Genomic DNA, 50,967 nt, shown 5'->3' on the forward strand with positions numbered 1-50,967 from the left:
GAAGAACCAGTAGCAGCTCCACAAGCTCCAGAGTTTGTCGCAGCGCCAGCTGCTCCTGCAGAAGAACCAGTTGCAGCTCCAGTTCAAGAACCGGCTCCTCAAGTTGCTCCAGCGAATGGACCTGCTTTCCAACAAGCTCCACAGCAAGCCTACCAACAACCGACTCAAGCAGCTTATCAACAAGCTCCTTACCAAGGTCAACCAGGACAACCTTATCCTGCCCAACCAAGTCAATTTGGTGTAGCCGTTGGTGGTTACTGGAATTGGTTCCTTTCAGCTTTGAAACGTCCAACAGCTGTAGAAAATCCAAAAGCTCTTAACGGAATTTTACAGTATGTCTTGACTGCTTTTGTCTTGACCTTGGGCACTTTCTTCACAGCTAGTGGAGCTACAGGTGGTTATGGTGCAGATTTCCGTGCCTTTCTGATCATCTTGATCATGGCTTTTTTCAATATCTATACCTTCCAGGTAGCAGGTTTCTTTGTCCGTCGTGTCGTTCTTCAAGATAAAGAATATTCATACGGCCGTTCATTTGAAGAGTTTGGACGTTTGTCTGTTTACACCTTGCCTATTTCTCTATTTGCTTTCTTAGTTGGACTTGTAAAAGCTTATGAATTCTATGGATTCCTTAACTTCTTGATCTTCTTCTTGTATACAGTTGGAACCTTGTATGTAGTATACCAAGCCTTGAACAACACAAAATTTAAAGCAGATAAATTCATATTGCTTGTAGCATCCATTGCGATTTTAATTGTCTTTGCAGGACTTGTTGTTTACTTGGATCGTCAAATTTTGGAACAAGCTATTATGGGATCTATTCCAAATACTCCAAATTTTGGAGACTTGGGTAATTTTGGATACTAAACATATCACAAAAAGGAAGGTGGGAATACCCACTTTCCCTATTTTATAATGAGGGAGAAGAGATCCATGCAAAAGAAATGGGTTGAATTATTTGAAAAAGTGATCGGTCGCAAACCGTCACCAGAAGAGTTTATGGCTGGGAAAGCCTGTGGATTTGATTTGAAAAAAATTCAGTCTATCGCAGGAAATGTCCCAGCTGAGGAAGTCGCTCCTGTTGAGGAATCAGTGGTTGAACCAGTTGAAGAAGTGAAGAATGTCGATCCACTTCTAGCAGCTCGTCAGGCTTGGTTGCAACATTTTGAAGAAACCTATGGCCGCAAGCCAAGTGCGGAAGAATTTACCTTGGCTAAAAGTCAAAACTTTGAGTTTTTTGTAGGACCTGTGCCTGAATCAGAATTTGCGAACCCAGATTCAACTGAAGAAACACAGGAGTATGTCCCTCAACAGCCGACTCAAGAGTATGCGGCTCCACTTGCTACTGAGCAAACGCAGGTCTTTGAGGGATCAACCTTCACAGAGGCAAGTCCAGCTCAGAAAAAACCAAAGGCTCCTAAAACGAAGAGTGGGAAGAAACTTTCTAAGAAGAAAATTGGGATTATTTCTGCCCTTGCTGTTCTTGTAATCGCTTTGGTAGCAGCCTTCTTTTACTTCCAGTCTACAACACGTGTCGAAGTGACTGCAGATAAATTCATCAAGGCAGTAGATACAAAGGATTATCGTGAAGCAGCAGATCTGCTTTCAACCGAGAACGATAAATGGACAAAGGATGAAGCCGAAAGCTTGATCACTAGCATGGAAGATCAAGGGGTCGATATCGGCACAGAGTTGAACAAGATCATTGATAATGGTGGAGAAGGCAGCTATACGGATAAATCTGGTAACAAGATCTTTGGTTTGGAAAAGGCGGACAAGAAATTTGGAATCTTCCAAGAATACCGTGTGGCTAGCTATCCAGTGCAAGTCAAGGTCAAGACCAATTTGGACCAAGCCAAACTCAAAGTGGCAGCCAATAAAACAGTGACCTTGAAGAAAGATGCAGTGACAGACCTTGGTTCTTTCCATTACAATACAAAAGAAATGGAATTGACTGCTAAAACAGAGGTCGGAAATGTCACTTCTAAGATCCATCTCAATCCTAAAAAAGCAACGAAGAACAACTTAGAATTGCAGTTGAATTCTGAAAAACGCAATTTAGAAGTTGAGTTCCCAGATGAAGTGGAAAACCCAACGGATGTGAAGGTGGTGGTCAACGGTAAAGAAGTCGGAACGAGCACGACCTTTGAAGTAGACAGCATCCCTTATCAAGAAATTGAAGTGCACGCCGTCTTCAATATGAATGGGGAAACCTATACAACTGAAAAGGCTAAGGTGACGATTGAAGAGGGTGAGAACGATCCGATCGAACTTAAACTAGCCAAAGATACCCTAAAACGCATCAAGAGTGCACAAGATGCTAAGAAAGCGCAAGCAGCCAAAGAAGAACAAAATCGGACCTTGGCGGAAGAATTCTTGAAAGAGTACCGCGACGCAGTCTTTAGCTCCGTTTCAAATCGAAACAACACCTACTCTAAATACTATGACACACAAAGTCAAGCCTACAAGGACATGGTTGAATTCACAACTGGTGATGGTGTTCGAAAGGCTAAAATTGACTACTATACTCCAGGAGCTTTGGACATTCAAAGTGTCACGGAAGAAAATGGTGTGGTGACGATTAAGACTTATGAAGACTTTACCGTGCATTATACAGATAGCCATCCAGATTCACAAAACCGCAAGTACAAGACCTACACCTTGAAAAAAGTAGGTGCAAGTTATGTGATTACGGATATTGTCGTAACAAAAGAATCATAGGAGATTCCCATGAAAGCAAGATTTTCCAAATTCACTTTGGTGACAGTTGCCTTGTTAACCCTGACAGCTTGCTCCCAATCTCAATCCACTAGTTCTAAATCTTCTGCAAAAGAAGAGACCAAGCAAACGCAAACCAAGTCTTCCAAAGAAATGTCTTCAGCAAAGGATACGTCAAAAGAGACAGGAAAAGAAGAGTCGTCAAAAGCTGGTAAGTCAGATGTGAAAGTGGACTCTGGTGTGAGCTATAATGGTTCCTACTATAGTGTCAAAGGGAAATATGGTGAGGTCATGATCGCCAACAAACATTATCCCTTGTCGCCTGACTTTAACCCAGGTGAAGATCCTGAAGCTGTTTCAGCCCTTCATGAATTGATCGCAGCCATGCAGGCAGAAGGTTATCCGATCAGTGACCAATATAGTGGTTTTCGTAGCTACGACACCCAAGTTGGTCTCTACCAAAACTATGTCAATCAAGATGGTCAGGAAGCCGCCGATCGTTATTCCGCAAGACCGGGTTATAGTGAACACCAGACAGGTTTGACCTTTGATTTGATCGATACCAGTGGGAATCTGGTGACAGAACCTGGACCAAGTAAGTGGTTGCTCAAGAACGCCGCTAAATATGGATTTGTGGTTCGTTACCAAGAAGGTAAAGAAAAAGTAACAGGCTACATGCCAGAAAGCTGGCATCTCCGCTATATCGGAAAAGAAGCACAAGATATCGCTGACTCAGGTTTGAGTCTAGAAGAATACTATGGCTTCACCGGTGGCGATTACGTTGATAAATAAAAAAGGTTGGGATTGATATCCCAACCTTTTTATTATATGTTTTTTAGAAACGTATCCAGTTCTTTTTGGTTTTTAAGAGAGATAAATTTGTCTGGATAGGTTTGGCCGATAGTCCGATAGCGTGTGACCTGTCTGGCTTGGCGTCCATCCCAAAGAATCCAACGGATGAATTCCCAGTCAAATCGTTCAGGGCAGCCAGCTGCCATACTCTCACGGACCCGACCTTTATAACGGCGGTATCGTTTCCACCCTCTATAGAGGCAGTTCCAACAAGAGAAGTTGAGAAAGATAATCTGGTCGGCTTGCTCCATTCTCTCCTCATAGCAGCACCAAGAGTAATTGCCATCAATGACCCAGTCTTTATGATCGCTGAGAAACTGTCTCATCTCACCTTCCATCGTATCCCGGTCACTGTCTATCCAGCCCGGTTGAAATTGAAGGGTATCCATGTGGAGCTTGGGAATGGAGTAGTAGCGAGCTAAGTTTTCAGCCAAGGTGGATTTACCTGATCCAGAATAGCCGATAATAACAATTTTCATAAGCACCTCTCAAAAAATTAGGCACAAAAAAAGCTCCGGAGAGCTTGATTTTTATGCTGTTCTTGATTAACCAAGTTTCGCTGCAAGACGTGCTTTATCACGGCTAGCTTTGTTCTTGTGGATCAAACCTTTAGTTTCTGCTTTATCGATAGCTGAGCTAGCAGCGCGGTAAAGTTCTTCAGATGGGTTTGCTTCAAAAGCTTTGATTGCAGTACGCATAGCTGATTTTTGAGCTGAGTTTTTTTCGTTTTGTTTAACGTTCAATTCAGCGCGTTTGATAGCTGATTTAATGTTTGCCAAGTTATTCACCTCCATTGATAATCTAACTATCTCATTATATATGAAAAGTTAAGATTTGACAAGCCTAAAATAGCTTTTCCTTAAAAAAGTACCGTTAAAAGGCCATTTTCTCTAGCGTTTGAGATAAATTTCGTCGATTTCATGGTTGGTTGCTTTATGGAGAATCAGATCAGCTCGGTTTCTGGTTGGTTGGATGTAATGTTGCAAGTTGACTAAATTAATGGATTCCCAGACCTGATGGGCCATGCTTAAAACTTCTTCTAGGGGTTGCTCTGTAAATCGATAGTAGTAGTTATTGGGATCATTCTGAGCTAATGCAAGGAGTTTTTGGAAGCGATCGATATACCAAGATTCGATATCATCAACTGCGGCATCCACATAGATCGAAAAATCAAAGAAATCGGTCATATAGAGACTGTCATTTTGCGGATTTTGAAAGACATTGATCCCTTCGACAATGACAAAATCAGCCGGTAAAATGGTTTGCTTCTCATCTGGGACAATATCGTATATTTCGTGGGAATAGACAGGGATTTCTACGCTCTTGTTGTTTTTGATTTGATTAAGAAAATCAAGGAGCAATTCCATATCATAGCTTTCTGGAAATCCTTTTCGATTGAGGATCTCTTGTTCTTTTAAGATAGCATTTGGATAGAGGAAGCCATCTGTTGTCACCAATTCTACTGTCGAGCCTTCGAAGGTTCGCGACAGCAGGATTTGAAGTAAACGGCTAGTGGTAGATTTTCCAACCGCAACGCTCCCTGAAACCCCAATGATAAAGGGTTGGCGTTCACTCGTTTTTTGAAGAAAAATACCTTTTGAGAAGGCCAAATCTTCTTTGGAACGCTTGTAGATTCCAATCAGGTTTGTCAAAGGCAGGTAGACGTCACGTACATCCTGGAGGTTGATGCGGTCGTTGAAACTTTTAATAGAATTGAGCTCTGTTTGAGAGAGAGGTGGGGTGGTTTTGCGGTGCAAATTTTGCCAGGTTTCCCGATTAATTTTTTCAAAATGTAGAAATTCTTTGTCCATATGTCACTCCTATTTTAGTCTTTAGTATACCAATTTTTAGAGGTCATGTAAACGATTTAAAAAAGGAGTGAATTATGATAAAATAACCTTATGAGTAAAATGTATTTCGATGTAAACCCAGATGCAGCCCATGATATTCATGATCTGGCTGTTGTTTTATTGGGGCAAAAGATGAATTTCTATACGGACGCCGGCGTCTTTAGTAAAAAAATGATTGACTATGGAAGCCAGGTGCTCTTATCAACCTTGGATTTTCAAGAAGGAGAAAGTGTCCTCGATGTAGGCTGTGGCTATGGTCCGATCGGCCTCTCTCTGGCTAAAGCCCAGGGAGTCGCAGTGACCATGGTCGATGTCAATGAGCGGGCGCTGGACTTGGCTAAGAAAAATGCCAGCCGAAATGGCGTGGAAGCACAGATCTTTTCTTCGGATGTCTATGAAGCAGTAGAAGGGGTCTTTGACCATGTGATCAGTAATCCGCCGATCCGAGCTGGTAAGAAAGTGGTTCACCAAGTGATCACTGGTAGTTTTGAACATTTGAAACCAGGTGGAGATTTGACCATTGTCATTCAGAAAAAACAAGGAGCTCCCAGCGCGAAAGCCAAGATGGAAGAGACGTTTGGCAATTGTGAGACAGTAAAAAAAGACAAAGGCTATTATATTTTAAGAAGTGAGAAAGAATCATGAGAGCAGTAGATATCATTCAGAAAAAAAGAGATGGTCTTGCCTTAAACAAGGAAGAAATTGAATGGCTGATTGAGGGCTATGTGGCTGGAACGGTTCCAGATTACCAAATGTCCGCTTTTGCTATGGCTGTTTATTTTAAAGGAATGACGACGGAAGAAATCTCCCATATGACCATGAAGATGGTCCAAACGGGGCAACAGTTTGATCTGTCAGCTATTCCAGGAATCAAGGTAGACAAACATTCGACTGGTGGTGTGGGAGACAAGGTGACCTTGGTCTTAGTGCCTTTGGTTGCGAGTTTTGGAGTGCCGGTTGCTAAAATGAGCGGTCGTGGGTTAGGACACACAGGTGGGACCATCGATAAGTTGGAATCCATTAAAGGTTTCCAGATTGAACGGACCCAAGAGGAATTTATCCAGCAGGTGCAGGAGATCGGCTTATCGGTTATTGGTCAATCTGACCAACTTGTGAAGGCAGACAAACTCTTGTATGCTCTGCGTGATGTGACAGCGACAGTGGATACCATTCCTTTGATTGCTAGCTCGGTCATGAGTAAGAAAATCGCTGCTGGTGCGGATGCCATTCTTTTGGACGTTACAGTGGGCGAGGGTGCCTTCATGAAGAATATTGAGGATGCTCGTCGCTTAGCCCGTACCATGGTGGATCTTGGAAATGCAGTGGGTCGGAAAACCATCGCTGTCATTACAGATATGAGCCAACCTTTGGGAACCAGCATTGGTAATCGTCTAGAGATTTTGGAAGCCCTGGATATTCTGAAAGGGCAGGGCCGAGCTGATGTCACAGAGTTTATTTGTGAATTAGCGCAAATCATGTTGAAATTGGCCAATGTAGAACAATCGATTGAAGCCATCCATGAACACTTGAACAATGGTCAGGCTTTAGCGAAGTTTGAAGAAATGGTTGTGGCTCAAGGTGGAGACTTAGAAGATTTGCATCGTCCCGTCAAAGTGGATCAGGTCCTTGAAGTAACAGCGGACAAAGATGGCGTCATTGCTGCTTTACCTGCCATGGAGTTTGGCTTGTTTGCCATGCGCTTGGGTGCTGGCCGTGCTGTCAAATCAGATCCCCTCGATTACGAAACAGGGATTGTGTTTGACAAAAAAGTGGGAGAGCATGTCAAAAAAGGGGAACGCATTGCCCGTATTTTCATGAATGAAAAAAATTCACAAGAAAGAGTTACAGAATTCAAAAAAAATGTTAAAATACTAGAAAGGGCTGAAAGCGTTAAAGAAATTATTGAAATAATATCTTAAGCAGCTCAGGAGATTGTATGAAGTTAAATAAATATATCGATCACACTCTTTTAAAACCAGATGCGCAACAAGAACAGATCGAAAAGCTGATCGAAGAAGCTAAGGCTTATGATTTTGCAAGTGTCTGTGTGAACCCGACATGGGTGAATTTTGCGGCTGAGGGCTTGCGCGATTCAGACGTTAAAGTTTGTACCGTCATTGGTTTTCCTTTAGGAGCAAATACACCATTTGTCAAAGCGTGTGAAACAAAAAATGCGATTCAAAATGGTGCCGATGAGATTGACATGGTCATTAATATCGGGGCTCTTAAGTCTAAGAATTTAGCACTAGTTGAGGAAGATATCCAAGCTGTAGTCGAAGCGAGCGGTGATAAGCTGGTCAAAGTCATTATTGAGACTTGTCTCTTAACAGATGATGAAAAGATCGTTGCTTGTCAAATTGCTAAGTTAGCTGGCGCAGACTTTGTGAAGACTTCAACTGGCTTCTCAACTGGAGGAGCAACGGTAGAAGATGTGGCCTTAATGCGTCAAACTGTTGGACCCGACATGGGTGTTAAGGCTTCTGGTGGTGCTCGCTCTTATGAAGATGCTCTTGCTTTTATCGAAGCAGGTGCGACCCGTATCGGGACTTCTTCTGGTGTAGCCATCATGGAAGGAAAGGTGGCTCATGGCGACTACTGAGTTGATCAACTTAGCAGTTGAAGTGAGTCAACAAGCCTATGTGCCTTATTCTCATTTCCCAATTGGAGCTGTACTGCTAACGAAGGATGGAGAAATCTATACAGGTGTCAATATCGAAAATGCCAGTTTCGGACTAACCAACTGTGGAGAACGGACAGCCATTTTTAAAGCTGTTTCTGAAGGAGCTCGCGATTTCAAAGAGCTCATTATCTACGGGCAAACAGAAAAGCCCATCTCTCCATGTGGTGCTTGTCGCCAGGTTATGGCTGAATTTTTTGAGCCAGACCTTCCTGTAACCTTAGTATCTAAAGATAAATCGACGGTCGTGATGACGGTCAAGGAATTACTTCCATATTCCTTTACAGACCTGACTTAATAGGTCTGTGAGGCGGTCTTTTGACCCTTTCAATACTTCGCAACAATGTTGCACAATAATTTAGGAGGTTCAGTAATGAACAAGAAACAATGGCTAGGCCTTGGTCTAGTAACTGTCGCTGCTATCGGACTTGCAGCATGTGGAAATCGTGCGTCTAAAAAAGATAGCGCAAACTCAGAATCAAAAACTGATTTGAAAGCTGCTATCGTTACCGATACTGGTGGTGTGGATGACAAATCATTTAACCAATCTGCTTGGGAAGGTTTGCAAGCTTGGGGGAAAGAAAACGGTCTTTCTAAAGGGAACGGATTTGACTACTTCCAATCAACAGATGAATCTCAATATGCGACAAACCTTGATGAAGCTGTTTCTAACGACTACAAATTGATCTTTGGTGTTGGTTTTGCCTTGCGTGATGCAGTAGAAAAAGCGGCTTCTGACAACGAAGAAACAAACTTTGTTATCATTGACGACCGTATTGAAGGTAAAAAGAACGTAGCATCTGCTGTCTTTGCCGACAACGAAGCTGGTTACCTTGCTGGTATCGCTGCTGCGAAAACTACAAAAACTAAACAAGTTGGTTTTGTAGGTGGTATGGAAAGTGAAGTTATCACTCGTTTCCGCGCTGGATTTGAAGCTGGTGTTAAATCTGTTGACCCATCTATCAAAGTTCAAGTAGACTACGCTGGTTCATTCGGTGACGCTGCTAAAGGTAAAACAATTGCTGCTGCACAATACGCTGCAGGTGCAGACGTTATCTACCAAGTAGCTGGTGGTACTGGAGCAGGTGTCTTCTCTGAAGCAAAAGACTTGAACGAGAAGAAAAATGAAGACGAAAAAGTTTGGGTTCTTGGTGTGGACCGTGACCAAAAAGCTGAAGGTGAATACACTTCTAAAGATGGTAAAAAATCTAACTTTGTCTTGGCTTCAAGCTTGAAGAAAGTCGGAGAATCTGTAAAAGACTTGGCTAAGAAAGCTGCTGACGGTAAATTCCCTGGCGGTAAAGTGATTACTTATAGCTTGAAAGATGGTGGAGTTGATTTGACAACTGACAACCTTTCTGCAGATGCTAAAAAAGCTGTCGAAGATGCCAAAGCTAAAATCCTTGATGGATCTCTTAAAGTTCCTGAAAAATAATATTTGATTGGGCGGCCCTCCCTTTAAGGGCCGTTTCTTTTAAAGTGAGACATTTTTGTCTCAATAAAATCTGTTAGTTCTCTAGCAGATTTTATTGAAATAAAAAATTTTGAAAGGAAAACACCCACATGACACATGAATATGTCATCGAAATGCGTGAGATTACCAAAAAATTTGGTGACTTTGTAGCAAATGATAAGATTAATCTTCAGTTGCGCAAAGGTGAAATCCATGCACTTCTTGGAGAAAATGGTGCAGGTAAATCTACCCTGATGAATATGCTGGCTGGTTTGTTGGAACCAACAAGCGGAGACATTGTGGTAAATGGAAATACTGTTAACCTAGACTCACCTTCAAAAGCAGCTTCTTTAGGAATTGGAATGGTGCACCAACACTTTATGTTGGTTGAAGCCTTCACTGTTGTTGAAAATATCATCCTTGGTTCTGAAACCACTAAACATGGTGTTTTGGACCTTAAAAAAGCCAGCCAAGATATCCTTGATTTGTCTAAAAAATATGGCTTGGCAGTAGATCCAAATGCTAAAGTTGAGGATATTTCCGTTGGTGCGCAGCAACGTGTGGAAATCTTAAAGACGCTTTATCGTGGAGCCGACATCCTGATCTTCGATGAACCAACTGCAGTGTTGACACCAGCTGAAATCGAAGAATTGATGACAATCATGAAGAACTTGGCGAATGAAGGAAAATCCATTATCTTGATTACGCACAAGTTGGATGAAATCCGTGCTGTTTCAGACCGCGTAACGGTTATTCGCCGTGGGAAATCTATTGAGACAGTAGAGATTGGTGGAGCTACTAACCAAGACTTGGCCGAAATGATGGTCGGCCGTTCTGTTTCCTTTAAGACTGAAAAAGGTCCTTCTCAACCGAAAGAAGTGGTCTTGTCGATCGAAAACTTGGTTGTCAACGAAAACCGTGGTGTCCCAGCTGTTAAGAATTTGTCACTGGAACTTCGTGCTGGTGAAGTCGTTGGGATCGCAGGGATTGATGGAAATGGTCAGTCTGAGTTGATCCAAGCCATTACAGGTCTACGGAAGGTAAAATCGGGTTCAATTAAGATTAAAGGCAAGGATGTTGTAGGACTACGTCCACGTCAAATCACAGAAATGAAGGTAGGGCACGTCCCTGAAGACCGTCACCGGGATGGTTTGGTCCTTGATATGATGATCTCTGAAAACATGGCTCTTCAAACTTACTACAAAGAACCTCTTAGCAAGAATGGTATTTTAAATTATCCAAATATCACCTCTTATGCCAAGAAGCTCATGGAAGAATTTGACGTTCGTGCAGCCAGTGAAGTGGTACCTGCTAAGGCTCTCTCTGGAGGGAACCAGCAAAAAGCCATTATCGCTCGGGAAATCGATCGCGATCCAGATCTCTTGATCGTTAGCCAGCCGACTCGTGGATTGGACGTTGGAGCGATCGAATATATCCACAAACGCTTGATCCAAGAACGGGATAATGGAAAAGCCGTTCTGGTTGTCAGTTTTGAATTAGATGAAATTTTGAATGTTTCTGACCGTATTGCGGTTATTCATGATGGGAAGATCCAAGGGATCGTAACCCCTGAAACAACGAATAAGCAAGAACTTGGAATCCTCATGGCAGGAGGACAAGTAAAGGAGGGAGCATCAAATGAATAAGAATTTAAAACAAATTGCCGTTCCATTGGTGTCTGTCCTTTTAGGATTGGTCTTAGGTGCCATTATTATGTGGGCCTTCAGCTATGATGCCCTTTGGGGATATGAATTGCTGTTTAAGAAAGCCTTTGGTTCGATTAAGAGTTGGGGTAATATTTCCCGTGCTATGGGGCCACTGATTTTAGTTGCTCTTGGATTTTCGGTAGCTAGCCGGGCCGGCTTCTTTAACGTTGGACTTCCTGGTCAGGCTTTTGCAGGATGGATCATGGCGACTTGGTTTGCCCTTTCCTTCCCCAATATGCCTCGCTTACTGATGATTCCGATGACCGTTTTGATTGCGGCTATCGCAGGTGGATTTATTGGAGCGATTCCTGGTTTCCTTCGTGCCTATCTCGGAACCAGTGAGGTCATTATCACCATTATGATGAACTACATTGTTCTCTACGGTGGGAATGCCTTGATTCATAGCTTCCCAGCTTCCTTGATGAAAAACAAGGACTCAACCATTGATGTGGGAGCCAACGCTGTCTACCAGACGGAGTGGTTGCGTAATTTGACGGACAAATCACAAATGAACATCGGGATCTTCTTTGCCATCATCGCAGTGGTGGTCATCTGGTTCTTGATGAAGAAAACAACACTTGGTTTTGAAATCCGTGCCGTTGGTCTCAATGCCAATGCGGCGGAATATGCAGGGATGTCTGCAAAACGGACCATTATCCTTTCTATGATCATTTCTGGTGCTCTTGCTGGTATCGGTGGGGTAGCAGAAGGTCTGGGGATTTACTCAAATGTCTACGTTCAAACCAGCTCGATGAGTGTTGGATTTAACGGAATGGCCGTTGCCCTTCTTGCGATGAATTCACCAATTGGTATTCCATTTGCTGCCTTCTTGTTTGGAGCACTTCAAATTGGGGGAGTTGGTATGAAGCCAGCTGCCATCCCTGAAGAAGTCGTTCAAATTGTGACAGCATCCATTATCTTCTTCGTATGTGCTCACTACATTATTGAAAAGATGATCTCGATGCGTTCAGCTAAAAAAGGAGGAGCAAACTAATGAGTATTGTAACGATTTTAAGTATTCTTGTTTCCTCTATGATTGTGTATGCGGCGCCGCTGATCTTCACAAGTATCGGAGGAGCCTACTCAGAACACGCTGGGGTTGTTAACGTTGGTCTGGAAGGAATCATGGTTATGGGAGCCTTCTCAGGTATTATCTTTAACTTGACTTTTGAGCCTGAGTTAGGAAGCTTGACACCATGGTTGTCCTTGATCGTTGCTGCAGGGATTGGGGTACTCTTCTCCTTGATTCACGCGGTGGCAACTATTCATTTCCGTGCTGACCATATCGTCTCAGGTACAGTATTGAACTTGATGGCACCTCCACTTGCGGTCTTCCTTGTTAAAGCGATGTACAACAAGGGGCAAACGGATAATATCAAAGTTGCCTTTGGGAAAACTTCCATTCCGGTCTTATCTAAAATTCCGGTAATTGGGGATATTTTCTTCAACAATGCCAGCATCATCGGCTGGGTTGCGATTCTCTTCTCATTCTTTGCTTGGTTCATCATGTTCAAGACAAAATTTGGATTGCGTCTTCGTTCAGTTGGGGAACACCCACAAGCAGCAGATACATTGGGAATCAATGTTTATAAAATGCGCTACTTAGGAGTGATGATCTCAGGTGCCCTAGCTGGTATTGGAGGAGCCATATACGCTCAATCTATTTCCGTTAACTTTGCGGTGACTACTATTGTTGGTCCTGGGTTCATTGCCCTCGCAGCTATGATTTTCGGGAAATGGAACCCAATCGGTGCCATGCTGGCTAGTCTCTTCTTTGGAGCCTCACAAAGTTTGGCAGTTATCGGGAATCAATTGCCTTTGCTTAAAGGTATCCCATCCATTTACTTGCAAATTGCGCCTTATGTCTTGACCATGGTTGTCTTGGCAGCCTTCTTTGGACAAGCAGTTGCGCCTAAAGCAGATGGTGTTAACTACATTAAATCGAAATAATGCACAGAGAGAGGTTGGGATAAAAGTCCTAGCCTCTCAATTGTTTTTGGATTGTCGAGTAAGACGCAGTGGTTGAGTGGGCTCTAATACGCTGATTTCATCAGCTTATACAGGCCTACTCAACTGTGCGGAGGTGGAACGACGAAATCGAATTCTAACGAATGACCGATTTCTGTCCCACTCTCTCTTTTGCTTTGTAAAGGCCCCTCTTAGTCGCAATTTCTTTAGATTTAGGGTACAATAAGAATACAACTTTTCATGTATTGGAGGAGCAGATGTTTAAGTGGATAAGACGCCTGATTGGCATGGTGATCGTTTTATTTATTTTATTAGTGATCTTATTGGTCCCTGGATCTATTCCTGATGGGGAGCAACTGAGAAATGTGCAGGCAGGGAGTTCTTTGATTGAGCTGGCTCAAAATGCAGTTTCAAACGCTTCTGTGAGCACTGAAGGGCTCTCAACTGAGCTAAGTCTCAATTCTGTACAATTAAGTCAGGTCGTAAAAACAAGTGCTGGAACCGCCCTTGACAATTCTGACTATCAAAAGATGGCACTAGGAATGGATGGCAATGACCTTCACGTCAAAGTTCCTGTTTCCTTAGGACCAGTTGATAGCTATCTAGATTTAACTATGACCGGCCAAGTTGAAAATAATGTCATGAATTTGACCGTTACCAGTGCTAAATTAGGGAAAATGCCCATTCCAAAATTCTTGGTTCTCAACTATTTGAAGGATCAATCCAATCAAAATGGAGGTGGCTTCACAGTGAATGGTGATCAGATTACGCTTGAGATCCCTCAAGCAGGTTATACCATCTCAAAAGCGAGAGTGGAAAATGGCAATGCGAAGGTAACGGTTAGTATATCCTTGTTTTAAGTTTTTGAAAATGGAGTTGTCATGCTTGTCTTTGAATTTTGTGCAGAGAATTTAACTTATATTGATAAGGCGATTGCTGCTGGGGCAGGTCGCATTGAACTGTGCGATAACCTGGCAGTAGGAGGGACCACACCTAGTATAGGTGTGATCAATGAAGCAATCAAACTGACAAGAGAGAAGTCCGTGGATCTATGTGTCATTATCCGGCCCCGTGGTGGCGATTTTGTCTACACTGATCTGGAAGTCGAAGCTATGCTGATGGATATTCGTGCTGCGAAAGAAATAGGGGTTACTTCTTTTGTGCTGGGTGCGCTGACGAGCGATCGAAAGTTGGACCAGAGGATCATGCAGCTTTTACTAGCAGCCTGTGGAGAAGCAGAGGTTGTCTTTCATATGGCCTTTGATGAGTTAACTCACACAGATCAGCTAGAAGCGATTGAGTGGCTTTCTGATCAGGGTGTAGCCCGCATTTTAACACGAGCTGGAAGTCCAGGTGACCCACTAGAGCAACGTTTTGCACACTATCATCGTTTATTAGATGCGGCTAGAGGAAAGATACAGATCCTGCCAGGTGGGGGTGTGACCCTTGACAATCGTCAGTTCTTTTTGGAGCAATTGGGTGTTTGTCAACTGCATGGCACGCGCATCGTGTTTTAAAAAAGAAACGATCACTGCTTGAAGTAGTTTTTTGGATCTGTTATCAAGGTTGGGGACGTCGTTCCCAGCCTCTTCTAGTGCAAAAATGAATAAGGGAGAGAAAATGTTTTTAGAGCATTATTTTGACCGATACACCTTTCAGCTAGAAAAGGGATTGGCTTATGGATTTGAAAAGAGTGGGACAGGCTATGAGTACCAGTGCCCAGTCTTATCGGACACTTTTCTCTTAAAGGTAAGCGTCTGCGACCAGAAGATTTCTTTTCAGGTCTATGATCAGGATACAGGGGATGAGTATATCCAGATCCATCTGGAACAGCTACAAGGAAATTTCGTTGGCCAAGTCAGGGAAGCCTGTCAGGAAAGTCTTGCAAGAATCCGCCAAGCCTGTTTTGAGGTAGAAGATTTTCTCTATCCTCAAACCAAGCGTCTTATGGCCTATATTTCCCTACACTATCAGGGAACGATTGAATATTTGTGGGAAAGATCTCCTGAATCTGGTGCCATTCGCCACCGAGACACTCTCAAGTGGTATGGTGTCTTTATGACCATTAATTGGAAAAAACTAGATGCTGGCAAGTCTGGGAAAATAGAAGTTTTGAATGTTAAGTCTGATCAAGTAGCTCAGTTCGTTCAACAAAAGGGGATTTATCCAGCTTTTCATATGAATAAAAAATATTGGGTGAGTATCCCGCTCGATGGAACAATTGCTGATGAGGAGTTGTTTGCTCTAGTGGATAGTAGCTGGCAGCTCACCAAAAAGGGGAAATAAGATGCATCTGTTAGGGAAATTATCTTGGTTTTTTAAATTAGAGAAGAAGCGTTACTTGATCGGGATAGGGTCCTTGATCTTGGTTAGTTTTTTAAATCTTATTCCTCCAAGAATCATGGGACTTGTGATCGATTTGATCGATAAAAGAAGGTTGACACTGAGTCAGTTGGTCGTGAATATTGGATTTCTAGTTCTAGCAGCTCTTGCCATGTATGGACTTCGTTTTGTCTGGAGACGCTATATTTTTGGGACGGCCAATAAGTTAGCTCGGATTTTGCGTTACCGTTTGTTTCAGCAATTTACGCTCATGTCACCGTCTTTTTATCAGCGTTATCGGACTGGGGATCTCATGGCCCATGCTACTAATGATATTAATGCGGTAACCATGTTTGCTGGTGGCGGGGTTATGTCTGCAGTGGATGCTTCTGTGACCGCCTTGGTGACCCTAGTCAGCATGTTTTTCATGATTGATTGGCGCTTAACCCTCTTAGCTATTTTGCCTCTACCGGTTATGGTGGTAGTGACTTCCGCCATTGGACGCAAAAACCACAAAGCCTTCAAAGAGGCCCAAGAAGGCTTCTCGGAGCTCAACAACTTTGTTCAGGAATCAGTATCAGGGGTTAAGGTGACCAAATCCTTTGGCTTTCAGGCAGATGAGATTCGGGCTTTTGAAAAGACCAATCAAATGGTCTTTTCAAAGAATATGACTTCAGCCGGTTACAATGCTTTGTTTGATCCGACTACTCTTCTTTTTGTCGGTCTCTCCTATGTTTTGACGCTCTACTTCGGGGGGCTATTTGTTCAGGAAGGGAGCCTGACGGTTGGACAAATCGTAACCTTTATTACCTATCTCAATATGCTCGTCTGGCCCCTTCAAGCCATGGGCATCTTGTTTAATATTAGTCAGCGTGCTAGCGTCTCCTATGATCGGATTGAGACACTTTTAGCAGAAACACCTGATATCCAAGATCCAAGTCAACCAGTTACAGTCATTCAAAACGGAGATTTGGAATATGACATTGAAGAATTCGCCTATGAGAAAGAGCCTGTCCTTGAAAAGGTTGTCTTTCATTTAGAAAAAGGGCAAAACCTTGGAATTGTGGGTCCAACTGGATCTGGAAAGACCACCTTGTTGCGTCTCTTGCTTAGGGAGCATGACTTGGAGCAGGGAGATATTTTGCTCAATGGAATCTCCATCAAAGATTATCGTTTAGAAGATCTTCGTAGTTTGATAGGTTATGTTCCCCAAGATCAGATCCTCTTTGCCATGACCATTCGCGAGAATGTAGCTTTTTCAGATCCACAGATCAAGGAAGAAGAGGTGATGAAGGCTCTGAGAACTTGTGGAGTCTATGAGGATATTCTGGCCATGCCAGACCAGATGGAGACAGTGCTGGGAGAGAGAGGGGTCTCTCTTTCTGGCGGGCAAAAGCAACGGATTGCCATGAGTCGTGCTTTGGTCATGAATCCTGAGATCCTGATTTTGGATGATTCCCTGTCTGCAGTAGATGCTAAAACGGAGCACCAAATCATTGAAAATATGAAGCAGGAACGCAAGGGGAAAACAACGATCATTACAGCCCACCGCCTATCAGCGATCGTTCATGCGGATTTGATTCTGGTAATGGAGAATGGACAGATCAAGGAGCGAGGAAATCACGAGGAATTAATGGCTCAAAAAGGTTGGTACTATGAAACCTACCAAGCCCAACAATTATCAGAAGAAATGGAGGGAAAGCTGAATGAAAACATCTGAAGCTCATGTTATGAAGCGACTCTTGACTTACATGTGGCGTTATAAATGGTTAACAGCCCTAGCCTTTGCCTTTACCTTTCTGACTAGTCTGTTATTGACGGCGATCCCTCTTGCAGCTCGCTGGTATATTGATTACCTAGTGGATCCAACAGAAGCCGGCTCTCCAGTACTGACAGCTTTTCAGTTTTTCATTCTCTACTATGGGTTATTCATTGGGCGCGTGCTAGCAACTTATCTGAGTCAATTAACCTTTGCGCGTGTATCCAATTCTATCGTAAGAGACATTCGTCTAGATATTTTCAAAAATCTTCAAAGGCTGGGCATGTCCTTTTATGACCAGACAGCAGCAGGTTCGATTGTTTCGCGTGTGACCAATGATACCCAGGCAGTCGCAGATATGTTTTCTACTGTCTTTTCAAGCCTGGTTTCATCCTTTTTACTTTTTCTAGTCACCCTGGTAACCATGTTTAGCTTGGACTGGCATTTGACCATTTGGATCCTGCCTTTTCTTCCCATCATTTGGTTTTCCATCCGTCTCTATCGTAAGTTATCCAATCGCTTGGTCAAGATGACCCGACAAAAATTATCAGATATCAATGTGAAATTATCGGAATCTATTGAAGGGATGCGGATCGTGCAGGCCTTTCGTCAAGAAAAGCGCTTGACGGATGAATTCGAACAGATTAATGGGGAACATTTGGATTACGCCAACCGATCTGTAGATGTCAATTCCCTCTTTTTGAGGCCAGCAATGACCCTGTTACAGGTTCTGGCTTATGCGGTTATTCTAACCTTTTTCGGCCTAAATTGGCAGTCCTCAGGCTTTACAGCAGGTCTTATCTATGCCTTTATCCAGTATGTAAGCCAGCTTTTCCAGCCTTTGATTGATGTTACGCAGAACTTTGCTACCTTGCAGACCTCAACCATTTCTGCAGGTCGTGTCTTTGAGATGATGGATCGAGACGACTACGAGCCCAAGCAAGCTGGTAGCCTGAAAGAAATTGAGCGGGGAGATATTCGTTTTGAGCATGTATCTTTTTCTTATGATGGCAAACGGGATGTTCTAAAAGATATCTCCTTTGAGGTCAAAAATGGACAAACCATCGCTTTTGTTGGTCATACTGGTTCTGGTAAATCCTCTATTATCAATCTCTTCATGCGCTTTTATGAATTTGATCGTGGCCAGATCTTGATTGATGGACAGGATATCAAGGACTACAGCCAGGAAGCCTTGCGTAAGTCCATCGGTTTAGTGTTGCAGGAACCCTTCCTCTATCATGGAACCATTGCTTCTAATATCCGAATGTACCATGAAGAACTGACTGATGAGGAAATCCGACAAGCAGCTGCATTTGTGGATGTAGCAGACTTCATTGAGAGTTTACCTGGTGGCTATGACCATCCGGTAACAGAGCGGGGTTCTACCTTATCGACCGGTCAGCGTCAGCTTCTGGCTTTTGCTCGGACCATTGCTGCCCAGCCTAAGATCCTCATTTTGGATGAGGCCACTGCCAACATCGACCAAGAGACGGAAGAGATGATCCAAAATTCTCTGAAGAAGATGCGCCAAGGGCGGACAACCATTGCCATTGCCCATCGCCTTTCTACCATCCAAGATGCCGATTGCATCTATGTTCTCGATAAAGGAAAAATCATCGAATCGGGCAATCACGATCAACTCATTGCTCTAGGAGGAACGTATAAGAAAATGTATGACCTCCAGGCTGGTATGATGAAATAAGGATAAACAAGGTCTAAATGCAAATTTAACCTTGTTTTTCTTCTTTGAAAGCTGTAAAATATAGAAAAGAACAGAAAAAGGGAGCATACACCATGTCAAACGATCTGATCATGATGGGAGTTGTGATTGTCTTATTTGGACTTTATTTCACTCTTCAAGTTGAGCTCAATAAAGTCAGAAATCAATTTACTCATTATCTTCTAAAACCAGGTAGTATTTCCAAGGAACAAAGAGAGAAGTACCTCAAAGAACCAGAGATGGAAGCGATTCGCCTGATCCGACTCGATTATCGGATCGGCCTTCAAAATGCCAAACTTGTTTATGAGCAATTGAAGAATTAAGAAAGACCCTCGTATAGTTTATACGAGGGTTTCTCTTTCAAAAAAAGGCGTAAGCTTTGGTAAAACATTGGTCACATCTGCCGATTTGATCTTGGCGAGTTGATAAGGACAAGAAGCGATGTAGGCTGCTTCAAAGAAATCAAGCGGAAGTCCACTGTGTTTTAAGGCAGCAAGGGATTGAACTTGGCTGAGTTCTAAAAGGATCCCATCGTGGGTCAGGGTCAGATGAGGAAGAAGAGGAGACTGGGCCATCAAGGTCTTTAGACTGGATTCTTCTTCTTTTTTTCTGGCTAAGAGTCGCTTTTTATTGGTCAGATACATACCGTTATCAATGTAGAGACTCAAAGCCTTTTGCATGATCAGATTGCTATCATAGTCCAGAATCGTCTTATAGGTCAAGACTGGCTTTAGAAGGTCTTGGGGAAGGATCATGGAAGTGATGCGAAGAGCAGAAAAGAGATTGGTCGAAAAAGATTTGATATAGATGACTCGGTCCTTTTGATCCAAATAATGAAAAGAAGGGGCATTGCTGCCATCAAGATCTCCAAGATAGTCATCCTCAACAAGGTAGACATCATATTGGTCAGCTAGTTGCAAGATCGCTTCTTTCTGCTTGGTCGAATAGCTATGACCAAGCGGATAGTGAAAACGAGGGATCGTGTAGAAGAATTTGATATGGCCACTTTTGAAAATCTCTTCAAGTTCCTCGAGATCAATCCCCGTTAAATTACGTTGAATGGTACGGTAGGCAAGTCGCTGCGAATCTAAGAGTTGGTTCATCCGATGATAAGTCGGTTGCTCGATCAAGATCTGCGATTTTTTATTGGGAAAGTCAATCTGGCTGAGGATATTGAGCGCCTGCTGGGTACCAGCAGTCAAAACAATCTGATCCGCAGTCGTATAAATACCTTCTTCCTTCAATAAGCCTTGAATCGATTGACGTACTTCGAGTAAGCCTGCTTGGTCCGAAAAGTTGTTGAAGAGATAATTCTCCCGTCCAATCAAGGTTTCATTGATACAGGTCCGGAAGTCCTCAAAAGCCTGGTTGCGGTCTTTCTCTAATTTTAGTGGAAGATCCTCATGTCGATTAGGTTCTTGCTCCAAAACATAGTAGCCACTTTGAGGCTTAGCATAGAGGAAGTGCTGGTAAGTCAAGTCCAGCAAGGCCCGTTGCACTGTGTCCTTACTACAAGAAAATTGACTAGCTAATTGGCGAACGGAGGGAATTTTCTCTCCAGTTTCCAGTTCTCCATCTTGAATGGCTTTTTTTAGTACATGAATAATTTGTTGGTATTTGCTCGTCTTCATCCTGACTGTCCCCATACAGTTTTTTTCTATTGTACAGAAAAAATCACAAAAAAACCACTCCGAAGAGTGGTGAGCGTATTACATAAAATAAACAATGGCTAAATACTGAAGAGCAGAAGCTGCCAGGATGAAGAGGTGCCAAATCATGTGGAAGTAAGGTTTTTTCTTGGCATAAAAGCCAGCTCCAACCGTGTAGCAAAATCCTCCCATGAGCATGAGACCCCAGAAGATCGGATTGGTTTGGCTAACGATTTGGGGAATAATAAAGATGACCAACCAGCCCATGATCAAGTAAAGAGCGAGACTGAACTTTTCATTGACTTTTTTGGCAAAGATTTTGTAGAGAATACCAAAGATGGTGGTCCCCCATTGGATCAAGATAATGCTGTAGCCCATCCAGTTGTTCATCAAGGTGAGGACAACCGGTGTGTAACTACCTGCGATCGCAATGTAGATCATGGAATGATCGATAATACGAAGCACATACTTTTGAGGTGAATCGTAAGACATAGCATGGTAGACGGTCGAAGACAGAAACATCAAAAAGAGACTGATCACAAAGATAGAAGTCCCAAAAGCACTGAGAAGACCGTGTTGCTCAAAGCTATAGACTGCTGAGATCGGAAGCAAGATCAACATGAGGAGCGCGCCAACAGCGTGGGTTACGCTATTAGCGATCTCTTCTCCAAAGGATAATTTTTTACTTAGTTTCATGGTGTAATTCATCAGTTTCTTCCTCCGTTTTTTCTGGTTGAATATAAGTCAGGGTTTCAAGATAAAGTTGAACTGTCTGACAGGCAGAGCGAATGATAGGAGCGATCGGCTCTTTATGCTCATTGAGATAAGCGACAAAGCTATTATAGAGAAGATCTGAGCTTGCCTGGTCCTGCAAGAAATTTAAGGTAGAAGCGATCTCCTGAATAGAAAAGACCGTTTTTAAGGTTGTAATAGCGATCAAGCGAGCCACCTGTCCACGCTGGTATTTCTTCTTATCTGGTTTTTCGACATAACCATGTTTTACGTAATTGTTGATCATGGCAGCCGTCAAGCCCTTGTCTGAAGAAGAGAGAACAGGTGCACAGGTTTTATTGACATAAAGCAGGACCTGATCAAGATAGAGGTCTAGCTCAGGCAGTTGCTCCCACGTTGGATAGGAAAAAGTGGACACGAAATCTTCACCTTTCTTTCATCTAGTTTTCATAACTAGATAATAACATTAATAAAAACTATTGTCAAGAAAATTTGAAAAATATGGTACAATAGACCTATGAAACTATTAATTCCATCCGCTAAAGAACTGAACGAACAGGCTCGTATCGTCGAGCCCCAACCCTTGTCAGAGAACACAAAAACCATCCTCCGAGCTTTGAAGGCATTCTCCCTAGAGGAATTAGCGACCTTTTACGGGATCTCAGAGGAAAGAGCTCAAGCAGAAAAAGAAAGAATTGAGGCTTTGTTAGCTGGGAGTGCTAAAACCTATCCTGCTTTGGAACTGTTTGATGGCCTTATGTATCGTAGTATCGAGCGTCAAGACTTATCCGAAAAAGAGCAGGCTTATCTGCAGGAGCATTTGTTGATCACGACTGCTTTATACGGTGTACTACCTGCCTATCAAGGGATTGCTCCCCATCGATTGGATTTTATGATGAAGCTAAAACCAGCTGGAAAATCTCTAAAGGTACTCTGGAAAGAGGACTATGATCAGGCAGTAGAAGGTGAGGAGCAGATCTTATCTCTTTTGTCTTCTGAGTTTGAACAAGTCTTTTCAAAAGCCATTCGTGAGCGAATGATTCGGATCAAATTCATGGAGAATCGTGGTGGGACACTGAAGATTCACTCGACGATTTCAAAGAAAGCACGTGGGGCCATGGTGACAGCTATGATGAAGGAAGAAATCATCCATCTAGAAGATCTGAAATCATTAGAAGTAGCAGGTTTCTTTTATCGTGGGGATTTATCGCAAGAGAAGGAATGGGTCTTTGTGAAAGAATAAATAAAAATATTCCTGAGAAGCGTCAGGAATATTTTTTTGATCTGTTAGATAAAGAGAATGCACGATGAAAACTCCAAAATGGAGGATTTTGGAGTCAGAATCGTCTTGAGCAGTAGGCTTAGGCGATATGTTTGAATTTCTTCAAGAGTTCTGTCAACTCAGCTTGCTCGCCACTATTAAAGACTTGCATCAAGCGTTGAATATTCTTGATATGATCTGGAAGAGCTTCTTCGATCTTTTTACGACCGGCATCTGTAATAGATACAAGATAAGCACGGCGGTCTTCTGGATCGGTTTCGCGTGTAATCCAACCATCGCGGACCATATTGCGAATAACCACAGTCATATTTCCAGAGGTCGCAAGAATGCTGTCAATCAGATCTTGAATGCGAAGATCGCCTTTACTGTACAAGGTTTCAAGTACAGAGAATTGAGTTGGTGTCAACTGGTGCTTTTTAAAGATATGAGCCTCAGAGGCACGGATCAATCGTTCTGCCTTGTGGAAGACGATCATGGTTTTTAAATCTACGTTTGCTTCTTTGAATAATCTCTTTAAATTTTCCATATCTATATTTTATCAATAAATAGTATTTCTGTCGTTTAATTTTATTTTCAAATTAGTTACAAAATTGTGACAAATTTATTAAACTATGAACAAATGATAGCGAAGGTGTTAATTTTAGTTTGTTTATCAAACAATTTTATACTAAAACATTGTAACAGGTATGAAATATTAGTAACAATTCTTTCTTGAAAATCTATAGAATTCTAGGTAGCTTTGGTGTATAATGAGGGAGTGAAACAGAAAAATAATCTTTTTATAATATGGCAACATATAATAGGAATCTGTATCTTAGTGTTGACGGTCCTTTTTTCTTGGCTATTTCTTGCTGAAAAAACTTCTGATCGCTTGCAGGATCAAATGGCGCAAGCAAGAAAAATAGCTCTGTCTCACTCTTCGATTACGACCATTGAGACGGAGAGTTTCTTTCATGGCAAAGAAGCGTATCTTTCCTTCATTGGCAAGGACCAAGAAGGACAAGAATTAGCGGTCTTGGTGGCGCAGGCGGATGATGCAGTCTATACCTACCCTTTGAAAGAAGGAGTTAGTTCCAAAGAGGCAGCTTCTGTCGTCAAAGAAAAGAGTCAGGACGCGATTGATCGTGTCACTTTTGGACGCTTTAAAGGAAAACCGATCTGGGAAGTCAAGGCCGGGAGTTCCTATTATGTGGTGGATTTCAAGACTGGGAAAGTCACCGGTGTTTTTTAAGATTTGAGGAGGAAATATGAAATTATCAAATCGTGTATTGGAAATGGAAGAAAGTGTGACCTTGGCTGCAAATGCGCGTGCCAAAGCTTTGGCGGCAGAAGGTCGTGATATCTTAAGTTTGACCCTGGGTCAACCTGACTTTGCGACTCCCAAAAATATTCAAGAAGCAGCAGTCGCATCCATTGAGGATGGTCGTGCCAGCTTTTATACGGTCGCATCTGGACTTCCAGAATTGAAGGATGCCATTAGCGACTATATGAAAGAGTTTTATGGCTATGCAGTGAACCGAAATGAGGTTGTGGTCGGTACTGGTGCCAAGTTTATCCTCTATGCCTTCTTTACTTCTGTCATCAATCCAGGTGATGAAGTCATCATTCCAACCCCTTGCTGGGTTTCTTATGTAGACCAGGTCAAGATGGTAGAAGGCACACCTGTTACTTTCCAAACAACAGAAGAAAATCACTTCAAGGCAACGGTAGAGCAACTGGAAGCAGCACGGACAGACAAGACCAAGGTTGTCTTGCTGAATTCACCATCTAATCCAACAGGAATGATCTACAGTAAAGAAGAACTCCAAGCAATCGGAAATTGGGCTGTCGAGCATGACATCTTGATTTTGGCAGACGATATCTATGGTCGATTGGTCTACAATGGCAACACCTTTACGCCCATTTCTAGCTTATCAGAAGCGATTCGCAAGCAAACCATCGTTATTAACGGAGTTTCTAAAACCTATGCTATGACTGGTTGGCGGGTTGGTTTTGCTGTAGGAGATCCTGAGATTATTGGAGCCATGGCCAAGGTGATCAGCCAAACAACTTCCAACTTAACAACCGTTTCCCAATATGCTGCAATCGAAGCCCTCACAGGAGATCAATCTTCTATTGAGATCATGCGTCAAGCTTTTGAAGAGCGCTTGAATACTATTTATCCTTTGTTGAATGAAGTACCTGGTTTTGAAGCCATCAAACCTCAAGGAGCCTTCTATCTCTTCCCAAATGTCAAGAAGGCCATGGAGATGAAGGGGTATACAGATGTGACGGAATTTACCACAGCAATTTTAGAAGAAGCAGAGGTTGCTTTAGTAACGGGAGCTGGCTTTGGTGCTCCTGAAAATGTTCGCTTGTCTTATGCGACAGATTTGGATACCCTGAAAGAAGCTGTTCGCCGCCTCAAGGCCTTTATGGAAAAATAAAAATGCAAGATCCTTAGTAATGAGCTGAGGATCTTTTTCTTTAAAAAAAATCTGGTTTTCACAGGTAGAACCTAGCACTGAAAGCCTTTTTATGATACAATTAAGAAGATAATGTCTTCGGACAAGTACAATGAGAAAAGGAAGATGTATTATGACAAAACGGATTACCATCATCGAAGTAAAAGACTATGTCGGTCAAGAAGTGACCATCGGTGCTTGGGTGGCGAATAAATCAGGAAAAGGGAAGATCGCATTCTTGCAATTGCGTGACGGAACGGCCTTCTTCCAAGGTGTTGCTTTCAAACCAAACTTTATCGAAAAATTCGGCGAAGAAGTAGGTCTTGAAAAATTTGACACCATCAAACGTCTAAGCCAAGAAACATCTGTTTTCGTGACAGGGATTGTCAAAGAAGACGAGCGTTCTAAATTTGGTTACGAGCTCGATATTACAGACATCGAAGTGATCGGTGAATCTCAAGATTACCCAATCACTCCAAAAGAACATGGAACAGACTTCTTGATGGACAACCGTCACTTGTGGCTTCGTTCACGCAAACAAGTAGCTGTCATGCAAATCCGTAATGCGATCATCTATGCAACTTATGAGTTTTTTGATAAGAATGGCTTCATGAAGTTTGATAGCCCAATTCTTTCAGGTAATGCGGCAGAAGATTCAACTGAACTGTTTGAAACTGACTACTTTGGAACACCAGCCTACTTGAGTCAATCTGGTCAGCTTTATCTTGAAGCGGGTGCTATGGCTCTTGGTCGCGTCTTTGACTTTGGTCCAGTATTCCGTGCTGAAAAATCTAAGACTCGTCGTCACTTGACTGAGTTCTGGATGATGGATGCTGAGTATTCATACTTGACACATGATGAATCACTTGACTTGCAAGAAGCTTATGTTAAAGCTTTGCTTCAAGGTGTTTTGGACCGTGCTCCTCAAGCCTTGGAAACATTGGAACGTGATACTGAGCTCTTGAAACGCTACATTGCAGAGCCATTCAAACGCATCACTTACGATGAAGCGATTGATCTCTTGCAAGAGCATGAAAACGATGAAGACGCTGACTACGAACATTTGGAACATGGAGATGACTTCGGTTCACCACACGAAACGTGGATTTCAAACCACTTTGGTGTACCAACCTTTGTCATTAACTACCCAGCAGATATCAAGGCCTTCTACATGAAGCCAGTTCCTGGAAATCCAGAGCGCGTGCTTTGTGCAGACTTGCTTGCTCCTGAAGGCTATGGAGAAATCATCGGTGGCTCTATGCGTGAGGAAGACTACGATGCCCTTGTTGCAAAAATGGATGAACTTGGCATGGATCGTACAGAGTATGAATTCTACCTTGACCTTCGTAAATACGGTACAGTTCCACACGGTGGATTTGGTATTGGGATTGAACGGATGGTTACCTTCGCGGCTGGTACTAAACACATCCGTGAAGCTATTCCATTCCCACGTATGTTGCATCGTATCAAACCTTAATAGACGTAAAAACGCCATTAGGCGTTTTTCACTTTTATCTGCTTCAAAAAACTATGAAAGGAATTTCAATGCTGAAAATAGACATCATTGATGGGAAAGAATACGAGGATGGTCAGGGGTCTTTGATCGCAGATCTAGACCATTCCATTCAACAGATGCTCAAGACTTCCTATCCTGAAAGTCAAATGGATGATTTTATCACGTATAAAAATTTGAGCCAATATTGTATGGATTATCTTGGACAGATTATTGAGCGTGCCAATGATAAAAACGAAGCCATTAAACAGCAGGTGACAGGTGTCATGCCTGAAAGCGAGCGTCCCTTTAACGTTGAAGACCGCTTGACAGCCAGCTATACCTTCGGTCAGCGGGTGGCTGATTCTGTTGCGCGCTTTGGTGGTTCATGGACTTTTATCATTAGTTTTATCCTGATGATGGCTATTTGGATGCTGATCAATGTCCTGCATCCTTTTGGCTGGAATTTTGATCCTTATCCTTTCATCTTGCTCAATCTAGCACTTTCTACGATTGCGGCGATTCAAGCTCCTTTGATCATGATGAGTCAAAACAGGGCAGCAGATTATGATCGCCTGCAAGCGCGAAATGACTTTAACGTTAATATGGAGTCGGAACGAGAAATTCGCTTGCTTCATACGAAGATTGATCATATGGTGCAACAAGACCAGACGGATTTACTGGAAATTCAAAAGTTGCAAACCGAATTGTTGGTGTCCTTGTCTAATCAAGTGGCCCAGCTGCGTCAAGAAATGAATCAAGAAAAATGAAGGAGGTGGAGAAAATGTAGGCAAATCTAAGTAAGTCTTTTAGAAACACTTATATAATCTATTGAAAGAGGAAAAACAATGTTTAAAAGAACTTACAAACGCAATATTTCACTCCTAGCAGGTTTGGAATTTACATCTTATTTTGGAATCACCAGTTTTTGGATTCTCTTTTTTATTCAAAATGGTCTTTCTTTGCTTCAGATTGGTTTATTAGAGAGTATCTTTCATGGGACGAGTCTCTTGTGTGAGATCCCATCTGGTATGTTAGCCGATCGCTTTAGCTACAAGACCAATCTCTATTTGGCTCGCTTGTCCAGTATTGGATCTTCTATCTTGATTTTATTTGGTCAGGGGAACTTTTGGATCTATGCGATTGCTATGATGGTCAATGCTTGGTCTTATAATTTTGACTCGGGGACTAGTACAGCTTTCTTATTTGATTCAGCGGTAGAAGCAGGTCAAAAAGACCGTTATCTTCAGATTTCTAGCTTCTTGTCTGGTGTGGCCGAAGTCACCCGAACGTTAGGTACAGTCGTGGCAGGCTTCTTTATTCACGGAGCATTGGCTTGGACCTACTATATTTCCATTGGCCTTTCCTTGCTTTCCATACTCTTGATTTTTCTCATGAAGGAGCCAGAGAGCAAGAGTGATGAACGAAGTCACTTGACCTTAAAGCGGATATTGGAGGTAGTGAAACAAGAATGGCAGGACAAACCAGTCTTGTTTTACTGGATGCTCACCTATCAGTTGGTAGGGACCATCATGTGTATGTTTTATTTTTACTACCAACAGAAAATTAGTGACTTAGCCAGTTGGCAAGTTTCGCTTATCATGTTAATTGGTAGTGGATTCAATCTCCTGGCGGTTTATCTGGCCAGTCAAATCGGGAAAAAATGGAATAGTAATCAAGTCTTTCCGATTCTGGTTGCACTGACTGGGTTGGCCTTGTTTTTGGTAGGTGTAAAGACTCCATTCGCCTATCTGTGTGTCTATCTCTTGACCAATGCTCTTTATGCCGTTTACCAACCCATCTACTACAATGATTTACAAGCATATCTGCCATCCAGTGTGCGAGCAACCATGCTGAGTATCAATTCGATGATGTTTAGTCTATCTATGATTGTCATTTTCCCACTGACTGGTTGGTTCATTGATAGCTGTGGCTTTGTAGCAGTCTTTCTTGTATTAGGCCTTATAACACTATTTTCTTTCCCACTACTAATGATTGGATTGGGGAAAATGGGTAAGACCTTAAGCAAGGTAACAAAGAAGGAATAAGATTTCTGACCTTCATCTGGTCAGTATTCAACTCTCTCTGCTCTGTAGGGGGAGTTTTTTCATCTTAAGAATTTGTGGTAAAATATGTATATCCATTAAAAAAAGAATCGAGTCGTATGAAATCATTATTGAAGTATTTTAAGGGCTATCTATGGGAAACGTTTCTAGGGCCCGTGTTTAAACTTTTAGAAGCTATTTTTGAATTGTGTGTCCCCTTAATCATCGCCCACTTAGTCGATCAGGTCATTCCGAAAAAGGAAACGAGCGCAGTGGTGATGACGGTTGGTGTTTTGTTTTTATTTGCGAGCTTTGGTGTTGTCGTAGCTATTACGGCCCAGTATTTTTCTTCTAAGGCAGCTGTCGGTTTTACCCGCGAGATGACCAAGGATTTGTATGAGAAGATCTTATCACTTCCAAAGGACAAGCGCGATAGGATCGGTACTTCTAGTTTGGTAACTCGTCTCACTTCTGATACCTATCAAATCCAGGTTGGGATCAACCAATTCTTGCGCCTCTTTTTGAGGGCACCGATTATTGTCTTTGGTTCTATCATCATGGCTTTCACCATCAGTCCTAAACTAACCCTTTGGTTCTTGGGGATGGTGGTGATTTTAACCCTGATTATTGTGATCATGTCACGGATTGTCAATCCGCTCTTTGCTAAGATTCGGAAAATCACAGACCGGATGGTTACGGTGACGCGTCAGCAATTTCAAGGGATGCGGGTGATTCGAGCCTTTGGACAGCAAGTGAGTGAATTGGACGAATTTAAAGAAGTCAATCAAGACTATAAGATCTGGCAAATTCGTGCTGGTATCTGGTCTAGTTTGGTGAGTCCCTTGACCTTCCTTGTGGTCAATACGACCTTGATTTGTGTCATTTGGCAAGGACAATTGAATATCTCTGCTGGTCTTTTAACCCAAGGGATGTTGGTCGCTTTGGTCAATTATTTATTACAAATTTTAACAGAATTGATCAAACTGGCGATGCTGGTCACGTCTTTAAATGTCAGCTATATTTCAGCCAAGCGTGTCCAAGAGATTTTCGATTTGAAGGAAGAAGACCTCCTAGAAGCTTTGCCAGTAAAAACTGCAAGAGAGCAAGAAGCGATTAGCGCCCAGAAAGTTTCTTTCACTTATCCAACGGCTTCAAGCCCAGCTCTAGAAAATATTTCCTTTGATCTGGATCATGGACAGATGTTGGGAATTATCGGTGGTACAGGATCTGGGAAATCCACCCTGGTTCAGTTATTGAGTCATTTGTATGCCGTTAGTCATGGGAAATTAGCCCTCTATCATCAAGGTCACTCTCCTCAAACTCTTAAGGAGTGGCGGGAGTGGGTAGCTGTTGTCCCACAGAAGGCAGAGCTCTTTAGAGGAACCATCCGCTCGAATCTCTTACTTGGAATGGAAGAAAATCTATCGGATGAAGATTTGTGGTGGGCACTAGAAACAGCTCAGGCTGCTGATTTTGTCCGTGAAAAAGAAGGACAACTCGATGAGCCAGTGGAAGCCTTTGGTCGAAATTTCTCAGGTGGGCAACGCCAGCGGTTGACCATTGCGCGTGCCCTTTTGAAGAAGGCTCCTTTCTTGATTCTGGATGATTCAACTTCTGCCTTGGATTATTTGACGGAAGCACGTCTCTTAAAATCGATAAAAGAAGAATTGAGTGATACGAGTTTGATCTTAGTATCTCAACGAACCAATAGTCTCAAGTCTGCTGATCAGATTTTAGTCTTGAACAAGGGACATCAAGTAGGACTGGGAAATCACGATTTCCTTTTGTCTACCAATGAGATTTATCAAGAAATTCATTATTCACAACACGGGAGGGAGGAAGCATGAGTCAAAAACGTTCTAGTTATGTAAAACGTCTGTTTAGAGATTTTGCTCACCATCCCGGGCTCCTGATTCTAGCTAGTCTCGGAACCATCGCTCAAGTGGCCTTAACAGTCTGGTTACCGATCCTGATTGGACATGCGGTTGACTTGGTCATTAATCCTCAAGGGATGACAGTCTTAAGGCCTGTTTTGATCCAAATGGTTCTGGTCATTGTGGCCAATACCTTGATCCAATGGATCAATCCCTTGTTATACAATCAATTGGTCTATCGTTTTAGCCAAAGCCTAAGAGCAGAAGTGATGGAAAAAGTACACCGCTTGCCCTTGTCTTATCTAGATAAACAAGGGAGCGGGGACTTCGTCAGTCGCCTCACGACCGATGTAGAGCAACTCAATAGTGGTCTTCTGATGGTCTTTAACCAGTTCTTTGTTGGCCTCTTAACCATTCTTGTCACTATCGTGACGATGGCGGAATTGGATTTCTTTATGATGGTGGCGGTTCTGGTCTTGACCCCTTTATCTCTCTTGATTGCTCGTTTTATTGCCAAGCGTTCTTATACGCTTTTCCAAAAGCAGACCAAGGCGCGTGGTCTTCAAACCCAGTTGATCGAAGAGTCTTTGACCCAGGAAAGTTTGATCCAGTCCTTTAATGCTCAGGTTCAATTCCGTAAGGCTTTTAAAGGGACGAATGAAAGCTATGCCAATTATTCCCAATCCGCTGTCTTTTATTCCTCAACTGTCAACCCTGCCACTCGCTTTGTGAATGCCTTGATTTATGCAGTAGTGGCTGGATTTGGTGCTGTACGCATTATTTCGGGATCTCACTTTACTGTTGGTCAATTGGTGACCTTCCTCAATTATGTCAACCAATACACCAAGCCATTTAATGATATCTCCTCTGTCTTGTCAGAACTCCAAAGTGCCCTTGCCTGCGCAGAGCGTTTATATAGCGTTTTGGATCAAGCTGAGGTCGAAGAGACAGGGCAATGGGTTCTGGAAAGTCAGAATGTCAAAGGTGCGATTGGTTTTGAACACGTCACATTTGGCTATGATTTGGGGCGGACTTTGATCAAAGATCTAACCATTCAGGTTCCAGCTGGCAGTAAGGTTGCCATTGTAGGACCTACAGGAGCTGGAAAGTCGACCTTGATTAATCTGCTCATGCGTTTCTACCCTGTTAACTCTGGAGAGATCACGATTGATGGGGTGCCAATTACGGACTACACCTGTGCTTCTTACCGCCAACAGTTTGGTATGGTTTTGCAAGAAACCTGGCTCAAGGTCGGGACCATTCATGAAAATATCGCCTTTTCTCGTCCAGATGCAACTAGAGAAGAAGTCATCGAAGCAGCCAAAGCAGCCAATGCAGATTTCTTCATTCGGCAGTTGCCACAAGGGTACGATACTTATCTTTCAGATGCTGGAGAGTCTTTGTCCCAAGGCCAACGCCAACTCTTAACGATTGCGCGGGTTTTCCTTTCAGTTCCTAAGATTTTAATCTTGGATGAGGCTACATCTTCCATTGATACTCGTACTGAGGTCTTGATTCAAGATGCCTTTAATCAGCTTATGAAGGGACGGACCAGCTTTATCATTGCTCACCGCTTGTCGACCATTCAAAATGCCGATATGATTCTTGTCATGGTGGATGGCGATATTGTTGAGCATGGCACTCATGAAGAGCTGATGCAAGCGCAAGGTGTATACTACAAGATGCAGACAGCTCAGCAACAGGTTAGTTAGAATGAAAAGCATTTTCAGATTTGAAAATGCTTAGATTGAAGATAAAGACATATTCAAAACTTTCCTTAAGTGAGTACGGACGTCAGCGAACTTCTACGAAGTTCCATGACTTAGTTTTGAACCTAAAGTTTCAAAACTCCCGAGTGCTAGAAACTGATTTGTTTCTAGCACTTTTCTCACAGCGGAAAGTTTCAATATTTTCTTGATTCATTTTAAAAATTGAAAATCATTGTTGTTCCTTTTTAGAAACGCTTTACTTATTTTATTTTAAAATAGTTAGTCCACATTCTAAGCATTTTCAGGTTTGAAAATGCTTTTTTAGGTCTAAAAAACATCTAGCAAAATTGCTAGATGTTTCAAAAACCACTATTTTTTTAAACGTTTAGAACCTTATCCAAGAATTCTTTTAAACGTGGGTGTTGTGGGTTATCGAAGATTTGGTCTGGTTTACCGTCTTCGAGGAATTCACCGTCTGCGGTGAAGATGACGCGGTTGGCTACTTGGCGGGCAAATCCCATCTCGTGGGTAACGATGATCATGGTCATTCCTTGCTCTGCCAACTCTTTCATAACGTTCAATACATCTCCAACCATCTCAGGGTCAAGGGCAGAAGTCGGTTCGTCAAAGAGCATAATATCTGGATTCATGGCAAGTCCACGTGCGATAGCCACACGTTGTTTTTGACCACCGGAAAGACTATTTGGATTGGCATCGGCTTTATCTGCGAGTCCAACTTTTTCCAATAATTCCATCCCGACTTTTTGAGCTTCTTCACGGGTCATCAGTTTGTGCTCTACTGGCGCAAACATAATGTTTTCAAGGACGCTCATGTGAGGGAAGAGGTTGAAGTGTTGGAAAACCATCCCAATATTTTCACGGACCAAATCAACATTGGTTTTTGGATCGGTTAGATCATATCCATTAACTGTAATTTGACCTTTTGTAACTTCTTCGAGGAGATTGAGACTACGAAGGAAGGTCGATTTACCAGAACCGGATGGTCCGATAATGCAGACCACGTCCCCTTCGTAGAATTTTGCTGAGATTCCTTTTAAGACCTCATTTTCACCATAGTATTTGTGGAGGTCATGGACATCAATTTTTAATTTAGCCATTAGTTAACCTTCTTTTCTAATTTTTTTGCAAATCGTGTTAGCAAGGTGATAATCACGAGGTAGAAGACGGCAAGGATCGCATACATCTTGAAACTTTGGTAGTTTCGAGCGATGATGATCTTACCAGTTTGGAAGAGTTCTACCAATCCGATCGCAGAAACGATAGTCGTATCTTTCAGGGCAATGACGAATTGGTTAACAAAGTTTGGAAGCATGAGTTTGGTTGCTTGTGGCAAGATGATCTTACGCATGGTCTTGCCATAGGAGATTCCCAGGCTTCGGCTGGCTTCCATCTGTCCAATCGGTACAGCTTGGATCCCCCCACGGACAATTTCTGCGATATAAGCAGCAGCATTGAGGGAGAGGGCGATGGTACCTGCGACAAAGTCGTTGATTGGGGATTGGTGACCTGTGACCGATTCAATCAAGTTTGGAATTCCCCAGAAGATGAAGGCGGCAAGGATCATGAGTGGGATCCCACGAATAACATCGACAAAGATTTCTGCTGTCCAGCGGAGCCACTTATAAGGACTAACACTAAACATCCCAAAGATAACACCGATCACCATAGCAATGGCGAAAGAGAGAAGTGCAAGGGCAAGAGTCACACCCAAACCACTTAACAATTGTTTGTAGTTGTTTTGAAGTAAGCCCCAGATCGTTGTTTCATCTGCCGTTGTACTTGAAGTACTTGATTTGCTATCTGCTTTAAGGTATTTATCGAGAATCTTTTGGTATTGACCGCTTTTCTTCAAGTTCGCAAGACCGTTATTGAACATTTCGATCAATTCAGGATTTTCACCCTTCTTAACGGCAAATGCTAGTTGACCACTTGGAGTCCCTTCGATAGGTGTTTTGAATTTACGTCCTTGTTTAATAGCGTATTTGATAACAGGTTCGTCATCCATAATCGCTGCAACAGAACCAGAATTCAAACTATCATACATAGAAGCTCCATCAGAGAACGTTTTGATCTTGTAACCATATTTCTTTTGGTTTTTTTCAAGGAAGTTTTGTGAGGAAGTACCGTTTTTAACACCGACTGTCTTTCCTTTTAGGTCATCATATGAATCAATCTTGCTGCTTTCTTGAACGGCTAGAATAGAATTGGCCGTGTAGTATGGTTCAGAAAAATCAAATGTTTCTTTCCGAGCATCTGTTACGGTCATCCCTGCGATCATTCCTTGCGCATGTCCGGATTGGACATCACTTACCGCTGCGTCAAATCCAGGATTATTAATCTCGATGGTAAATCCTTGGTCTTTGGCAATAGCCTTGATCAAGTCCATATCGATCCCTGTGTATTTGTTTTTTCCATTTTGGAAGACAAATGGTGCAAAAGATGAGTCACTTGAAATTACATATTTTGATTTTTTAGGAGTTGCTTTTTGACCAGCAGGAGTAGTTGTTTCTGGAACGGTACTGTTACTTGATGATTGGCTTTCACCTGTCCATTTCTTGATGATCTCATCAAGTGTTCCATCAGCTTTCATTTGAGCGAGGGCCTTGTTAAATTCAGTGATCAACTTTTCATGCTTACCGCCTTTTTTTACACCAAAGGCAAAGCCACCGACTGCTTCCCCGTCCATATTGATAGCTAGGTCCTGCCCCTTTTGAATGGCGTATTGAATAACAGGTTGGTCATCCATCACCGCATCGACCGCACCAGCTGATAAACTGTTGTACATGAGATCACCAGTATCAAAAGTCTTGATCTTGTAGCCGTACTTGTCCTTGTTTTTATCGAGGAAGCGTTGGGCTGCAGTTCCGTTTTTGACACCGACTGTCTTCCCTTTTAATTGGCTGTACTTCGTGATTTTATCGGCTTTCGTAGTCGCGATGACAACTTTTGTATCGTAGTAAGTATCAGACATGGTGAAGACTTTTTCACGTTCTGTTGTTTTGGTCATCCCTGCCATGATGGCATCCGCTTGACCAGCTTGAACTGCATTGACCGCTGCATCAAATCCCGGGAAGGATTTGTCCAAATTCCAGCCATTGATTTCAGCGACCTTGTCCAAGATCTCTACGTCAATTCCTTTATAGGTTTGATCTGAATCCTTAAATTCAAACGGTGCATATGCTGTGTCGAAAACGACCTTGATCGTTTCAGCATGAGCATGACCAGCGAATGCAACGAATGGAAATAAGAACAGCAAACATGCTAGTAATTTTTTCTTCATTTCTGTCTCCTTTTAATTCTTTTCTCTTTGGGTATTTGACCCATGAGCACATTGACCAAAGGATGGCCTAAAAAAAACAAATCATTCATACCAAAACGAGTATGAATGGTCTTATGTTTTTCTACAAAAGCTATTATATCAGAAAAGACTTTGCTTTGCAAGAAAAATCGAGTTTTCATGTTAGGTTTTCTGACATGAAACAATATTGCAGCTCTGGATTTTCTTTGTTACAATGGACCTATTAGATAAATGGAGGTTGATCATGAAGAAAGGAAAGATCATTCAGGATATAAAAACAAACACATCTATGCCAGTTCTTATTTCTACACTATTCTATGTATTTTTAGCCTCCCTCTTTATAGAAGGGGGACTATGGCTTGGTAGTGAATTGGTGGGACCATTTTCCTTAGTGATAGGTTTTCTGGCGGAGTTCTTTTCACCAGGAAATGGGACAGCAAGTATTCAAGAATTTTTCTACCATTATCTTCTCTATTATGAGCTTTTCAGTTTTGTAATCATACTATTTCTCTTTATTTTTTGGGTGAAGGTCATAGAGAAGAATGCTTTATCAAGCTTAGGCTTTGTAAAAAGAAATTGGCTCAAGTATCTAGTCTGGGGGATCTTGCTTTCACTACTTCAAATGGGTGTCATTGCCCTTGTCTACCAGGTAGGGGGAATCGGGTCTTTTGAGCTTAATGAATTAAGTTTAGAACCCATCCTCTTTATTCTAGGTTTATTCCCATTTTGGCTTCTTCAAGGAGGGACTGAAGAAGTGGCGACGCGAGGTTGGCTTCTGACTCGGATTGCTGCAAGAACTAATCTACCTTTAGCGATCGTGATTTCTAGTAGTCTCTTTGGCATTCTGCATATGGGTAATGCAGGAGTGACCTTCTTATCCGTTCTGAATATCATCCTTGATGGGGTGCTAGCTGCTCTGCTTTTTATCTATACCGATAGTATCTGGCTAGTGGTCGCCCAACACGGCACTTGGAACTATGTACAAGGAAATCTCCTTGGTTTTCAAGTCAGTGGCACAGGCGCAGATGCGTCTATCTTTAGCTTTACCATGGGAGATGGACCTGACTGGTTGACCGGAGGGGCATTTGGAGCAGAAGGATCAATCATCACCACTCTGGTTCTTCTTGTATCCCTAGTGATTGTCTATCTCTTAGGGGAAAGGAAAGAAAGAGTTGATAATGAACAAGTGTGTCATGACTGACAGGAAATGATGATGAATATGAAGACCGGAACTTGAGCCTGGTCTTTTTCTATGTGAGGATTCTCTCCTCAAAAGTCAGAGAAATATCGTCTATTGTGGTAAAATAAGGGAAGTATAATCAAAGGAAGAAAGTATGATTAATCGAGTAACAGATAACAAATTTAAACTAGTATCGAAATACCAACCGTCTGGGGATCAACCGCAGGCCATTGAACAGTTGGTGGATAACATCGAGGGTGGTGAGAAGGCGCAAATCCTGATGGGAGCGACTGGTACGGGGAAGACCTATACCATGAGCCAGGTCATTGCCCAAGTCAATAAACCGACCTTGGTCATCGCCCACAATAAAACCCTAGCAGGCCAGCTCTATGGAGAGTTCAAGGAATTTTTCCCTGAAAATGCCGTCGAGTACTTCGTATCTTACTATGATTACTACCAGCCAGAAGCCTATGTACCATCGAGCGATACCTATATCGAAAAAGATAGCTCAGTTAATGATGAGATTGACAAGCTTCGTCACTCCGCAACCTCAGCTTTGTTGGAGCGTAACGATGTCATCGTTGTAGCTTCCGTCTCTTGTATTTATGGTTTGGGTTCGCCGAAGGAATATGCCGATAGCGTGGTGAGTCTGCGTCCAGGTCTGGAGATTTCTCGTGATAAACTGCTCAATGACCTGGTGGATATCCAGTTTGAGCGCAATGACATCGACTTTCAACGGGGCAAATTCCGTGTTCGTGGGGACGTGGTGGAGATTTTTCCAGCTTCGCGTGATGAGCATGCCTTTCGGGTTGAGTTTTTTGGAGACGAGATTGAGCGGATTCGTGAGATTGAAGCTCTGACGGGCCAAGTTCTAGGAGATGTGGACCACTTAGCCATTTTCCCAGCCACTCACTTCGTGACCAACGACGACCATATGGAAGTGGCCATTGCCAAGATTCAAGCGGAACTAGAAGAGCAGTTAAAAGTCTTTGAAAAAGAAGGCAAGCTTTTGGAAGCTCAACGCCTGAAACAACGTACTGAGTACGATATTGAAATGCTACGGGAGATGGGCTACACCAATGGGGTCGAAAACTACTCCCGTCACATGGATGGACGGAGTGAGGGAGAGCCACCTTACACTCTTCTTGACTTTTTCCCAGAAGATTTTCTCATTATGATCGATGAAAGTCACATGACCATGGGACAGATCAAGGGCATGTACAATGGAGACCGCTCGCGCAAGGAAATGCTGGTCAACTATGGTTTCCGTTTGCCGTCTGCCTTGGATAACCGGCCACTGCGTCGGGAGGAGTTTGAAAGTCATGTCCACCAGATTGTCTATGTGTCAGCGACACCGGGTGATTATGAGATGGAACAAACGGATACTGTCATCGAGCAGATCATTCGTCCGACAGGTCTTCTCGATCCTGAGGTCGAAGTGCGTCCGACCATGGGTCAAATGGACGATCTCTTGGGTGAAATCAATGCGCGTGTAGAACGTGGAGAGCGGACCTTTGTTACCACCCTGACCAAGAAGATGGCAGAAGACTTGACCGACTACTTCAAAGAAATGGGTGTTAAGGTCAAATACATGCACTCGGACATTAAGACTTTGGAGCGGACAGAGATTATCCGTGACTTGCGATTGGGTGTCTTTGACGTCTTGGTCGGGATCAACCTTCTCCGTGAAGGGATAGACGTACCGGAAGTCAGTCTAGTTGCTATCCTTGATGCTGACAAGGAAGGTTTCCTCCGTAATGAGCGAGGACTGATTCAGACCATCGGTCGTGCTGCCCGTAATAGTGAGGGACATGTGATTATGTATGCGGACACTATGACCCAGTCTATGCAAAAAGCCATCGATGAAACAGCCCGTCGTCGGAAAATCCAGATGGCTTATAATGAAGAGCATGGTATTGTACCACAAACCATCAAGAAGGAAATCCGTGACCTGATCTCTGTTACCAAGGCGGTGGCCAAGGAAGAGGACAAGGAAGTGGATATTACCAGTCTCAACCGCCAAGAGCGCAAGGAACTAGTCAAGAAACTGCAAGGTCAAATGCAAGAAGCAGTCGAAGTGCTTGATTTCGAGCTGGCAGCGCAAATCCGCGATATGATGTTGGAAGTCAAGGCTTTGGATTAGATAGGATAAAGCGAATGAAGATTATCATTAAAACAATGGAAACTCCTGAAGAGATAGAAGGAAAATCTCTCGTTCATTGGCAAACGTGGAGAGAGGCTTATGACGATCTTTTACCCGCGGAATTTCAGGAGACGATGACATTAGATAGATGTCGTTTCTTGAGTCAAAAGTATCCAGAAAATACCTTGATTGCGATGGATGGAAAGAAGGTCGTTGGATTTATCAGCTATGGAAATTTTCGTGATGAGGCCATTCAAGCTGGTGAAATCATCGCCTTATATGTTTTAAAAGATTACTATGGAAAAGGTGTGAGTGAACAGTTAATGCATGCTGCATTTGTTGCTCTTGATCATGTTTCTGAGATTTATTTATGGGTATTGAAAGATAATAAGCGAGCCATTGCTTTCTATCAAAAAATGGGTTTTACTTTTGATGGCCAAGAAAAAATACTTGAACTTGGAACACCTGTTAAGGAATTGCGGATGATGTGTTCTTCAAATAAAAATTCCTAAAGGACCTATCTATCAATCTTTGAACCATTATCAATTAATCAAGTAAAAAAATAAAAGAGATAGAATGAACCAAAGAAATGAAGGAGAAGACGAATGAAGATTTTAGTCATCAATGGGCATCCAGATAAGGAAAGTTACTGTCAGGCTATTTTTCAAACCATTGTTGAAACTATTAACTCAAATCGCCATGAGCTTGAAGTCATCAATCTTAATGAAGAAGACTTTGATCCTGTCCTTCGCTATGGTTATCGAAAGCGGATGGAAGAAGATCCCTTTATCCTTCGTTCTCAAGAATGGATCCAGTGGGCGGACCACCTGATCTTTGTCTATCCCATCTGGTGGAGCAGTATGCCGAGCCTCATGAAAGGTTGGATTGATCGGGTCTTCACACCTGGGATTGCTTACTCGGCTAATGATCAGGGCAGCTTTATCTGGAATTACCTCAGAGGCAAGCAATTCAAGAAGTTGCTCAAAGGCAAAACAGCCAGTATTTATGCGACCTCCATGGCGCCTACTTGGTGGTATAAGATCTTTTCAGGTCCTCTCAACATTCCGGATAGTTATGGCATCTCTGTTTTGAAAAATGCCGTCTTGAACCACTGTGGGATTAAAACCAAACGCGTGTGTATCTTGGGAGAGGTTGGACGGGATGTGAACACTGCTAGCATGCGGGAACAGCATCTCCAAAAGGTCGCAGCAGAAGTGAAGAAACTCTGATCCTGTCCTTGTCTTTGTTGGACATTTCTAGGCAAGCGGTTGTATTCTTAACGGATGTTGGATAAAATAGAATTAAAATCCATGGGAAATAGGGGAAATAAATATGTTGCTGTTTATGTATATGATCTATGTCATCTATTTCATTTCAAAACTGAAAAAAGAAGATAAAAGAGTCTCTCTATTTACGAAGATTGTTGTTTATGGTTTATTGGTTTTATCATTGATTAAGATCTATTTCGGCATAGTGGCATTTATATTTTCCCCTTTACCACTAATTGGTTCAATAGTTTCTTTAGCTCTTGGTGGTATGAGATTGGTTCTTAAAATAGTTATAGCACTTAGCTTACTTTTATTATCGCTAAGTCTATTCTTAGACAGCAAAAAAAATGATCCGGATACGCCCCTTATAGAACATTGGCTCCGGTTAGGTTATCATATTCTGTTGATGTTACTTTAGGAGATCCAGTTTAAACCAATTACTAAGAAAGAGAGATCAACATGAGAAAGTATCGGAACCTGTTTCGAATCTTGTATCTGATTTTGTTGCTTTTTGTTTTTGCTAACTTCCTTTTGGACTTCAATGGTTGTGCCTTTACGCCGCTCCTCTGGAATCCCTGGTTGTATCTAGGGGCTGTGACTATTCTATGTCACAGCTGGTATCGCTTCTATCGAAAACATGCACCAAATTGGAAGAATCTTGTGAGTGTTCTCTTGAGTCTCTTTGCTAGCCTGATCCTAGCATTTTTCATTGAGTTGCTTTTTACCTTTGATGGCCATGGTCCGGTAACGATTCACTCGGAATATTATTTAAAAGAGAAGTCAATTGTCTTTCAGAGAGGCTCTTTTTTGGATGCCTATGATGAATACCATGAGCTGGTAAATCCCTTTGTGATGAAAAAAGAGATAAAGAAAAAAATTTATATTGATTAATTGTCAATATCATAGAAAGGAAATTTATGTCACGCGCAACATCTACTGTACTTACCAATCTTTGTTTGGTAGAAGATCCTACGAATGGAAAAGTAGTCCTCCAATACCGCTCACCTGAAAAGACTCACTGGGCTGGCCATGCTTTTCCAGGTGGCCATATCGAAGAAGGAGAAAGCCTTGTAGAATCCGTCATTCGTGAAGTCTACGAAGAGACAGGACTGACAATTGCAGATCCAAAACTGGTCGCAGTCAAAGACTGGGAGCCAGATGAGGGAGGCCGCTATATTGTCTTTTGCTACAAAGCGACAGAATTTACAGGCCAGCTCAGATCATCTGAAGAAGGAGAAGTTTCTTGGGTTGAGAAGGACCAATTAGAAAAGTTGGACTTGTCCTACGACATGCTTCCTCTGCTGGAAGTGATGGAAGACCCGGACTTGTCTGAGTTCTATTATCGCAAACGGACAGACGACGACTGGGAAAAATTAAGATTTTAAGCAAAGAGCTAGAGGGATCTAGCTTTTTTTGCTTGTAAGGTAAAAGAAGTAAGAATATTTCATTCGTGCTTGAATCTGCTCAGAAAAAGTACTATAGTATAAGCATAAAATACAATTGTAATCTTTCATACTGTGAATAGAAAGAAGGCAAGATATGAAATTACAATTTAGAATCCTTATAGGAATTTGCTTCTTGATCGGTGCCTTAGTCTTTGCCTTTCAAAAGGAATGGTTATACGCTTTGCTGTTGCTTTTAGTTGGGGCTTCTTACCTTTATAAAGGAGTGCGTCGATGAAGAGTGAGTGTTTAAACATCAAGGGGTTAAACGTTTGGTATAAAAAAGACAAGCCCATTATAAAAGACACGAATATGCTTGTACCCAATCATTCTGTAGTAGGGTTGATTGGTCGAAATGGAGCTGGGAAGACAACCTTGCTAAAAGCTTTAAGTAGTGTTTTTGATCATCGGCAGTATGCAGTTGAGACTGTTACCATTGAAGACAAGGTGACATCTTTTCATACGAATTTCTATAAGAGCCGTACCTATACAGTTTTTACTGAAAACAATAGTTTTTTAAACTGGGATTTTGTTCATTATTTTAATTTTGTCTGTCGTTTGTATCATCGAAAGAGAGATGAAACGTTATTGCAGGACCTGATCTCAGGTTTTCATTTTGAAGAATTTCTCAACACCGATATCGGTAGTTTGTCAACGGGAAATAAGAAGAAAGTCTTCCTGATCACAGCTTTCTATCTCAAACCTCCCCTCCTTATTTTGGACGAACCATTTGATGGCCTAGATTTTGATGCGACAGAATTTCTATATGGTTTGCTATTGCAGTATAAAGAAGAAGGCTCTATTCTGATGAGTTCGCATATCGCAGAGAGTATCGTTCGGGTGTGTGATACAGCTTATTCTATTGAAGATGGTCACCTAGATGCGATCGAATCGAATTTAGAAGATTGGTTTCATGACGTCAATCGTCAGAGGGGGTAGAGCATGTTACTAGCTATTTTTAGAGATGTGGTATCCAAAAATCGGCTCTTCTTGTTCTTAACTTCCTTAGCCTTTGCTCTTTATTACCATCTTGTTGGGGCCAAATTTTCTACGAGCTTTCAAGTTTTATTGATCAGTACGGCTATTGTTACTGCTCTATCAACCTTTCAATTGCTCTATTCCTACTTTTCGATGGACAGGGTTCAGGCCTACTACCAGCTTCCTTTGTCTCTCAATCGTTTTAAAGGGTCTTTTCTGACGGTAACCTTTCTTCTCAATTTACTAGAGCGCGTGCTGTTATTGATCCTCTTTTTGGGAGTCAGGTTAGACCTGCTACAATCCTTTAAGCTCGTCCTCCTTTCTTTACTGGTGGTATTGAGTGTGTTTTATATCTTTATCCAGTTCAATACCAGGCCTAGTTTTCTAGGAGGAGTGCTCATTTTTGTAACGACTGTTCTTACAGCATCTTCTTTATGGGTCCAACAAGTGTCCTATATGATCTTACTTTCAGCCCTCGTTGCTATCTTTATTTTTAAAAATGAGGACTTGATCGCGGTTTCAAAAAATGATCAGTTGCTCGTTTCAAAGAGAAGAAGTGGCAATTATTTTTGGATTTCCTTATTTCAAGAGCGCTATTTTTCCATCAATTTTGTCTTTACTCTCATCTTCCTCCTTCTCATTCTGATACAGGATTATGATGCTCCATTAAAAATCATCATCCTTTTAACGATTGCTTCTGTCAATACGCCATTAACCACTCTCATTTCCGCTGATAAAGATTTGATCGATCATGTCAAGTCCCTACCTAAGAGTCTGTTCTTTTACTTGATGTATTACCGTGTATTGCTGACTTATTTCCTATCTGTCAATCTATTTGTTGCTCTGTTATTAAAAATGGTGGTCATGCCTGACTTGGGGATCCTATTTTTACTAGGAGTGATGATTCTAGCAGTGGTTGAAGCTGTTTTGCACTTACTGATTGAAATCTATTTCCCTTTAAGAAAATGGAATTTAAAGAGAGAATGTTGGAAGCACCCAAGAAAATATATTGTGCCTAGTATCGTCTTCTTACTTAGTTGGAGTCTCCTTTTCTGCTTCTAAGGAATTGCCCCTTCGCTTGTATCTACTCCTTAATTGTAGTATGATAGAGGAGTTGAAAAGATGCTAGAAAAGGTGGCAAGTATATGAAAGATTTTCACTTTGATGCAATTGCTGCATTTGAAAATTACGAAATCGAAAAGATGAGAGATGGCCATGTGGTGGTGACAACTAAGGTCGTAGAATCCTCGCTCAATTATTATGGAAATGCGCACGGAGGCTATCTCTTTACCCTGTGTGACCAAGTCAGTGGTTTGGTCGTGGTTTCTCAAGGGGTCGATGGGGTAACCTTGCAATCCTCGATCAATTACTTAAAAGCAGGGCGTCTGGGTGATGTCCTCACGATCCATGGCGAATGTGTCCATAGTGGACGGACGACTCGAGTTGTGGATGTCGATATTACCAATCAAGACGGTGCCAATGTCTGTAAGGCAACCTTTACGATGTTTGTTACGGGAGTGAGAGATGAATCCGCACAAGTACGCATTTAAAAACTATATTTTTGATTTTTATGGAACCTTAGTCGACATCGAAACCGATGAGTCGAGTCCCATTTTATGGGATACCATGGCTCAGATCTACCAATCCTACGGGGCAAGCTACTCAGGAGAAGGTCTGCGCCTGCGTTATAGAGAGTTGGTGCAACAAGCCGAAGAAGACTTGGCTAAGGTAAAACAAGTTGCCTACCCAGAGATTGATCTGACGGTTATCTTTGTACAATTGTATTTAGAAGGTCATCCAAGTGGGAATAGTGTTGCCCATCTCAAAGAGTGGGGACGTTTGATTGCGCGGACTTTCCGTGTCCTTTCTCGCAAGCGGTTGGAGCTTTATCCTCATACGAAAGAAGTATTAGAGGATATGAAAGCTGCAGGTTGCCGAATCTTTCTCTTATCCAATGCCCAAGCAGATTTTACCAATCCGGAGATTGATTTGGTTGGTTTGAGAGAACTTTTCCATGCCATTTACTTGTCGTCTGACGCAGGTATTCGCAAACCTCAGCCAGAATTCCTCTTGGAAGTGATGAAAGAACACCAGTTGAACCCTGAGAAAACGGTCATGGTGGGGAATGACTTTACGACAGATGTCGCCGTGGCCCAAAGTATCGGAATGGAGAGTATCTTGATCAATACCTTCCCTTACTCTGATGCTGAACTTCGCGAGAAGAATCAAGCAGGTGTGCGCGTGATTCGAGATATTCAAGAATTGCAGGAAGATTGAGAAATATCATCCATGTAGGGAGGCCAAGTCGCCTCTTTTTTTCATGAAAATGCTACAGTCGAGCAGGATTTGTCAAATTTTCGCTTTCATGGTATACTATGAAAGTTAATTTGAATAAGGAGATAAAAATGAATAACTTACCAAACTGTCCAAAATGTAACTCTGAATACGTCTATGAAGATGGAGCGCTCTTGGTGTGCCCAGAGTGTGCGTATGAATGGAACCCAGCTGAGGTTGAAGAAGAAGAGGGTGTCGTAGCGATTGATGCCAACGGAAACAAATTGGCTGATGGCGATACAGTGACCTTGATCAAAGATTTGAAAGTGAAGGGGGCACCGAAAGATTTGAAACAAGGTACGCGCGTGAAAAACATCCGTATCGTTGAAGGAGACCACAACATCGATTGTAAGATTGATGGCTTTGGCGCAATGAAACTCAAATCAGAATTTGTGAAGAAAATCTAAAGAAAAGTACACAAATTAATAGAGTTATTTAAGTTTATAATGGAACTTTCCGCTGTGAGAAAAGTACTTGAAACAGTATTGATTCAAGTACTCGGGAGTTTTGAAACTTTAGGTTCAAAACTAAGTCATGGAACTTCGTAGAAGTTCGCTGACGTCCGTCCTCACTTAAGGAAAGCTCCTGATTAAACTGAAGGGCCTAGCCCCTTTTCTTTCAGGAGAATACTATGAAATTCAAATTATTATTTAGCTATCGTTTTCTATTGTTTATCTTAAGTGTGCTCGGTGTTTATCTGCAACTGACCAAACATGGTGGCTTTGGCATGATGCTCTATTACACCATTTTATCCAACATGTTGGTCATGTTCTTTATGGGAGACATGGTTTGGCGCATGATTCGAGGTCGTTCGACCCAGACTCAGGGCTACCTTCGTATGAAAGGCGCAGTTACCATGTCCATTATGATCACCTGTGTCATCTACCACTTTATGTTGGCGCCTATTGCGACACCAGAGAAGTTTTATCGTTTGGAAAACTTTCTCTGTCATTACATCGTTCCTTTGATGTTCTTCTTTGATACTCTAGTGATTGATAAAGCCAAGCAATACCGAAAGCTCGATCCCTTCCTTTGGACCTTGATTCCCCTAGCTTACATGCTCTTTGCCCTTCTCAATGGATTGGTCTTGAAGTGGCCAATTCCAGGTGCAAAAGATAGTCCTTTTGCCTATTTCTTTATCAATGTTAATAAATACGGCTGGGCTTTTGTGTGCAAATGGGTGGTGATCATCTTTATCGCTTACCTCTTAGCTGGCTATGTACTCTATGGGATTAAAAATATCAAGCGGAAATCGACTGTTTCTTAGTAAAAGCCGAACATTATTCAGACGAAAAGTCATGTTTTTAAATTTTTTTGAAAAAAGTTGAGTTTTTTCTTGCATGTCATTTGAAACTGTGATATAGTTATCTCAATTAAATAAATCCTTTAATCCTGTCCCGTGAGGCAGGCAAGGAGACTGTGAAAAACAATGGCTAGGACCATAGAGCGAGACTCTATCCTCTTAGACCATTCATTTGCTGAACCTCCTTGAAAAAGGAGGTTTTTCTTTTACAACTAAGGAGGACTGAATGAAAACCAAAGAAGTCGTTGATGATTTGACGATGAAACGGGCCATTACCCGGATCACCTACGAAATCATTGAACGAAACAAAGATTTGAGCCAGATTGTGCTGGTGGGGATCAAGACGCGTGGTGTTTACATCGCTCGCCGGATCCAAGAACGCCTCTCTCAGCTGGAACAAATCGATGTCCCTGTAGCAGAACTAGATACCAAGCCTTTCCGAGATGACATGAAGGCGACTGAGGATACGACGGTCTTACCAGTTGATATCGCTCATAGAGAAGTCATTTTGATTGATGATGTCCTCTATACAGGTCGCACGATTCGCGCTGCCATTGACAATCTGGTCAGTCACGGTCGTCCTGCTCGAGTGAGTCTTGCGGTTCTCGTCGACCGTGGGCATCGGGAGTTGCCGATTCGTCCGGACTTTGTTGGGAAAAATATCCCGACAAGTAAGTCAGAGGAAATCATTGTCGAGATGGTGGAGCTAGACGGTCAAGACCGCGTCCTCATCAAAGAAGCTTAAACAAATTGTAAATTATTTGCATTCACATTATAAAAGGAGAATCAACATGTCTGAAAATCAAATCGCTCTTAAAAACCTTGTCTCAATGGAAACTCTTACCAATGAAGAAGTAATGGCATTGATCAAACGTGGGATTGAGTTCAAAAACGGAGCTAAAGCATCCTACGAAGACCAACACATCATCTCAAACCTTTTCTTTGAACCTTCAACTCGTACCCACAAAGCCTTTGAAGTGGCAGAGTTGAAATTGGGATGTGATCTCCTTGACTTTGATGTGAAGACAAGTTCTGTGAACAAAGGGGAAACACTTTACGATACCATCTTGACCATGTCAGCTCTTGGTGTAGATGTCTGCGTCATCCGTCACCCTGAAGTGGACTACTACAAAGAATTGGTTGAAAGCCCAACGATCACAGCCTCTATCGTCAACGGTGGGGACGGTTCAGGTCAACACCCAAGCCAAAGCTTGCTTGATTTGATGACCATCTACCAAGAATTCGGTCACTTTGATGGCTTGAAAGTTTGTATCGCTGGGGACTTGGATCACTCACGTGTGGCAAAATCAAATATGCAAATCTTGAAACGTTTGGGAGCAACCCTCTACTTTGCAGGTCCAGACGAATGGAGAAGTGCGGAATTTGAAGACTATGGAACCTTCGTCACTATCGATGAAGTCATTGAAGAAGTAGATGTGATGATGTTCTTGCGTGTACAACACGAACGTCATGATTACGAATCACTCTTCTCTAAAGAAAACTACCATCGTCTTCATGGCTTGACTCAAGAACGTTATGACCGTATGAAAGATACAGCGATCTTGATGCACCCAGCACCAGTCAACCGTGACGTTGAAATTGCGGACCACTTGGTAGAAGCTCCTAAATCACGTATCGTAGAACAAATGACCAATGGTGTCTTTGTCCGTATGGCCATCATTGAAGCCGTCCTTAAAGGTCGCGGTGCAAAATAAGATAACTGACAATTCATTGAAAGGAAAGAAAGAGGACAGAGTAGACAGCTACATGGAATCTGACTTTCCTTTTTTTGAGGAACTATGATAAAATTGGATTAGTGTAAAAGAAGGGAGGGGTTCGATGAAACGATTATTGGTCCTAGAGGATGGGACTGTATTTGAAGGAGAAGCCTTTGGTGCAGACTTATATGTGACTGGTGAATTGGTCTTTACGACTGCCATGACAGGCCATCAAGAATTGATTACGGATCAGGCTTTTAGTGGCCAGATCCTCTCCTTTACCTTTCCAGTTATTGGCGCAACAGGGATCAATAGAGATGATTCTGAATCGATTACGCCGACATGTTTGGCAGTAGTCGTTCAGCATTTGGTGGAAATGCCAAGTAATTGGCGGCAGCAGATGACCTTGGATGAATTCTTGAAGCGAAAAAAAATCCCTGGTATTGTAGGGATTGATACAAGACAGGTAGCAAAAATTGTCCGCAAGTATGGACGGATGAAGGCGACTGTCATTAACAAGGGGGATTCGATAGAGCATATCCTGGATCAGTTGCGAGCAACGGTCCTTCCCAAAGACCAAGTGCGTCAAGTCTCGACAAAAACGGCCTATGCTGTACCAGGTTTTGGAAAGAGTATTGCCTTGATTGATTTAGGTGTCAAACACTCTGTCTTACGCCAGCTGAGTCAAAGGGACTGTAATGTTACGGTCTATCCCTATGACATCTCTTATAATGAACTGATGGAACAGCAGCCCGATGGCGTTATTTTATCCAGTGGGCCTGGCGATCCCCATCAGGTGAAAAAACTCTGTCGCTTGATCCAAAAAATCAATGGTCAAATTCCGATCTGGGGCATGGGCTTGGGAGCACAGGTACTGGCTCAAGCTTACGGGGCTGAGCTAGCTCCCATGGAAGTCGGGCATTTCGGCTTAAATATTCCTGTGCGTGAAATTGCGACAGGAAAAATCGAGATAACGAGTCAAAATCATTTGTATAGTATTGCCAGAGATAGTCTGCCTCATGATTTATTGGTCACGCATGAAAACGTAAATGACCATAGTATTGAAGGTTTTCGTCATCGTTACCAACCGATTTTAGGGGTTCAATTCCAAGTGGATGCTAGTCCAGGGCCAAGGGACAATCTCTATTTTTACGATGAATTTTTAGAGTTGATTGATGCCAAAATTCACGAAAGTAGAAGGGAGAAGGAATGATGAAAGAAAACCAGAAATTGCTTCTCCTATGTGGAGATTCTTATCAGGATATTAGCCTCTTGGCTGCGGTAAATGAAGCACAAAAACTTAATGTCAAGGACGGGAATGCTCTTGTCCTTTATCTGGGTGAAGAAAATGCTATCACACAGGAAGCTGGAGAACAGGTTGTAGTCAGTAAGCTCAAGTTGGATGCTCTTAGGACGACTCTTCTTTCTTATACTGGATCTCGCTTGCTCTTAGCCTTTGCGGATAAACAGATTTTGAATCTCTTGTTTCGTTTGGAAGAAACTGGATTTTTCAAAGACGAATCGATCATGATTATCGGACCGAGCCTCCAACGCTACCGTAGTTTTTATCAGCAGGCGGATCAACGACGCCTCTTTCAAGAGTTGGGCTATCAGGTACCCGCTTCCGCACTGGTTGGTTCGGTTCGCGAAGCCATCGAGTTTTCTGAAGGCATTCAATTTCCTATTATGATCTGGCCGGTAGCGAGTAAGCAAGGGCAGGGGCGAAAGATTGCTCATAACTTGGATGACTTGTGCGAAGCAGTAGAAACAGGACTTTCAGTCTCTCCAAGTCAGCAGTGTTTGCTAGAATTTTCGACCTATGGCTTTAAGGAATTGGATTTTGTCGTCATGCGGGATCGCGAAGAAAATCACTACCTGGCGGCCTCTATTGAAAGCATTGATCCTGTCGGAATCCACTCTAGTGACTCTTATCAATTTATGCCAGCGGTCACCCTGACTGACCGGGAGTTTCAAAATCTTCGTGAAGCAGCAATCCACATTAGTCGCTATTTGAAGCTGACAGGAGCTGTTTCCATCAAGTTTGCTCTTGATCCGACGAGCTATGCTTTTTATATCCTAGAAGTTAACCCATTTGCTTCAGACAGTATCTCGATGGCCTCTATGGGCTTGGGCTATTCCTTGTTTGAGCAAGGAGTTCAGTTACAATTAGGGCGCTCTCTCGAGCATTTGCCTCACCCCTTATTAAAGGATCTAAAGGCTGTTTACGAACCAAGTTTGGACTATATCTTCTTTAAGATCCCGATTTTTTCTGATGCTGCTAAAAATGCCCGCCTCAATACCCAAATTCACTCTTATGGGGCAGTTTATGGATTTGGGAAGAGAATCGATGAAGCTTATCAACAAGCCCTAGAAACCATTAAAGACAAGAACTTGCTGACCATCCTTCCTGAGGAAATGAGCGATGATGAATTAATCCAGAAAATTGCTCGTCATATGCCCCATCGGCTCTTCTATATCTTAGAGGCTTTGAAACGTGGTTTTGAGTTTGAGGAACTCTTGGATTTAAGTAAATTAGCACCGATTTATTTGCAGGTTCTAGCCAACCTTGTAGAAATGGAAAAAGTAGTAGAAGCTGAAATCAAACCAGCCTTTCTTCCAGTTGAACCATCAGCTGGTTTATATGAGGTCAAAGAGGGAGCAGCCTATTATCTGACCCAAAATGGAACCAATGAATCGTTAGGTTTGGACGCTGCTTGTGTCTTGGTGGATGATCTAGAAATCGGTGATGAGCGTTTTTACCAAAAGGTGAGAAAGCAAGTGAAAGAGCTGAAAGAAAAAGGACAACAGGTGATCTTACTCACGAATCGTCCTTTTACAGAATCTTTGGCAGATAAAGTCTATTATCTTCCTATTAATGAGACAAGCCTTCACCTGATTCAGACCATTGATCAGGTCAAAGATATTGTCAAGCTTTCTAATCTACAATAAAGGATCCGGACAATCAATCCGAATCCTTAGATTGAAAATAAAATTATATTTTAAAACTTTCCTTAGGTGAGTACGGACGTCAGC

Annotated in this window: 50 protein-coding genes; 41 read left to right on the top strand and 9 right to left on the bottom strand. The window is 42.4% G+C overall.

What is annotated here, in order from left to right:
* From HMPREF2917_RS02795 to ldcB, 3 genes are all read left to right on the top strand, one after another.
* The coding region (locus HMPREF2917_RS02795; protein WP_256324245.1) for a DUF6574 domain-containing protein at window positions 1-864 on the top strand (864 nt) is incomplete at its 5' end.
* A gap of 66 nt (window positions 865-930) precedes the next feature.
* Window positions 931-2,718: a TcaA second domain-containing protein gene (locus tag HMPREF2917_RS02800; RefSeq protein ID WP_176745944.1), complete on the top strand. Its 1,788-nt coding sequence runs from the start codon at window positions 931-933 to the stop codon at window positions 2,716-2,718.
* A gap of 9 nt (window positions 2,719-2,727) precedes the next feature.
* Window positions 2,728-3,507, top strand: a complete 780-nt coding sequence (gene ldcB, locus HMPREF2917_RS02805) for an LD-carboxypeptidase LdcB/DacB (protein WP_070588911.1) — start codon at window positions 2,728-2,730, stop codon at window positions 3,505-3,507.
* Window positions 3,508-3,539: 32 nt separating this feature from the next.
* Here the strand turns inward: ldcB and HMPREF2917_RS02810 are convergent, their stop codons facing one another.
* The 3 genes from HMPREF2917_RS02810 to coaA all read right to left on the bottom strand — a co-directional run bounded on the left by HMPREF2917_RS02810 (window position 3,540) and on the right by coaA (window position 5,378).
* On the bottom strand, window positions 3,540-4,046 hold the full coding sequence (locus HMPREF2917_RS02810; RefSeq protein WP_045759539.1) for a DNA topology modulation protein: 507 nt from the start codon (window positions 4,044-4,046) through the stop codon (window positions 3,540-3,542).
* Between the two features lie 66 nt (window positions 4,047-4,112).
* Window positions 4,113-4,361: a 30S ribosomal protein S20 gene (rpsT, locus tag HMPREF2917_RS02815; RefSeq protein WP_003007640.1), complete on the bottom strand. Its 249-nt coding sequence runs from the start codon at window positions 4,359-4,361 to the stop codon at window positions 4,113-4,115.
* A gap of 96 nt (window positions 4,362-4,457) precedes the next feature.
* The gene (gene coaA, locus HMPREF2917_RS02820; protein WP_003007638.1) at window positions 4,458-5,378 is read right to left on the bottom strand and encodes a type I pantothenate kinase; all 921 of its coding nucleotides are present in this window, start codon (window positions 5,376-5,378) and stop codon (window positions 4,458-4,460) included.
* A 90-nt stretch (window positions 5,379-5,468) separates the two neighbouring features.
* On the opposite strand from coaA, the gene HMPREF2917_RS02825 reads away from it, so the two are divergent.
* From HMPREF2917_RS02825 to HMPREF2917_RS02890, 14 genes are all read left to right on the top strand, one after another.
* Window positions 5,469-6,062: a class I SAM-dependent methyltransferase gene (locus HMPREF2917_RS02825; protein WP_037615364.1), complete on the top strand. Its 594-nt coding sequence runs from the start codon at window positions 5,469-5,471 to the stop codon at window positions 6,060-6,062.
* Window positions 6,059-7,336 carry a pyrimidine-nucleoside phosphorylase gene (locus HMPREF2917_RS02830; RefSeq protein WP_070588912.1) on the top strand — a complete coding sequence of 426 codons (1,278 nt, stop codon included), beginning with the start codon at window positions 6,059-6,061 and terminating at the stop codon, window positions 7,334-7,336. Before HMPREF2917_RS02825 ends, HMPREF2917_RS02830 begins: the two co-directional genes overlap by 4 nt.
* Before the next feature lie 17 nt (window positions 7,337-7,353).
* Window positions 7,354-8,016, top strand: coding sequence for a deoxyribose-phosphate aldolase (gene deoC / locus HMPREF2917_RS02835; protein WP_003001619.1), 663 nt, complete (start codon window positions 7,354-7,356; stop codon window positions 8,014-8,016).
* Window positions 8,003-8,392, top strand: coding sequence for a cytidine deaminase (locus tag HMPREF2917_RS02840; protein WP_070588913.1), 390 nt, complete (start codon window positions 8,003-8,005; stop codon window positions 8,390-8,392). The genes deoC and HMPREF2917_RS02840 overlap by 14 nt, the downstream gene beginning before the upstream one ends.
* A 75-nt stretch (window positions 8,393-8,467) precedes the next feature.
* Window positions 8,468-9,529, top strand: a complete 1,062-nt coding sequence (locus HMPREF2917_RS02845; protein ID WP_003001669.1) for a BMP family lipoprotein — start codon at window positions 8,468-8,470, stop codon at window positions 9,527-9,529.
* A gap of 128 nt (window positions 9,530-9,657) precedes the next feature.
* Window positions 9,658-11,193, top strand: coding sequence for an ABC transporter ATP-binding protein (locus HMPREF2917_RS02850; RefSeq protein WP_003007625.1), 1,536 nt, complete (start codon window positions 9,658-9,660; stop codon window positions 11,191-11,193).
* Window positions 11,186-12,247, top strand: a complete 1,062-nt coding sequence (locus HMPREF2917_RS02855; RefSeq protein ID WP_003007621.1) for an ABC transporter permease — start codon at window positions 11,186-11,188, stop codon at window positions 12,245-12,247. Before HMPREF2917_RS02850 ends, HMPREF2917_RS02855 begins: the two co-directional genes overlap by 8 nt.
* Window positions 12,247-13,203, top strand: coding sequence for an ABC transporter permease (locus HMPREF2917_RS02860; RefSeq protein ID WP_003007618.1), 957 nt, complete (start codon window positions 12,247-12,249; stop codon window positions 13,201-13,203). Before HMPREF2917_RS02855 ends, HMPREF2917_RS02860 begins: the two co-directional genes overlap by 1 nt.
* A 275-nt stretch (window positions 13,204-13,478) precedes the next feature.
* Window positions 13,479-14,081: a hypothetical protein gene (locus HMPREF2917_RS02865; RefSeq protein WP_070588914.1), complete on the top strand. Its 603-nt coding sequence runs from the start codon at window positions 13,479-13,481 to the stop codon at window positions 14,079-14,081.
* 21 nt (window positions 14,082-14,102) lie between these two features.
* A complete protein-coding gene (locus HMPREF2917_RS02870) occupies window positions 14,103-14,738 on the top strand; it encodes a copper homeostasis protein CutC (RefSeq protein WP_070588915.1) in 636 nt (211 codons plus the stop codon).
* A gap of 103 nt (window positions 14,739-14,841) precedes the next feature.
* The gene (locus HMPREF2917_RS02875; protein ID WP_070588916.1) at window positions 14,842-15,507 is read left to right on the top strand and encodes an MmcQ/YjbR family DNA-binding protein; all 666 of its coding nucleotides are present in this window, start codon (window positions 14,842-14,844) and stop codon (window positions 15,505-15,507) included.
* Between the two features lies 1 nt (window position 15,508).
* On the top strand, window positions 15,509-17,263 hold the full coding sequence (locus HMPREF2917_RS02880; RefSeq protein ID WP_070588917.1) for an ABC transporter ATP-binding protein: 1,755 nt from the start codon (window positions 15,509-15,511) through the stop codon (window positions 17,261-17,263).
* A complete protein-coding gene (locus HMPREF2917_RS02885; RefSeq protein ID WP_070588918.1) occupies window positions 17,250-19,004 on the top strand; it encodes an ABC transporter ATP-binding protein in 1,755 nt (584 codons plus the stop codon). The genes HMPREF2917_RS02880 and HMPREF2917_RS02885 overlap by 14 nt, the downstream gene beginning before the upstream one ends.
* A gap of 92 nt (window positions 19,005-19,096) precedes the next feature.
* The gene (locus HMPREF2917_RS02890) at window positions 19,097-19,345 is read left to right on the top strand and encodes a hypothetical protein (protein WP_070588919.1); all 249 of its coding nucleotides are present in this window, start codon (window positions 19,097-19,099) and stop codon (window positions 19,343-19,345) included.
* An 18-nt stretch (window positions 19,346-19,363) separates the two neighbouring features.
* On the opposite strand, the gene HMPREF2917_RS02895 is transcribed toward HMPREF2917_RS02890, so the two are convergent.
* The 3 genes from HMPREF2917_RS02895 to HMPREF2917_RS02905 form a co-directional block, all read right to left on the bottom strand.
* Complete coding sequence (locus HMPREF2917_RS02895) at window positions 19,364-20,668, bottom strand: aminotransferase-like domain-containing protein (protein WP_070588920.1); 1,305 nt, start codon at window positions 20,666-20,668, stop codon at window positions 19,364-19,366.
* 63 nt (window positions 20,669-20,731) lie between these two features.
* The gene (locus HMPREF2917_RS02900; protein WP_049474560.1) at window positions 20,732-21,379 is read right to left on the bottom strand and encodes a PAQR family membrane homeostasis protein TrhA; all 648 of its coding nucleotides are present in this window, start codon (window positions 21,377-21,379) and stop codon (window positions 20,732-20,734) included.
* Entirely contained in the window at window positions 21,354-21,821 is a 468-nt protein-coding gene (locus tag HMPREF2917_RS02905) for a DUF1836 domain-containing protein (RefSeq protein ID WP_070588921.1), read from the bottom strand. The genes HMPREF2917_RS02900 and HMPREF2917_RS02905 overlap by 26 nt, the downstream gene beginning before the upstream one ends.
* Window positions 21,822-21,920: 99 nt before the next feature.
* Here HMPREF2917_RS02905 and yaaA point away from each other — a divergent pair, with 99 nt between their 5' ends.
* Window positions 21,921-22,646, top strand: coding sequence for a peroxide stress protein YaaA (gene yaaA, locus HMPREF2917_RS02910; RefSeq protein WP_070588922.1), 726 nt, complete (start codon window positions 21,921-21,923; stop codon window positions 22,644-22,646).
* Between the two features lie 118 nt (window positions 22,647-22,764).
* Here the strand turns inward: yaaA and HMPREF2917_RS02915 are convergent, their stop codons facing one another.
* A complete protein-coding gene (locus tag HMPREF2917_RS02915) occupies window positions 22,765-23,211 on the bottom strand; it encodes a MarR family winged helix-turn-helix transcriptional regulator (RefSeq protein WP_003001765.1) in 447 nt (148 codons plus the stop codon).
* 291 nt (window positions 23,212-23,502) lie between these two features.
* On the opposite strand from HMPREF2917_RS02915, the gene HMPREF2917_RS02920 reads away from it, so the two are divergent.
* From HMPREF2917_RS02920 to HMPREF2917_RS02950, 7 genes are all read left to right on the top strand, one after another.
* Window positions 23,503-23,916: a cell wall elongation regulator TseB-like domain-containing protein gene (locus tag HMPREF2917_RS02920; protein ID WP_070588923.1), complete on the top strand. Its 414-nt coding sequence runs from the start codon at window positions 23,503-23,505 to the stop codon at window positions 23,914-23,916.
* 16 nt (window positions 23,917-23,932) lie between these two features.
* Window positions 23,933-25,111 (top strand): pyridoxal phosphate-dependent aminotransferase, encoded by a 1,179-nt coding sequence (locus HMPREF2917_RS02925; RefSeq protein ID WP_070588924.1) that lies wholly within the window; start codon window positions 23,933-23,935, stop codon window positions 25,109-25,111.
* Between the two features lie 151 nt (window positions 25,112-25,262).
* A complete protein-coding gene (gene asnS / locus HMPREF2917_RS02930) occupies window positions 25,263-26,606 on the top strand; it encodes an asparagine--tRNA ligase (protein ID WP_070588925.1) in 1,344 nt (447 codons plus the stop codon).
* A gap of 68 nt (window positions 26,607-26,674) precedes the next feature.
* The gene (locus HMPREF2917_RS02935; protein WP_049471721.1) at window positions 26,675-27,391 is read left to right on the top strand and encodes a DUF1003 domain-containing protein; all 717 of its coding nucleotides are present in this window, start codon (window positions 26,675-26,677) and stop codon (window positions 27,389-27,391) included.
* Between the two features lie 78 nt (window positions 27,392-27,469).
* Window positions 27,470-28,669 (top strand): MFS transporter, encoded by a 1,200-nt coding sequence (locus tag HMPREF2917_RS02940; protein WP_049471720.1) that lies wholly within the window; start codon window positions 27,470-27,472, stop codon window positions 28,667-28,669.
* A 116-nt stretch (window positions 28,670-28,785) separates the two neighbouring features.
* Window positions 28,786-30,513, top strand: coding sequence for an ABC transporter ATP-binding protein (locus HMPREF2917_RS02945; RefSeq protein ID WP_070588926.1), 1,728 nt, complete (start codon window positions 28,786-28,788; stop codon window positions 30,511-30,513).
* A complete protein-coding gene (locus HMPREF2917_RS02950; protein WP_070588927.1) occupies window positions 30,510-32,252 on the top strand; it encodes an ABC transporter ATP-binding protein in 1,743 nt (580 codons plus the stop codon). Before HMPREF2917_RS02945 ends, HMPREF2917_RS02950 begins: the two co-directional genes overlap by 4 nt.
* Before the next feature lie 374 nt (window positions 32,253-32,626).
* On the opposite strand, the gene HMPREF2917_RS02955 is transcribed toward HMPREF2917_RS02950, so the two are convergent.
* Together HMPREF2917_RS02955 and HMPREF2917_RS02960 are read right to left on the bottom strand one after the other, a co-directional pair.
* Complete coding sequence (locus HMPREF2917_RS02955) at window positions 32,627-33,367, bottom strand: amino acid ABC transporter ATP-binding protein (protein ID WP_023918276.1); 741 nt, start codon at window positions 33,365-33,367, stop codon at window positions 32,627-32,629.
* Window positions 33,367-35,550, bottom strand: a complete 2,184-nt coding sequence (locus HMPREF2917_RS02960) for an amino acid ABC transporter substrate-binding protein/permease (protein ID WP_070588928.1) — start codon at window positions 35,548-35,550, stop codon at window positions 33,367-33,369. Before HMPREF2917_RS02960 ends, HMPREF2917_RS02955 begins: the two co-directional genes overlap by 1 nt.
* A 262-nt stretch (window positions 35,551-35,812) precedes the next feature.
* Here HMPREF2917_RS02960 and HMPREF2917_RS02970 point away from each other — a divergent pair, with 262 nt between their 5' ends.
* The 16 genes from HMPREF2917_RS02970 (at window position 35,813) to HMPREF2917_RS03050 (ending at window position 50,883) form a co-directional block, all read left to right on the top strand.
* A complete protein-coding gene (locus HMPREF2917_RS02970; RefSeq protein WP_176745945.1) occupies window positions 35,813-36,769 on the top strand; it encodes a CPBP family intramembrane glutamic endopeptidase in 957 nt (318 codons plus the stop codon).
* Window positions 36,770-36,902: 133 nt separating this feature from the next.
* Window positions 36,903-38,891 carry an excinuclease ABC subunit UvrB gene (gene uvrB / locus HMPREF2917_RS02975; protein ID WP_003001891.1) on the top strand — a complete coding sequence of 663 codons (1,989 nt, stop codon included), beginning with the start codon at window positions 36,903-36,905 and terminating at the stop codon, window positions 38,889-38,891.
* Between the two features lie 14 nt (window positions 38,892-38,905).
* Complete coding sequence (locus HMPREF2917_RS02980) at window positions 38,906-39,403, top strand: GNAT family N-acetyltransferase (protein ID WP_070588930.1); 498 nt, start codon at window positions 38,906-38,908, stop codon at window positions 39,401-39,403.
* Window positions 39,404-39,496: 93 nt separating this feature from the next.
* Window positions 39,497-40,120: an NAD(P)H-dependent oxidoreductase gene (locus HMPREF2917_RS02985; protein ID WP_070588931.1), complete on the top strand. Its 624-nt coding sequence runs from the start codon at window positions 39,497-39,499 to the stop codon at window positions 40,118-40,120.
* A gap of 498 nt (window positions 40,121-40,618) precedes the next feature.
* Window positions 40,619-41,050, top strand: coding sequence for a hypothetical protein (locus tag HMPREF2917_RS02995; protein WP_070588933.1), 432 nt, complete (start codon window positions 40,619-40,621; stop codon window positions 41,048-41,050).
* A 26-nt stretch (window positions 41,051-41,076) separates the two neighbouring features.
* Window positions 41,077-41,544, top strand: coding sequence for an 8-oxo-dGTP diphosphatase (locus tag HMPREF2917_RS03000; protein WP_070588934.1), 468 nt, complete (start codon window positions 41,077-41,079; stop codon window positions 41,542-41,544).
* Window positions 41,545-41,835: 291 nt separating this feature from the next.
* On the top strand, window positions 41,836-42,540 hold the full coding sequence (locus HMPREF2917_RS03005; protein WP_070588935.1) for an ATP-binding cassette domain-containing protein: 705 nt from the start codon (window positions 41,836-41,838) through the stop codon (window positions 42,538-42,540).
* Between the two features lie 3 nt (window positions 42,541-42,543).
* Window positions 42,544-43,641 (top strand): hypothetical protein, encoded by a 1,098-nt coding sequence (locus tag HMPREF2917_RS03010; protein WP_070588936.1) that lies wholly within the window; start codon window positions 42,544-42,546, stop codon window positions 43,639-43,641.
* Between the two features lie 83 nt (window positions 43,642-43,724).
* Window positions 43,725-44,129, top strand: coding sequence for a PaaI family thioesterase (locus HMPREF2917_RS03015; protein ID WP_003016342.1), 405 nt, complete (start codon window positions 43,725-43,727; stop codon window positions 44,127-44,129).
* Window positions 44,104-44,856: an HAD family hydrolase gene (locus HMPREF2917_RS03020; protein ID WP_070588937.1), complete on the top strand. Its 753-nt coding sequence runs from the start codon at window positions 44,104-44,106 to the stop codon at window positions 44,854-44,856. The genes HMPREF2917_RS03015 and HMPREF2917_RS03020 overlap by 26 nt, the downstream gene beginning before the upstream one ends.
* Before the next feature lie 128 nt (window positions 44,857-44,984).
* Entirely contained in the window at window positions 44,985-45,320 is a 336-nt protein-coding gene (locus HMPREF2917_RS03025) for a zinc ribbon domain-containing protein YjdM (RefSeq protein WP_003016288.1), read from the top strand.
* Window positions 45,321-45,544: 224 nt separating this feature from the next.
* Entirely contained in the window at window positions 45,545-46,180 is a 636-nt protein-coding gene (locus HMPREF2917_RS03030; RefSeq protein WP_070588938.1) for a Pr6Pr family membrane protein, read from the top strand.
* 262 nt (window positions 46,181-46,442) lie between these two features.
* Window positions 46,443-46,961 (top strand): bifunctional pyr operon transcriptional regulator/uracil phosphoribosyltransferase PyrR, encoded by a 519-nt coding sequence (gene pyrR / locus HMPREF2917_RS03035; RefSeq protein WP_003001719.1) that lies wholly within the window; start codon window positions 46,443-46,445, stop codon window positions 46,959-46,961.
* 46 nt (window positions 46,962-47,007) lie between these two features.
* The gene (locus HMPREF2917_RS03040; protein WP_003007497.1) at window positions 47,008-47,931 is read left to right on the top strand and encodes an aspartate carbamoyltransferase catalytic subunit; all 924 of its coding nucleotides are present in this window, start codon (window positions 47,008-47,010) and stop codon (window positions 47,929-47,931) included.
* A gap of 124 nt (window positions 47,932-48,055) precedes the next feature.
* A complete protein-coding gene (locus HMPREF2917_RS03045) occupies window positions 48,056-49,147 on the top strand; it encodes a carbamoyl phosphate synthase small subunit (RefSeq protein WP_003007496.1) in 1,092 nt (363 codons plus the stop codon).
* Window positions 49,144-50,883 (top strand): ATP-binding protein, encoded by a 1,740-nt coding sequence (locus HMPREF2917_RS03050; RefSeq protein WP_070588939.1) that lies wholly within the window; start codon window positions 49,144-49,146, stop codon window positions 50,881-50,883. Before HMPREF2917_RS03045 ends, HMPREF2917_RS03050 begins: the two co-directional genes overlap by 4 nt.
* Window positions 50,884-50,967: the final 84 nt, after the last annotated feature.

Source organism: Streptococcus sp. HMSC061E03, from assembly GCF_001813505.1.
Lineage (GTDB): Bacteria > Bacillota > Bacilli > Lactobacillales > Streptococcaceae > Streptococcus.

Coding starts and splice junctions, on each gene's coding strand:
- HMPREF2917_RS02940 (WP_049471720.1), top strand. CDS start 27,470: ATGTTTAAAAGAACTTACAAACGCAATATTTCACTCCTAGCAGGTTTG.
- HMPREF2917_RS02850 (WP_003007625.1), top strand. CDS start 9,658: ATGACACATGAATATGTCATCGAAATGCGTGAGATTACCAAAAAATTT.
- HMPREF2917_RS02880 (WP_070588917.1), top strand. CDS start 15,509: ATGCATCTGTTAGGGAAATTATCTTGGTTTTTTAAATTAGAGAAGAAG.
- HMPREF2917_RS02845 (WP_003001669.1), top strand. CDS start 8,468: ATGAACAAGAAACAATGGCTAGGCCTTGGTCTAGTAACTGTCGCTGCT.
- HMPREF2917_RS02955 (WP_023918276.1), bottom strand. CDS start 33,367: ATGGCTAAATTAAAAATTGATGTCCATGACCTCCACAAATACTATGGT.
- HMPREF2917_RS02860 (WP_003007618.1), top strand. CDS start 12,247: ATGAGTATTGTAACGATTTTAAGTATTCTTGTTTCCTCTATGATTGTG.
- HMPREF2917_RS02865 (WP_070588914.1), top strand. CDS start 13,479: ATGTTTAAGTGGATAAGACGCCTGATTGGCATGGTGATCGTTTTATTT.
- HMPREF2917_RS03015 (WP_003016342.1), top strand. CDS start 43,725: ATGAAAGATTTTCACTTTGATGCAATTGCTGCATTTGAAAATTACGAA.
- HMPREF2917_RS02935 (WP_049471721.1), top strand. CDS start 26,675: ATGCTGAAAATAGACATCATTGATGGGAAAGAATACGAGGATGGTCAG.
- pyrR (WP_003001719.1), top strand. CDS start 46,443: ATGAAAACCAAAGAAGTCGTTGATGATTTGACGATGAAACGGGCCATT.
- HMPREF2917_RS03010 (WP_070588936.1), top strand. CDS start 42,544: ATGTTACTAGCTATTTTTAGAGATGTGGTATCCAAAAATCGGCTCTTC.
- ldcB (WP_070588911.1), top strand. CDS start 2,728: ATGAAAGCAAGATTTTCCAAATTCACTTTGGTGACAGTTGCCTTGTTA.
- HMPREF2917_RS03020 (WP_070588937.1), top strand. CDS start 44,104: ATGAATCCGCACAAGTACGCATTTAAAAACTATATTTTTGATTTTTAT.
- coaA (WP_003007638.1), bottom strand. CDS start 5,378: ATGGACAAAGAATTTCTACATTTTGAAAAAATTAATCGGGAAACCTGG.
- HMPREF2917_RS02950 (WP_070588927.1), top strand. CDS start 30,510: ATGAGTCAAAAACGTTCTAGTTATGTAAAACGTCTGTTTAGAGATTTT.
- HMPREF2917_RS02945 (WP_070588926.1), top strand. CDS start 28,786: ATGAAATCATTATTGAAGTATTTTAAGGGCTATCTATGGGAAACGTTT.
- HMPREF2917_RS02895 (WP_070588920.1), bottom strand. CDS start 20,668: ATGGGGACAGTCAGGATGAAGACGAGCAAATACCAACAAATTATTCAT.
- HMPREF2917_RS02900 (WP_049474560.1), bottom strand. CDS start 21,379: ATGAATTACACCATGAAACTAAGTAAAAAATTATCCTTTGGAGAAGAG.
- HMPREF2917_RS02925 (WP_070588924.1), top strand. CDS start 23,933: ATGAAATTATCAAATCGTGTATTGGAAATGGAAGAAAGTGTGACCTTG.
- HMPREF2917_RS02980 (WP_070588930.1), top strand. CDS start 38,906: ATGAAGATTATCATTAAAACAATGGAAACTCCTGAAGAGATAGAAGGA.
- HMPREF2917_RS03050 (WP_070588939.1), top strand. CDS start 49,144: ATGATGAAAGAAAACCAGAAATTGCTTCTCCTATGTGGAGATTCTTAT.
- HMPREF2917_RS02810 (WP_045759539.1), bottom strand. CDS start 4,046: ATGAAAATTGTTATTATCGGCTATTCTGGATCAGGTAAATCCACCTTG.
- HMPREF2917_RS02840 (WP_070588913.1), top strand. CDS start 8,003: ATGGCGACTACTGAGTTGATCAACTTAGCAGTTGAAGTGAGTCAACAA.
- HMPREF2917_RS02960 (WP_070588928.1), bottom strand. CDS start 35,550: ATGAAGAAAAAATTACTAGCATGTTTGCTGTTCTTATTTCCATTCGTT.
- uvrB (WP_003001891.1), top strand. CDS start 36,903: ATGATTAATCGAGTAACAGATAACAAATTTAAACTAGTATCGAAATAC.
- rpsT (WP_003007640.1), bottom strand. CDS start 4,361: ATGGAGGTGAATAACTTGGCAAACATTAAATCAGCTATCAAACGCGCT.
- HMPREF2917_RS02875 (WP_070588916.1), top strand. CDS start 14,842: ATGTTTTTAGAGCATTATTTTGACCGATACACCTTTCAGCTAGAAAAG.
- HMPREF2917_RS03045 (WP_003007496.1), top strand. CDS start 48,056: ATGAAACGATTATTGGTCCTAGAGGATGGGACTGTATTTGAAGGAGAA.
- HMPREF2917_RS02985 (WP_070588931.1), top strand. CDS start 39,497: ATGAAGATTTTAGTCATCAATGGGCATCCAGATAAGGAAAGTTACTGT.
- HMPREF2917_RS03025 (WP_003016288.1), top strand. CDS start 44,985: ATGAATAACTTACCAAACTGTCCAAAATGTAACTCTGAATACGTCTAT.
- HMPREF2917_RS02915 (WP_003001765.1), bottom strand. CDS start 23,211: ATGGAAAATTTAAAGAGATTATTCAAAGAAGCAAACGTAGATTTAAAA.
- HMPREF2917_RS02970 (WP_176745945.1), top strand. CDS start 35,813: ATGAAGAAAGGAAAGATCATTCAGGATATAAAAACAAACACATCTATG.
- deoC (WP_003001619.1), top strand. CDS start 7,354: ATGAAGTTAAATAAATATATCGATCACACTCTTTTAAAACCAGATGCG.
- HMPREF2917_RS02800 (WP_176745944.1), top strand. CDS start 931: ATGCAAAAGAAATGGGTTGAATTATTTGAAAAAGTGATCGGTCGCAAA.
- HMPREF2917_RS02885 (WP_070588918.1), top strand. CDS start 17,250: ATGAAAACATCTGAAGCTCATGTTATGAAGCGACTCTTGACTTACATG.
- asnS (WP_070588925.1), top strand. CDS start 25,263: ATGACAAAACGGATTACCATCATCGAAGTAAAAGACTATGTCGGTCAA.
- HMPREF2917_RS03000 (WP_070588934.1), top strand. CDS start 41,077: ATGTCACGCGCAACATCTACTGTACTTACCAATCTTTGTTTGGTAGAA.
- HMPREF2917_RS02995 (WP_070588933.1), top strand. CDS start 40,619: ATGAGAAAGTATCGGAACCTGTTTCGAATCTTGTATCTGATTTTGTTG.
- HMPREF2917_RS03040 (WP_003007497.1), top strand. CDS start 47,008: ATGTCTGAAAATCAAATCGCTCTTAAAAACCTTGTCTCAATGGAAACT.
- HMPREF2917_RS02825 (WP_037615364.1), top strand. CDS start 5,469: ATGAGTAAAATGTATTTCGATGTAAACCCAGATGCAGCCCATGATATT.
- HMPREF2917_RS02870 (WP_070588915.1), top strand. CDS start 14,103: ATGCTTGTCTTTGAATTTTGTGCAGAGAATTTAACTTATATTGATAAG.
- HMPREF2917_RS03005 (WP_070588935.1), top strand. CDS start 41,836: ATGAAGAGTGAGTGTTTAAACATCAAGGGGTTAAACGTTTGGTATAAA.
- HMPREF2917_RS02830 (WP_070588912.1), top strand. CDS start 6,059: ATGAGAGCAGTAGATATCATTCAGAAAAAAAGAGATGGTCTTGCCTTA.
- HMPREF2917_RS03030 (WP_070588938.1), top strand. CDS start 45,545: ATGAAATTCAAATTATTATTTAGCTATCGTTTTCTATTGTTTATCTTA.
- yaaA (WP_070588922.1), top strand. CDS start 21,921: ATGAAACTATTAATTCCATCCGCTAAAGAACTGAACGAACAGGCTCGT.
- HMPREF2917_RS02855 (WP_003007621.1), top strand. CDS start 11,186: ATGAATAAGAATTTAAAACAAATTGCCGTTCCATTGGTGTCTGTCCTT.
- HMPREF2917_RS02890 (WP_070588919.1), top strand. CDS start 19,097: ATGTCAAACGATCTGATCATGATGGGAGTTGTGATTGTCTTATTTGGA.